This window comes from Streptomyces sp. WAC05374, assembly GCF_004353505.1.
Taxonomy (GTDB): domain Bacteria; phylum Actinomycetota; class Actinomycetes; order Streptomycetales; family Streptomycetaceae; genus Streptomyces.
On sequence record NZ_SMNQ01000021.1, the window covers coordinates 56,937 to 113,614 of the forward strand.

The window sequence follows — 56,678 nt, forward strand, 5'->3', positions numbered from 1 at the left end:
GGCCCGGGAGCTGCGGCCGGACCTGGTGCTGATGGACATTCAGATGCCGAAGCTTGACGGGGTGTCGGCGACCCGGCAGGTGGTGGCGGAGTCCCTGGCCGACGTGCTGGTGCTGACGACGTTCGACCTGGACGAGTACGTCTTCGGGGCGCTGCGTGCCGGGGCGGCCGGGTTCCTGCTGAAGAACACGGACGCGAAGGACCTGATCGAGGCGGTACGGACGGTGGCGCGGGGCGAGGGTCTGATCGCCCCGGCGGTGACGCGCCGGCTGATCGCCGAGTTCGCCGCGCCGTCGAGGCCGGTGCGGGCGGAGAACGCGCCGGACGCCACGGTGCTGGAGGTGCTGACGCGGCGGGAGCGGGAGGTCCTGTCGTGCCTGGGCGAGGGGTTGTCGAACGCGGAGATCGCGGTGCGGCTGGAGATGGCGGAGGCGACGGTGAAGACCCATGTGAGCCGGCTGCTGGGGAAGCTGGAGCTGCGCAGCAGGGTGCAAGCGGCGGTGCTGGCGCAGGAGTTGGGGGTCTGAACAAGCCACACACCTATGGTCTGGACCTATTGACGATTGGTCCAGACCTTCCTACGCTCACGGCGCGCACCTTTCACGGACTCAACCCACCCCCACCTTGTCCGTCCGCAACTTGAGGAGCACCGTTGAGCACTCAAGCACTTCCGCGCAGAACGAGATTCCGGGCGAGAGCCACGGCCGGACTGACCGCCCTGCTGCTTCCGCTGGCAGCCATGGTCGGCCTCGCGTCCCCCGCCCAGGCCGCCGCCTCGGCGACCGCCACGTACACCAAGGTCGCCGACTGGGGCTCCGGCTTCGAGGGCAAGTGGACGGTGAAGAACACCGGCACCACCACCCTCTCCTCCTGGACCGTCGAGTGGGACTTCCCCTCCGGTACGTCGGTGACCTCCGCCTGGGACGCGACCGTCACCAGCAGCGGCACCCACTGGACCGGCAAGAACGTCGGCTGGAACGGCACCCTCGCCCCCGGCGCCTCCGTCTCCTTCGGGTTCAACGGCACCGGCACCGGCTCGCCCTCCAACTGCAAGCTGAACGGCGGCTCGTGCGACGGCGGCAGCGTCCCCGGCGACACCGCGCCCACCGCACCCGGCACCCCGGCCGCCTCCGACATCACCGACACCTCGGTGAAGCTCACCTGGGCCGCCGCCACCGATGACAAAGGCGTCAAGAACTACGACGTGCTCCGCGGCGGCACCAGGGTCGCCACGGTGACCGGCCTGACGTACACGGACACCGGCCTGACCGCCGGCACCGACTACTCCTACACGGTCCAGGCCCGTGACACCGCCGACCAGACCGGCCCGGTCAGCGGCGCCCGCGCCGTCCGCACCACCGGCGGCGGCACCGACCCGGGCCCCGGTCCGGCCCCGGGCTCCAAGGTCAACCTCGGGTACTTCACCAACTGGGGCGTCTACGGCCGCAACTACCACGTCAAGAACCTGGTGACGTCCGGCTCCGCGGCCAAGATCACGCACATCAACTACGCCTTCGGCAACGTCCAGAACGGCAAGTGCACCATCGGTGACGCCTACGCGGACTACGACAAGGCGTACACCGCCGACCAGTCCGTCGACGGCAAGGCCGACACCTGGGACCAGCCGCTGCGCGGCAACTTCAACCAGCTCCGCAAGCTGAAGGCCCAGTACCCGCACATCAAGGTGCTGTGGTCGTTCGGCGGCTGGACCTGGTCCGGCGGCTTCGGCCAGGCCGTGCAGAACCCGGCCGCCTTCGCCCAGTCGTGCTACGACCTGGTCGAGGACCCGCGCTGGGCCGACGTCTTCGACGGCATCGACCTGGACTGGGAGTACCCCAACGCCTGCGGCCTGTCCTGCGACACCAGCGGCCCGGCGGCCTTCAAGAACATGATGCAGGCCATGCGCGCCAAGTTCGGCGCCAAGAACCTGGTCACCGCCGCCGTCACGGCGGACGCCTCCTCCGGCGGCAAGATCGACGCCGCGGACTACGGCGGCGCCGCGCAGTACATCGACTGGTACAACGTGATGACGTACGACTTCTTCGGCGCCTGGGCGGCGAAGGGCCCGACGGCCCCGCACTCCCCGCTCACCTCCTACCCGGGCATCCCGCAGGAGGGCTTCAACTCCGCCGAGGCGATCGCCAAGTTCAAGGCGAAGGGCGTCCCGTCCACCAAGCTGCTCCTGGGCATCGGCTTCTACGGCCGCGGCTGGACCGGCGTCACCCAGAAGGAGCCGGGCGGCACCGCCACGGGCCCGGCCCAGGGCACCTACGAGCAGGGCATCGAGGACTACAAGGTGCTCAAGAACTCCTGCCCCGCCAACGGCACGGTCGCCGGCACCGCGTACGCGCACTGCGGCACCAACTGGTGGAGCTACGACACCCCGGCCACCGTCACGTCCAAGATGGGCTGGGCGAAGAACCAGGGCCTGGGCGGCGCGTTCTTCTGGGAGTTCAGCGGTGACACCGCGAACGGCGAGCTGGTGAGCGCCATCAGCAGCGGCCTGAAGTAGTCACCCGCGGCGGGGGCGGACCAGGGTGCCGTCCCCGTCGTACCCCACCTCGTGCCGCACCACACGGCACGGGGCACCCAGGACGGCGACCGCTGCCCGGTAGCCGTCACCCGCGTCGACGTCATGGAGCCGCACCGGCCGGTGCGGCTCCGCCCGTTCCCGCCACGCCAGCAGCGCGGCCGGAGCCCACGGCGGGCTCACCGTCAGCAGCGCGGGGCTCACTACCAGCCCGTCCCCGGTCGCCTTGAGCACCGCTTCCTTGCGCGCCCAGTAGCGGGTGAACGCCCCCGGCCGGCCGGCCTCCGCGAGCCGCTCCAGCTCCTCGCGCTCCTCGGGCGCCAGCACCACCTCGGTCAGGTCCCGCATGTCCCGCGCCACCTGCTCGATGTCGACGCCCACCGGACCGGCCGGTGACAGCGCGACCGCCACCCGGCCGCCCGAGTGCGACAGCGAGATCTCCAGCGACGACCCCTCGAGCCCGGGCTTCCCGTGCGGCTCGGTCCGCTCGCAGTGCCGGCACACATGGGTGAACCGCACCTCGCGCGGCCCACCGCCGAGCTGCGCGGCCGCCACCTGCCGCAGCAGGGCGTGAGCCGTCAGGTACAGGGCGCGGTCCTGCGCGCGCACGAGCGTGTCATGGCGGGCCCGCTCACGCGCGTCGAGCAGCTCCAGCAGGGCGGGCGACGGCACGCGGACGGCGTCGGCGATCCAGACGTGGCACTCCCCCGCGGGCACCCGTGGTATCACGGGGCTCACGCCACGTTGACCCTCTGCCCGGGGGGCGCCGCCTCCAGCCAGGCCAGGAAGCCGGTGAGCGCGTCCTCGCTCATCGCCAGCTCCACGTGCCGCCCGTGGTGCAGGCAGCCCAGCACCACCGAGTCGGACAGCAGCGCCAGCTCCTCCTCGCCCTCCGGCATCCGGCGCGCCAGCACCTCGATGCCGGAGCGCTCCAGGACACGGCGCGGACGGGGCGCGTACGAGAAGACGCGGAACCAGGCGACCCGGTCGCCGCTGTAGCGCGCGACGCCGTACACCCACCCCTTGCCGGAGGGGGTCCCCCCGCCGGAGCCGGGCGCGGAGTCACCCTCGTCCGGCACGGTCCAGCGCAGGCTGCAGTCGAAGGTGCCGCCGGAGCGCTGGATCAGCCGCCGGCGCAGTCCGAACACGAAGAGACCGATCACCACCAGCGCGACGACCAGGGCGCTCACCAGCAGAGCGAGGAACATCTCCACCGACCTCCTCGCATCGTTCGTTCAAGGAATACAACCTGCACCTGCATCGACCTCAGCCGCGGCACGGTCTGGATGATTCCAGACCGGCCGCGGCTGAGGGCACAACTGTCGGCGCGGTACGTCAGTGCACCGCTACCGCGCGCAGCCGGACCTCGGCGCGCCGCTCGGCGGCGGCGTCCGACTCGGCCTTCGCGCGCTCCAGCGCACGCTCGGCGCGCTGGGGGTCGATCTCGTCCGCAAGCTCGGCGATCTCGGCGAGCAGCGACAGCTTGTTGTCGGCGAACGTGATGAAACCGCCGTGTACGGCGGCGACGACAGTCCCGCCCTCACTCGTACGGATGGTCACCGGGCCCGACTCCAGCACACCGAGCAGCGGCTGGTGGCCGGGCATGACGCCGATGTCGCCGGAGGTGGTGCGCGCGATGACCAGGGTGGCCTCGCCGGACCAGACACTCCGGTCCGCGGCGACCAGCTCGACGTGCAGCTCAGCAGCCAAGGGTGGCTCCTCGGGTCACCACCCGGCGTGTGCCGGGTGTTGGGTCATAAGTCTAGTAGGGCGCCCGGCGCCGAAACGCCGGGGTCCCTCGGTCAAACGTGGGGCGTACGAAAGGGGGCGGGACGACACCCGCCCCCTTCCGCGAGTCACGGGACTCAGGAGACGCCGAGCTCCTTGGCGTTCTTCTTGAGGTCCTCGAGACCACCGCACATGAAGAAGGCCTGCTCGGGGAAGTGGTCGTACTCACCGTCGCAGATCGCGTTGAACGCGGCGATCGACTCGTCGAGCGGCACGTCCGAGCCGTCCACGCCGGTGAACTGCTTGGCGGCGTGGGTGTTCTGGGACAGGAAGCGCTCGACGCGACGGGCACGGTGGACAACGAGCTTGTCCTCCTCGCCCAGCTCGTCGATACCGAGGATCGCGATGATGTCCTGGAGGTCCTTGTACTTCTGGAGGATTCCCTTGACGCGGGTCGCCGCGGCGTAGTGGTCCTCGGAGATGTAACGCGGGTCCAGGATCCGGGACGTGGAGTCCAGCGGGTCCACGGCCGGGTAGATCCCCTTCTCGGAGATCGGACGGGAGAGAACCGTCGTCGCGTCGAGGTGGGCGAAGGTGGTGGCCGGGGCCGGGTCGGTCAGGTCGTCCGCGGGGACGTAGATCGCCTGCATCGAGGTGATCGAGTGACCACGCGTCGAGGTGATGCGCTCCTGGAGCAGACCCATCTCGTCCGCCAGGTTCGGCTGGTAACCCACCGCGGACGGCATACGGCCGAGCAGGGTGGACACCTCGGAGCCGGCCTGGGTGAACCGGAAGATGTTGTCGATGAAGAAGAGCACGTCCTGCTTCTGCACATCGCGGAAGTACTCCGCCATGGTCAGACCGGCCAGGGCGACGCGCAGACGGGTGCCCGGGGGCTCGTCCATCTGGCCGAAGACCAGGGCGGTCTTGTCCAGAACGCCGGACTCCTCCATCTCCGCGATGAGGTCGTTGCCCTCACGGGTGCGCTCGCCGACGCCCGCGAAGACGGAGACGCCCTCGTGGAGGTTGGCGACACGCATGATCATTTCCTGGATCAGCACGGTCTTGCCGACACCGGCACCACCGAACAGACCGATCTTTCCACCCTTGACGTACGGGGTGAGAAGGTCGACGACCTTCAGGCCGGTCTCGAACATCTCGGTCTTGGACTCGAGCTGGTCGAAGTCGGGGGCCTTGCGGTGGATCGGCCAGCGCTCGCCGACGTTGGCGTTCTCCTCGGGAACGTTCAGCACCTCACCGAGGGTGTTGAACACCTTGCCCTTGGTGAAGTCGCCGACCGGGACCGTGATGCCGGTGCCCGAGTCGGTCACCGGGGCCTGGCGGACCAGACCGTCGGTGGGCTGCATCGAGATGGTGCGGACCAGGCCGTCACCCAGGTGCTGGGCGACCTCCAGGGTCAGCGTCTTCTTCTTGCCGTCCTCGGCCGGGTCGGCAACCTCGACGTGCAGCGCGTTGTAGATCTCCGGCATCGCGTCGACGGGGAACTCCACGTCGACGACCGGGCCGATGACCCGCGCGACGCGGCCCGTCGCCGTGGCCGTCTCAACAGTGGTGGTCATTACTTGTCACTCCCCGCGGTCGCGTCGGCGAGGGCGCTCGCGCCACCGACGATCTCGCTGATTTCCTGGGTGATTTCGGCCTGGCGGGCCGCGTTGGCAAGCCGGGAGAGGCTGTTGATCAGGTCTCCGGCGTTGTCGGTCGCCGACTTCATCGCGCGGCGGCGGGCAGCGTGCTCGGAAGCGGCGGCCTGAAGCAGCGCGTTGTAGACACGGCTCTCGACGTACCGCGGCAGCAGGGCGTCGAGGACGTCCTCGGCCGACGGCTCGAAGTCGAACAGCGGAAGGATCTCGCCCTTGGTCCCCGTCTCCTCCGCCGCCTTGTCCAGGCTGAGCGGGAGCATCCGGTTCTGCACGGGCGTCTGCGTCATCATCGACACGAATTCCGTGAAGACGATGTGCAGCTCGTCGACCCCGCCCTCGGCCGTCTCCTTGGTGACGGCCTCGATGAGCGGCGCGGCGACCGCCTTGGCGTCCGCGTAGCTCGGGCTGTCGGTGAAGCCCGTCCACGAGTCCGCGACCTTGCGCTCACGGAACCCGTAGTAGGCGACACCCTTGCGGCCGACGATGTACGTGTCGACCTCCTTGCCCTCGCCGCGCAGCCGCTCGGTGAGCTGGTCCGCGGCCTTGATGGCGTTGGACGAGTAGCCGCCGGCCAGACCGCGGTCGCTCGTGATGAGCAGCACCGCGGCCCGGGCCGGGTTGTCCGTCTCGGTGGTCAGCGGGTGATTGGTGTTCGACCCGGTGGCCACCGCGGTGACCGCGCGGGTCAGCTCGGTCGCGTACGGCGTGGAGGCCGCCACCTTGCGCTGCGCCTTGACGATGCGCGAGGCGGCGATCATCTCCATCGCCTTGGTGATCTTCTTGGTCGCCGTGACGGATTTGATGCGACGCTTGTAGACCCGGAGCTGGGCTCCCATGAGTCAGGTCCCTTCCGTCGTCACTTCGAGACGTTGGCGGCGGCCGGGGCGTCCTCGGCCAGCAGCTTTCCGTCCGAGGTCTCGAACTGCTTCTTGAAGGCGGCGATGCCGTCGGCCACGGCCGAGAGGGTGTCGTCGGACATCTTCCCGCCCTCGCGGATCGAGTCCATGAGCCCCTTGTGGTCGCGGTGCAGGTAGTCCAGCAGCTCGCGCTCGAAGCGGCGGATGTCGGCGACCGGGACGTCGTCCATCTTGCCCGTGGTACCGGCCCAGACGGACACGACCTGGTCGGCCGTCGCCATCGGCTGGTACTGCGGCTGCTTCAGCAGCTCGACCATGCGCTTACCGCGCTCCAGCGAGGACTTCGACGCGGCGTCCAGGTCGGAACCGAAGGCGGCGAACGCCTCCAGCTCGCGGAACTGGGCGAGGTCCACGCGGAGCCGGCCGGAGACCTGCTTCATGGCCTTGTGCTGGGCGGAGCCACCGACACGGGAGACCGAGATACCGACGTTCAGGGCCGGACGCTGGCCGGCGTTGAACAGGTCGGACTCCAGGAAGCACTGGCCGTCGGTGATGGAGATGACGTTGGTCGGGATGAACGCCGAGACGTCGTTGGCCTTGGTCTCGACGATCGGCAGACCGGTCATCGAACCGGCACCCATCTCGTCGGAGAGCTTGGCGCAGCGCTCCAGCAGACGCGAGTGCAGGTAGAAGACGTCACCCGGGTAGGCCTCGCGGCCCGGCGGGCGGCGCAGCAGCAGGGAGACGGCACGGTAGGCGTCGGCCTGCTTCGACAGGTCGTCGAAGACGATCAGGACGTGCTTGCCCTGGTACATCCAGTGCTGACCGATGGCGGAGCCGGTGTAGGGCGCCAGGTACTTGAAGCCGGCCGGGTCGGACGCCGGGGCGGCGACGATGGTCGTGTACTCCAGGGCACCGGCCTCCTCCAGCGCGCCGCGCACGGACGCGATGGTGGAGCCCTTCTGGCCGATGGCGACGTAGATGCAGCGGACCTGCTTCTTCGGGTCGCCCGAGCGCCAGTTGTCGCGCTGGTTGATGATCGTGTCGACGGCCAGGGCGGTCTTGCCGGTCTGACGGTCACCGATGATCAGCTGGCGCTGACCACGGCCGATCGGGGTCATGGCGTCGACGGCCTTGTAGCCGGTCTCCATCGGCTCGTGCACCGACTTGCGCTGCATGACCGTGGGTGCCTGCAGTTCGAGGGCACGGCGGCCCTCGGTCGCGATCTCGCCGAGACCGTCGATCGGGTTGCCGAGCGGGTCGACGACCCGGCCCAGGTAGCCCTCGCCGACAGCGACGGACAGGACCTCGCCGGTACGGGTGACCGGCTGGCCCTCCTCGATGCCGCTGAACTCACCGAGGACAATGGCACCGATCTCGCGCTCCTCGAGGTTGAGGGCGAGGCCGAGGGTGCCGTCCTCGAACTTCAGCAGCTCGTTCGCCATGGTCGAGGGCAGACCCTCGACCTTCGCGATGCCGTCGCCGGCAAGGCTGACCGTACCGACCTCCTCGCGCGAGGCCGCGTCCGGCTTGTACGACTGGACAAAGTTCTCCAGCGCGTCCCGGATCTCCTCCGGCCGGATCGTGAGCTCCGCCATCTGGGTTCCCTGCTCTCCTTGTTGGGCCCGAAGTTTCTTTGGGGGATCTGGGGGCTCCCCCCAGAACTTCTGCATCCTCTGCACGGCCCAACCGGGCCGTAGGTAACGCTTGTTGAGTTGGTGCTGGTCAGCCGGCCAGTCGCCGGGCCGCCTCATCGAGGCGGTTGGCGACGGTGCCGTTGACGACCTCGTCGCCGACCCGCACCGAGATCCCGCCGAGGACCGAGGGGTCCACGTCCAGGTTCAGGTGCATCTGGCGGCCGTACAGCTTGGCCAGCACAGCGCCGAGACGCTGCTTCTGCTGGTCGCTGAGCGGCACCGCCGAGGTGACGACCGCGACCATCCGGTCCCGGCGCGCCGCGGCGAGCTTGGACAGGGACTCGAGTCCCGCTTCCAGGCTACGTCCCCGGGGCTGGGTGACGAGACGGACGATCAGCCGCTCCGTGGCGGGGTTGGCCTTGCCGCCGAGCAGGCTGCGCAGCAGCTCGCCCTTGGCGGACGCGGTGGCCGCCTTGTCGGTCAGCGCGGCCCGCAGCCCGGTGTTCGACGAGACGATCCGGCCGAACCGGAACAGCTCGTCCTCGACGTCGTCGAGCGCGCCGGCCCGCTGCGCCGCGGTGAGGTCCGCGGTGTTCGCCAGCTCCTCGAGGGAGTCGACGAGGTCACGCGAGTACGACCAGCGGGACCGGACCATGCCGGAGACCAGGTCGACGGCTTCCCCGCCCACCTGACCGCTCAGCAGTCGCGCGGCCAGCTCGGCCTTGGCCTCACCGGCCTGCGCCGGGTCGGTCAGGACCCGACGCAGCGACACCTCGCGGTCGAGCAGCGCGGTAACGGCGGCCAGCTCACCGGCGAGCTTCGCCACGTCGACCGACGTGTTGTCGGTCAGCGCGTCGAGACGCTCGCGCGCGGCAGCCAGTGCCTCGCGGCTCGCTCCGTTCATCGGGCGGCCTCGGCCTTCTCCTCGAGCTCGTCGAGGAAGCGGTCGATGGTGCGGCTCTGGCGGGCGACGTCCTCGAGGGACTCGCCGACCAGCTTGCCGGCCAGGTCGGTGGCGAGCTTGCCCACGTCCTGGCGCAGCGCGGTCGCCGCGGCCTTGCGGTCGGCCTCGATCTGGGCGTGGCCGGCCGCGATGATCTCCTCGCGCTGGCGCTGGCCTTCCGCCTTCATCTCCTGGATGATCGCGGTGCCCTGCTCCTGCGCCTCCTGACGCAGCCGCGCGGCCTCGTGGCGGGCCTCGGCGAGCTGAGCCTTGTACTGCTCCAGCACACTCTGGGCTTCGATCTGGGCCGACTCGGCCTTCTCGATGCCACCCTCGATCGCCTCGCGGCGCTGCTCCAGAACCTTGTTGATGTTCGGGAGGAGCTTCTTGGCGAGGAAGCCGAAGACGATGGCGAAGGCGATCAGGCCGATGACCAGCTCGTCGAGATGCGGGACGATAGGAGGCTGAGGCTCCTCCGCCGCCGCAAGGAACAGAGCGTTCACATCAGTGCCTTCCGTGAAAGGGGTTGGGCTGTCGGTCCGGCTTACTGGAAGACGAAGCCCATGACGATGCCGATGAGGGCGAGCGCCTCACAGAAGGCGAAACCCATGATCTGGTTGGTACGGATCAGACCGGCCGCCTCGGGCTGGCGGGCGAGGGCCTGGGTGCCGTTACCGAAGATGATGCCGACGCCGACGCCGGGGCCGATGGCCGCGAGGCCGTAGCCGACAGCGTTCATGTTGCCGGAGATGGTGTTCTCGGCGGCGAGGGTCTGGAGAACGGACATGCCGGATCTTCCTTCTCTTTCAATGACCCGGTGGGGGTTGGCCACCGGATGACTGGGGGTCTTGAGGGGAGGGGCTGGCTCAGTGGTGCTCGGAGAGCGCGCCCTGTACGTAGCTGCAGGCCAGGAGGACGAAGACGTACGCCTGGACGGCCTGGATGAAGAGCTCGAAGGCGGTCATCGTGACGACCATCACGAAGGACGCGCCGGCGTAGACGAAGCCCAGCCCGTTCATCAGGTACCAGGTGGCCAGCGAGAACATCACGATCAGCATGTGGCCGGCGAACATGTTCGCGAAGAGCCGGACCGCGTGCGTGAAGGGGCGGATGATCAGGTTGGAGAGGAACTCCAGGACCATGACCATCGGCAGGATGGGCCCGAGGTTCTTGTCGTAGCCGAGGATGTTCTTCCAGCCGCCGACGAAGCCGTGCTTCTTGAAGGTCAGGCTGACCCACGTCACGTAGACGACCAGGGCGAGACCGGCCGGGAAGGCGATCAGCGAGGTGACCGGGAACTGGGCGAGCGGGATGATCGACCAGAGGTTCAGGATCCAGACGAAGAAGAACAGCGACACCATGAAGGGGACGTACTTCTCGCCGTCCTTCTTGCCGATGATCTCGTAGACGATGCCGCGGCGGACGAAGTCGTACCCGGCCTCACCGATCATCTGCACCTTGCCGGGCACCAGCTTCGGCTTGGCGAAGGCGGCCCAGAAGAAGACGACGATCAGGATCGAGCCCAGGAGGGCCAGCAGCATCGGCTTCGTGAACTCGAAGCCGGCCACGGTGGCGATGGGCTCGTACATGAACGTGTGGAGGCCCGGCGCCGGGAAGCCGCATCCGGAGAAGATGTGACAGCTCGGGTCGAAGGCAAGCGTCTGGTCAGCACTCACCGCGGGCTCCTTCAGCGTGGCGCATAGGTACGGCAACCTCGTTGTGTCGGCGCGGCACGCAGCCGCGGGTCGGCACTGGACTGGTCTTACGGATGGGGGGGCGGCGGTTCGGCGTCGAGCCTCGCGCTGGGACAGGCGTCAGCTCGGATGGCCGCGCCCGCAGTGCCGCAGTTGGCACCGGACGATAGCAGCATCGTGAACGCGCATTTATCCCGGCCCTACTCCTCACGTCGACGGCCCCGTCTTCTCGGGCTTCGAGCCCTTTTCGGAGGCGGGGTCCACGTAGAGGATCTTGGCCTTCATGTAGGCGCGCGCCTGGGCCGCGACCCAGACGATGGTCGCCGCGAGCAGCGTGAAGGCGAAGGCCTTGAAGTTGAACAGCGTGGTGTTCTTCAGCAGGGCCATGAACATGAACAGCAACAGCAACTGGGCCATGTAGAGCATCAGCCCCATGGCCTGGAAGAGCTGCGGCAGAGACTTGGCCGTCCGCTGGAGCACCACCAGCCCGATCCCCATGAAGAGGACGACCACGAGCGTGCCGGCCACGGCGCCGATCGCCCCCTTGCCGCCGGCGACCACACCGCTCACCACGGTGGCGACAGCGCCGGTGGCGAGCGTGGGTACGGCGGCGTACAGCAGGGTGCGTGCGTCGTTGGACGGCATGGCGGCATCTCCGCTTGCTGGTGGGGGCAGTGGTGTCGTCATGGACGAGCGTAATCCCGGTCCGAGGCGTGCTCTCGGGGGCCGATGAACCGTCGCACTACGGTCCTTCGGCGGTGTCGCCGGGTCTCGTGAACCGTATCACAAACTATTTGATGAGGTCTTTACCCTGGGGTGTGCTGACTCTCACACATGAGAGTGACCCTGCGCGTGTGTGCAAGACAAGCGCTCGGTTTGTCTGGTAAAGGGCCCGCCTGGGCGGTTCGTCAACCGGGCGTTCCGGCCTTCCGCCGGTCGTGGAGCTCGGGAAGGGCGCTGAGGGCGGTCGCCCCGTTGACTCCCGCCGGGACGGCGACGCGCTCGTCCTCCTCCTCGTACGCGCCCGGGTCCCTGGGCGCGGTGTCCGCGGCGACCGGTCGCACCGCGCGGCGGCGGTAGCGCGGCGGGACGAACGCCTCCGCCCAGCGCGGGGCCCGCGGCGTGAAGCGCGGCAGCAGCAGGAGCACCAGCCCGATCGCGCTCAGCGCGACGATCACCAGCACGATCCACATCGACGCCGAGTGCACCGAGTAGGCCAGGGTGCCGAAGGCGATCAGCGCCGACCAGAAGTACATGATCAGCACCGCGCGGCTGTGCGAGTGGCCGATCTCCAGCAGCCGGTGGTGCAGGTGCCCCCGGTCGGCCGCGAACGGCGACTGGCCGTTCCAGGTCCGGCGCACGATCGCCAGCACCAGGTCCGCCATGGGGATCGCGATGATCGTCAGCGGCAGCAGCAGCGGGATGAAGACCGGCAGCGCGGCGTGCGTGGCCTCACGGGTCGAGCCCTCGAAGATCTTCAGCGCGTCCGGGTCGACCTGACCGGTGATCGAGATCGCGGAGGCGGCCAGCACCAGGCCGATCAGCATCGAGCCGGAGTCGCCCATGAAGATCCGCGCGGGGTGCATGTTGTGCGGCAGGAAGCCCAGGCACATGCCCATCAGGATCACCGCGAACAGCGTCGCGGGCGCGGCCGCCTCGATGGTGAAGCCGTACCAGATGCGGTACGCGTACAGGAAGAACGCGGCGGCCGCGATGCACACCATGCCGGCGGCCAGGCCGTCGAGACCGTCGACGAAGTTCACCGCGTTGATGGTGATGACGACCAGCGCGACCGTCAGCAGCGTGCCCTGCCACTGGGTGAGCGCCACCGTGCCGATGCCCGGGATGGGCAGCCACAGGATCGTCAGACCCTGCATGACCATCACGCCCGCGGCGATCATCTGGCCGCCGAGCTTGATCAGGGCATCGATCTCGAACTTGTCGTCCAGGACGCCGATCAGCCAGATCAGGGCGGCGCCGGAGAGCAGCGCGCGGGGCTCGTTGGACAGCTCGAAGACGCTGTTGAGGTTGGTCAGGTGGTCCGCGACCAGCAGACCCGCGCACAGCCCGAAGAACATGGCGATGCCGCCGAGCCGGGGTGTCGGTTCTCGGTGCACGTCGCGGGCGCGGATCTCCGGCATCGCTCCGGCCGCGATGGCGAACTTCCGCACCGGACCGGTCAGCAGATAGGTCACCGCGGCCGTGACACAGAGCGTCAGCAGGTAATCACGCACGGGCTGCCCCACAGGAATCGCTGGCCATCTCAGCCCCACACCCTAGCTCTGCCGTCCCCATGGTTGAGGACACACGCCCGCCGCCGACGGTTCCACGGCCGCTCTTCTACCCCCGATACGGGGGAAATCGCCCGGCCAGTTCCCGTACGTCGGCACGGACCTTTCCGGCCGTCTCCTCGTCGCCCCGGAGCGCCGCCGTGAACAGGGCGGCGATGTGCTCCATGTCCGCGGCGCCCATGCCCTGGGTGGTCACGGCGGCCGTACCCAGCCGGATGCCGCGCCCGTCCCCGTACGGCAGGGCGCAGGTGTCCAGCACGATGCCGGCCGCGCCGAGGCGGGCCTTGACGTCGCGTCCGTCGATCCCCAGGGGCGTAGGGTCGGCGGTGATCAGGTGGGTGTCGGTGCCGCCGGTGGTGATGGCGAAGCCCTCCTGGGCGAGCGCGTCGGCGAGCGCCCGCGCGTTGGCCACCACCCGATGGGTGTACGCCGCGAACTCGGGCGTCGCCGCCTCGCCGAACGCCACCGCCTTGGCGGCGATCGTGTGCATCTGGGCGCCGCCCTGGGTGAACGGGAACACCGCCCGGTCGATGCGCTCCGCCAGCTCGCTCCCGCACAGCAGCAGCCCGCCGCGCGGCCCGCGCAGCACCTTGTGCGTGGTCGCGCAGACGACGTCGGCGTACGGGACGGGGCTGGGCGCCGCCCCGCCCGCGACCAGCCCGATGGGGTGGGCCGCGTCCGCGATCAGGCACGCCCCGACCTCGTCGGCGATCTCCCGGAAGGCGGCGTGGTCGATGTGCCGGGGGTACGAGATCGAGCCACTCACGATCGCCTTCGGGCGGTGCTCGTGCGCGAGGACGCGCACCTGCTCGTAGTCGATGAGCCCGGTCTCGGCGTCGACGCCGTAGGGGACGAAGTCGAACCAGCGCCCGGAGAAGTTCGCGGGCGACCCGTGCGTCAGGTGCCCCCCGTACGCCAGGCCCATCGCCAGCACCGTGTCGCCCGGCCGCAGCAGCGCCGCGTACGCCGCGAGGACGGCGGAGGACCCGGAGTGGGCCTGCACGTTCGCGTGGTCGGCCCCGAACAGCGCGGTGGCCCGCTCCACGGCGATCCGCTCGGCGGCGTCCACATAGGCGCACCCGCCGTGGTACCGGGCGCCGGGGTAGCCCTCGGCGTACTTGTTGGCGAGCGGCGACCCGAGGGCGGCGAGCACCGCGGGCGAGGCGAAGTTCTCGGCGGCGACGAGCTGGAGGCTGTCGGCCTGGCGCCGTCCCTCCCCCGCCAGGACGTCGGCGATCTCGGGGTCCTGCCGTCGCAGGGCGTCGGCATCCGCCCGGTACGCGCTCGACTCGCGCACCCCGGCGGCAGCAGCGGTGACCGGCATCAGTGGCTCCAGGCGTGGGCGGGCCCCGTCACACCCCAATGTAGGCCCGCGCCCCGCTCGCCGCCGGTCGGCGCCCGGCCCCTCGCGCGTCAGCGCTTGGCGGCGACCCCGGTCAGGGCGGTGACCACCGGGTCCAGCGCCTGCTGGATCTCGTCGCCGATGGAGCGGAAGAAGGTGATCGGCGCGCCGTAGGGGTCGTTGACCTCGTCCGCCTCCGCGCTGGGCGCGAGCAGCCAGCCGCGCAGGGCGGCGGCGGCGCGGACCAGGGCGCGGGCGCGTTCGACCATGCCGTCGCTGAGGGGGTCCGGCAGGGTGGCCGGATCTATCGCCCGTACGAGGCGGGTGAACTCCTTCAGGGTGAACGTGCGCAGGCCGGCGCTGTGGCCCATCGAGATGACCTGGGCGCGGTGGTCGCGGGTGGCCGTCAGCACCAGGTCGGCGCGGATGACGTGCTCGTCGAGCAGCTCACGGCCCACGAAGCCGGTCGCGTCCGCGCCGAAGTCGGCGAGGACGATCTCGGCGTTGGCCTCCATGGGGGCACCCTCGTGGCCCCAGGTGCCGGCGCTCTCCACGATCAGGCCGCCGCCCATCGGGTCGCCCAGGCGGTCGCTCAGGGCATGGCGGGTCAGCCGCTCGGTGATCGGCGAGCGGCAGACGTTCCCGGTGCTGACGTGGAGGATGCGGAACGAGCTCTCCGTGCCTATGCCACGCCCCTCAGGGGCGGTCAATTGGCCACCTCGAGGTCGGGTACCACCTTGCGCAGCTCCTCCACGGACAGGGCGCCCGCGCGCAGCAGGACCGGGACCTCGCCGGTGACGTCGACGATCGACGACGGGACGATGCCCGGGGTCGGACCGCCGTCCAGGTACACGGAGACGGAGTCGCCGAGCATGCCCTGGGCGGCGTCGCAGTCCTCCGGCGCCGGGTGGCCGGTCAGGTTGGCCGACGAGACGGCCATCGGGCCCACCTCGGTGAGCAGCTCGATGGCGACCGGGTGCAGCGGCATCCGGATCGCCACGGTGCCCCGGGTGTCGCCGAGGTCCCACTGGAGCGACGGCTGGTGGCGGGCGACCAGCGTCAGCGCGCCGGGCCAGAAGGCGTCGACGAGCTCCCACGCCTGCTCGGAGAAGTCCGTGACGAGGCCGTGCAGGGTGTTCGGCGAGCCGATCAGGACAGGGGTGGGCATGTTGCGGCCGCGCCCCTTGGCCTCCAGCAGGTCCGCGACGGCCTCCGGGGTGAAGGCGTCCGCGCCGATCCCGTACACGGTGTCGGTGGGGAGCACGACGAGCTCGCCGCGGCGGACGGCGGACGCGGCCTCACGCAGGCCGGTCGTGCGGTCCGTCGCGTCGTTGCAGTCGTATCGCCGTGCCATCAGCGGGCCCTCCTATGTTCCGTCACTCGGTTCGCCGCCGGGGCGCTGAAGCGTCCGCCGACGGTGGATCGTGCTCGGCCCCTCGTTCCTCGGGACCTCCGCGCGTTCTCCCTTTCGGTGTCCGCGCGCCCCTTCAGCTCACTCGCTCCAGGCGCCCCAAGCACCGCCGCGTACCGTGCCGTCATGGCATCGCCTTGCGCGCGGTCGCGAAGCGCGGGCGGTTGTTCAGATCGGGGTGGTCGGCGGCGTCCGCCCAGCCGGCCTCCTCGTTGAAGATCCACGGCACCTGGCCGCCCTGGGTGTCGGCGTGCTCGACGACGACGAGGCCGCCGGGGCGCAGCAGCCGGTGGGCGGTGCGTTCGATGCCGCGGATGGTGTCGAGGCCGTCCTCGCCGGAGAAGAGCGCCATCTCCGGGTCGTGGTCGCGGGCCTCGGGCGCGACGTACTCCCACTCGGTGAGGGGGATGTACGGGGGGTTGGAGATGACCAGGTCGACCTGGCCGTTCAGCTCGGGCAGGGCCGTCAGGGCGTCCCCCTGGTGGACCGTGACCCTGGACCCCGCCGCGTTCTTGCGGGTCCACACCAGGGCGTCCTCGGACAGCTCCACGGCGTGCACGCGCGAGCGCGGCACCTCCTGGGCCATGGCGAGCGCGATGGCGCCGGAGCCGGAGCACAGGTCCACGATGAGCGGCTCGACGACGTCCATCGCCCGTACGGCGTCTATGGCCCACCCGACGACCGACTCGGTCTCGGGGCGCGGCACGAAGACACCGGGGCCCACCTGGAGCTCCAGGTAGCGGAAGAACGCCCGCCCGGTGATGTGCTGGAGCGGCTCGCGGGCCTCGCGGCGGGCGACGGCCTCCCAGTAGCGGGCGTCGAAGTCCGCGTCCTTGACGTTGTGCAGCTCTCCCCGCTTGACGCCGTGCACGAACGCGGCGAGCTCCTCCGCGTCGAAGCGCGGTGACGGCACGCCGGCGTCGGCCAGCCGCTGGGTGGCCTGGGCCACCTCGGCAAGCAGCAGGTTCACGCTGGTCCTCCGGGCTGGGCGGGTTGCTGGTATTACTGCGCGGCGGCGAGCTTGGCGGCGGAGTCGGCGTCGACACACGCCTGGATCACCGCGTCGAGCTCCCCGTCGAGCACCTGGTCCAAGTTGTACGCCTTGAAGCCGACCCGGTGGTCCGAGATCCGGTTTTCCGGGAAGTTGTACGTCCGGATCTTCTCGGACCGGTCGACGGTGCGCACCTGGCTGCGGCGGGCGTCGGCGGCGTTCTTCTCGGCTTCCTCCTGGGCGGCGGCGAGCAGCCTGGAGCGCAGGATACGCAGGGCCTGCTCCTTGTTCTGGAGCTGGCTCTTCTCGTTCTGGCAGGAGGCGACGATGCCGGTCGGCAGGTGGGTGATGCGGACGGCGGAGTCGGTGGTGTTGACGGACTGGCCGCCGGGGCCGGAGGACCGGTAGACGTCGATGCGCAGGTCGTTGGCGTGGATCTCGACGTCGATCTCCTCGGCCTCGGGCGTCACGAGGACACCGGCGGCGGAGGTGTGGATGCGGCCCTGCGACTCGGTGGCGGGCACGCGCTGGACGCGGTGCACCCCGCCCTCGTACTTCAGCCGGGCCCACACGCCCTGGCCGGGCTCGGTGGCGCCGTTGCCGCCCTTGGTCTTCACGGCGACCTGGACGTCCTTGTAGCCGCCGAGCTCGGACTCGGTGGCGTCGATGATCTCGGTCTTCCAGCCGACGCGCTCGGCGTACCGCAGGTACATGCGCAGCAGGTCGCCGGCGAACAGGGCGGACTCGTCGCCGCCCGCGCCCGCCTTGATCTCCAGGATGACGTCCTTGTCGTCGCTGGGGTCGCGGGGGACGAGCAGCAGCCGCAGCTTGTCGGTCAGCTCCTCGCGCCGCTTCTCCAGCTCCTTGACCTCGGCGGCGAAGTCGGGGTCGTCGGCGGCGAACTCGCGGGCCGTCTCGATGTCCTCGCCGGTCTGCTTCCAGGAGCGGTACGTGGCGACGATCGGGGTCAGCTCGGCGTAGCGCTTGTTGAGCTTGCGCGCGTTGGCCTGATCGGCGTGGACCGAAGGGTCGGCAAGCTTCGTCTCGAGATCGGCGTGCTCGCCGATCAGTTCCTCGACCGCCTCGAACATCGGGGGCTCCTGGTTTCGCGAAAAAAGGGCTGCTGTGGAAGACGGCAAAGCGCCGGTCCCGGCCGCCCCGACACGCGGGGGGCCGGAGACCGGCGCAGTGGCTCGCTACTTGGCGGAGCCGGCAGCCTTCTTGCCGAAGCGGGCCTCGAAGCGGGCCACACGGCCACCGGTGTCGAGGATCTTCTGCTTGCCCGTGTAGAACGGGTGGCACTCGGAGCAGACCTCGGCACGGATGGTGCCGCCCTGGATCGTGCTACGGGTGGTGAACGACGCGCCACAGGTGCAGCTGACCTGCGTCTCGACGTACTCGGGGTGGATGTCGCGCTTCAAGGTGTCTCCTAGTTTCGGGAGGGCGCCGGGTCGCACGGGCGGGATGCGCGTGCGTGAACCGGGGCCGACGTACCAGTCTGCCAGGACCGGCCGTATCTCCCAAAACCGGGGGGTGGCCGGATCTATTCCGGGCCCGCCCGACTCACTTCACGACGCCCCCGGCCGTGCCGGTCGCGGCGTCCTTGGTGGCGGAGGCGGGGATCGGCCGGTCGGCCTTCAGGGCCGCCCACACCTGCTGCGACTGGGCCTTCAGCGGGACGACGCGGTTGAGGTCGGCGGGGTCGTACCGGACCGGCAGGGTGACCATGTGCACGTCGTCGGCGCCGAGCTGCCCCAGTCCGCGGGCGAAGTCGGCGAGCTCCTTGACGGAGTCCAGCTCGGAGTCGGGGCGGATGGCCTTGGTGGCGGTGTCGGCGAGGTTCCACAGCTTCTTGGGGCTGGTGAAGACGCCGACGCTCTTGGCCTGCTCGATGAAGGCCTTCATGAACGCCTGCTGGAGCTGGATGCGGCCGAGGTCGCTGCCGTCGCCGACGCCCTTGCGGGTGCGGACGAGGCCGAGGGCCTGCTCGCCGGTGAGCGTGTGGGGGCCGGCGGCCAGGTCGAGGTGGCTGCTGGTGTCCTTGATCGGCTTGGTGGTGGTGATCTCCACACCGCCGAGCTCGTCGATGAGCTTCTTGAAGCCGGTGAAGTCGACCTCGATGTAGTGGTCCATGCGGATGCCGGACATCGCCTCGACGGTCTTCACCGCGCAGGCCGGGCCGCCGGCCTCGTACGCCGTGTTGAACATCGCCTTGCGCTGTCCGGGGACGGCCGCGCCGGACCTGTCGGTGCAGTCGGGGCGCTCGATGATCGTGTCACGGGGTACGGACACGACGCTCGCCTTCCTGTGGCCCTCGTACAGGTGCACGATCATCGCGGTGTCGGAGCGGGCGGCGCCCTCGTCCCGGCCGTACGCGCCGTTTGCGCCGGCCCGGGTGTCGGAGCCCAGCACCAGGATGTCCATGGAGCCGTTGTCGACGTCCTGCGGGCGGTCGTCGTCGCGGAGCTGCCCGTTGATGTCGACGCTGTCGATGTTGCCGTTGAGCGTGAAGTACGCGTAACCGAGTCCGCACCCGCCGACCAGAACCAGGCCGGCGGCCGACCACGCGGTGACGGTGAGCGCTCTGCGCCCCTTGCCGCCCGGACGGCGGCGCCGTCCGGTGGCACGTATTCGGCTGGTCTTGCTGCCCTGCTCGGCCATGGTCTCCTCAGTCCTCGCTGGTTCCGCTACCCCCGACCGCGACGATCAGGCACTGTCGGCCTGTCAGACGGGGAGGCGGCCCACAGGGTTGCACGGCCGGCCCAGAACCCCCACGGAACGCGCAGTGCCCACCGCGCGGGTACGCGATGGGCACAGGACCGCTCTGACCTGCGGCGTTGCCGCGAAGCCGGCGGGTTCGCGGGGAGCCGCCCGTGGTGGGCGGCGTGGCGAAGGTCGCAGTACGGCGTCACTTCGCCACCTTGATGTCGAAGGCGCAGCCGACGATCTGTTCGTACTTCTCGCCGTCCTGCTCGTACTGGAAGCGGCAGCCCCGCCCCTCTCCACGGACCGGTCCGGTGATCCGCAGGTGCGCCGCGTAGTAGGCGTCGCTGAACGAGCCGGGCTCCACGACCACCCCGGCCGCGGAATGGTCCTCGAGCCGGCTGAACCGCGTCGTGTGCGGGAGGCCCTCCTTGGCGAGGAGCGGCACCCCGTCCGTGTCGTCCAGATCGAACGCGGGATAGTCCACGACCTCCACACCAGTGGGCACGTCGATCATTTCCACCTTGGTGATGCGCAGCGGCCGGCCGCTCTGGTTGTAGGGCAGCGGCAGGGCGAACCACCACTCCTCCCCCACCCGCGCGTGGTCGTACCCGGCCGTTCCCCGCGCCTGCTCCCCGCCGTGGAGCGCCTCCCCGGCCCTCCGGCCGTCGAAAGCGGGAGAGCCCGACCACCCCGCCAGGAGCCCCGTTATGACCACGACGAGGGCGAGCACGGCCTTGGTACGCACGGAGAACGGCCTTCCGGTAGAGGTCTTGGCGCGACTGTGCCCGCCGTGCGGGTGCACGGCGGGCACAGGGCATGTGCGGGGACGGGGCGGCTCAGCCGAGCAGGTTGTACGCCTGCCAGCCGGTGCCGAAGTCCTTGCGGGCGAGGAAGCCGCCGCGGCCGTTGCCCGGGTACAGCCAGAGCTTGCCGGCCGTGTCGCGGGCGAGGACGTCGGCGACGCCGTCGCTGTTGACGTCACCGGTGGTGACCAGGGCGTTCATCGAGCCGAAGGAGGCGACCAGGACGGGCGCGGCCCACGGCTTGGTGGCGACGCCGGTGCCCTTGTAGAGGTAGGTCTTGCCGTCCGTGCCGCGGGCGAAGATGTCGGCCTTGCCGTCGTTGGTGAAGTCACCGTGACCGCGGATCATCGTGAACTTGGACCAGCCGGTGCCGACGCTGATCGGCGTGCCGAAGGCGCCGGTGCCACGGCCCGGGTAGACACGCATGGTGCCGGCCGAGTCGACCGCGACCATGTCGGGCAGCTCGTCACCGGTGACGTCACCGGGGGCGAGGATCGCCTTGTGCTTGCCCCAGCCCTTGGCGACGAGCTTGTGCTGCCACTCCTCGACGGAGGGCACCCAGTGGGACCAGTAGACGTCGCCGTTGTAGCGGTTGAGCACGTCCGCGAAGTCGTCACGGTCGAGGTCGTTCTGGATGGCCAGCGTGTAGCCGCTCCAGTTGCCCATGTTGTACGTGCGGCTCAGCGAGGTGACCTTCGACGTCCACGCGAACATGGTGGAGTCGGAGGCGCGGCGGGCCAGCAGGTCGGCGCTGTGGTCGCTGTTCCAGTTGGCGTCGTCGACCCGGGCCTGGATCGGCGCCGAGTACGTCGAGGCCTTCGCGTACACGCCGTACTTGCCGGCGGCGGAGCAGTTCTCGTCGCCCCACGACACGATGCCGACGAGCTTGCCGCCGACGACCAGCGGGCCGCCGGAGTCACCGTTGCAGGTGGTCTCGCTGGTGGCGTCGCTGCCGGTGGGCGGAGCGCCCGCGCAGAGCATGTGGCCCTTGATGAAGCCGTCCGGGTAGGCGGCGGCGCAGTTGGTGTCCGACACGATGTCCGCGTCGGCGACCTTCAGGGTCTGCGAGGAGCTGTTGGGCTCCGTGGAGCTGGTGCGGCCCCAGCCGTAGACCTTGCCGTCCAGGCCCGCCTGGTACAGCGCGCCGTCCGTCGGCTGCGCGAGCGGCAGGGTCCGGACGGAGACCGGGGAGGTCAGCGTCAGGACGGCCACGTCGGCGTCGAGGGTGTACGGGCTGTACGACGGGTGGTTCCACTGCCGGTACGCGCCGCGGAGCTGGCCGCCGTGGAAGTCCCACGAGCCGTCGGCGTTCTCGGTGGGGAGCTGGTCGGTGCCGACGATGACCGTGCCGGTCTCGTACCACTTGATGCCCTTGACGCAGTGGGCCGCCGTGACGACCTTCGTCGGGGCGATCACGGCGCCGCCGCAGAAGTAGCCGGCGCCGGTGCTGTCCGCGAAGTGGAGCTGCGCCATCCAGGGCGCGGCGGAGATGGTGGTCTCGGAGCCACCGATGATGCGGGCGCTCGGGGCGCTGCCGCTGTCGGATGCGGCGGCGTCCGGCTGCTTGACCAGGGAGCGCTCGCTCGTGGAGTCGGACTCCATCGCCTTGGCGGCGCGCTTGCGCAGCTCCTGCTGCGACGGCTCGGCGAGCTTCTGCGCGTCCATGCCGATCCGCGGGCCCTCACCGGCCTGGGCCGAGTCCGAGCCGGTGACCGCGATGCCGGCCCCCACCAGGGCGACGACTGCGGCCGCGGCCGGCAGCGCCAGTGTCATACGGCGCCGGTGTCGGCCGCCGCGCGTGCGTATCTGCACTGAGTAAACCCCTTGGGTCGACCCGGCGCAGCGCGACCGCCGCGCCGGAAGAATCCATGACGGTGGCGGGGCATCACTGAGGTACGGGCAGCACGCCGGAAAACCCCCCTGGCCTCGGCTGGTGCTGCGCGGCGGAATCCCCCCACGTCGATGGGAGGATGCTACGCCTGTCAAGTACTGGTTGACCAGCGGCCGGTGAGAATCTCGTAAAAAACGGCGACCGCCCCGTCACCGGAGTGACGGGGCGGTCCCTTATGTCCTGATACGACGTCAGTCGTTGCCGTTGGCCGACGGCGTCGTCTTCTGGATCTGGAGCAGGAACTCGGCGTTCGACTTCGTCTGCTTCATCTTGTCGAGCAGCAGCTCGATCGCCTGCTGCTGGTCGAGCGCGTGCAGCACCCGGCGCAGCTTCCAGACGATGGCGAGCTCCTCGCTGCCGAGCAGGATCTCCTCCTTGCGCGTACCGGACGCGTCGACGTCGACGGCCGGGAAGATGCGCTTGTCGGCGAGCTTCCGGTCGAGCTTGAGCTCCATGTTGCCGGTGCCCTTGAACTCCTCGAAGATCACCTCGTCCATGCGCGAGCCGGTGTCGACCAGCGCGGTGGCCAGGATGGTCAGCGAGCCGCCGTCCTCGATGTTGCGCGCGGCACCGAAGAAGCGCTTCGGCGGGTACAGCGCGGTCGAGTCGACACCACCGGACAGGATGCGGCCGGAGGCGGGGGCCGCGAGGTTGTACGCACGGCCCAGACGGGTGATCGAGTCGAGCAGGACGACCACGTCGTGACCCAGCTCCACGAGGCGCTTGGCGCGCTCGATGGCCAGCTCGGCGACGGTGGTGTGGTCCTCGGCGGGGCGGTCGAAGGTCGAGGAGATGACCTCGCCCTTGACCGACCGCTGCATGTCGGTGACCTCTTCCGGACGCTCGTCGACGAGGACGACCATCAGGTGGCACTCGGGGTTGTTCGTGGTGATCGCGTTGGCGATCGCCTGCATGATCATGGTCTTGCCGGTCTTCGGCGGGGCCACGATCAGGCCTCGCTGGCCCTTGCCGATCGGCGACACGAGGTCGATGATCCGCGTGGTCAGCACACCCGGGTCGGTCTCCAGACGGAGGCGGTCCTGCGGGTAGAGCGGGGTCAGCTTGTTGAACTCGGGGCGGCCGCGGCCGGAGTCGGCGGCCATGCCGTTGGCCGAGTCAAGGCGGACCAGCGCGTTGAACTTCTCGCGGCGCTCGCCCTCCTTCGGCTGGCGCACGGCACCGGTGATGTGGTCACCCTTGCGCAGGCCGTTCTTGCGGACCTGGGCGAGCGAGACGTACACGTCGTTCGGGCCGGGCAGGTAGCCGGAGGTCCGGATGAACGCGTAGTTGTCGAGGATGTCCAGGATGCCCGCGACGGGGATCAGGACGTCGTCCTCGGAGACCTGCGGCTCGCCGGCGCCCGCGAATTCGTCGCGGCCACGACGGCCACGGCGGTCGCGGTAACGGCCGCGGCGCCCGCGACGGCCGCCCGCCTCGTCGTCGTACCCGTCGTCCTGGGGACCGGCCTGGCCGCCCTGCTGGCCGCCCTGGCGCTGCTGGCGCTGGCCGCCCTGCTGGTCGTCGCCCTTGCCGCCGCGGTCCCGCTGGCGGTCGCGCTGACGGTCCCGGCGGTCGCCGCGGCCCTCTCCGCGCTCGCCGCGGTCGCGCTGGCGCTCCCGGCGGCCGCCCTCGGCGGTGTCGACGGCCGCGTCGGCCTTGGCCTCGGGCTGCGCGTCGGTCTTCGTCTCGGTCCGGGCCTCGGTGCGGACGTCTCCGCGCACCTCGGTGCGGACGTCGCCCTCGGGGCTGCCGGCGGGCGCGGTGGCACGGCGGCGGCGGCGCTCGCCGGCGGGCTGGTCGTCACCGGCCGCGGCCTGCTCGGCCGGGGCGGACTGCTTGGGCGAGGGCTGACCGGGGATCTCGATCTGCTGCTGCGCGACGACCTTGTCGGCCTTGTCGGTGGCCTTCTCGGCCTTCGCGGCGGACTTGTCGGCGGTCTCCTCGCCCGTGCGGGCCTTGGACGTGGCGCGGCGCTTCGGCTTCGTCTCGGCGGCTCCGGCCGCGTCGGCGGCCTTCGGCGCGGAGGCGCCGCCTCCGGCCTGCGCCTCCTTGATGACCTCGATCAGTTGGCTCTTGCGCATCCGCGCGGTGCCCCTGATGCCGAGGCCTGACGCGACCTGCTGCAGCTCGGCCAGGACCATGCCCTCGAGGCCGGTGCCGGAGCGGCGGCGCCGTGACGTGGTGCCAGTGGCAGCACCTGCGGCGGGCGCGGCGGTGTCGACACTGTTGTCGGCAGTCACGCCCATCAGATCGGTGGTGTCGCTCACGAAGGGTCCTTCCCTGGAGCGGACGTCGGCCTTCTGGCTCGGCGACCGGTTGTGCTGTCCGACAGCGGTCCTTGATCGGTGGACCGAGTCGGGGCGGTGGTCCCGCCGGGTACGGCGGAGAAGAGAAACGTGCTTGGGTCCGGCCCGAGGCCCCCTGCTCGGCCCGCTCCTGGGAAAAGCGAGGGGTGTCGCGCGCCGGTTCCGGAGCGTGCTCGAAACTGCTCAGGCAGGCTGCTCAGGCAGTGGAGGAGGCTCCCGGAAGAATGGTGGTCCCGGATGGGGACACTCAGCACCGCGCCACAAAGACGTCGGGTGCAGACTTGAGGTTAACACTACCGGCTCCAACAAACATTCCCCCTCTCCAACACCGGCAACCGTGTTCCTACGGGGCGAGCGGCAGAACGCTCGCGCCCGAGACGTCGAGGGCCAGCCTGTTGGCCGCCCAGCCCTCGCCCGCCAGCCGTGCGACCTTCTCGGCGGTGCCGTCCTCGACCAGCGCGAGCACCGTGGGGCCGGCGCCGGAGATGACGGCGGGAACGCCGTCCGCGCGGAGCCGGTTCACCAGAGCGACGCTCTCCGGCATCGCGGGGGCCCGGTACTCCTGGTGGAGCCGGTCCTCGGTGGCGGCCAGCAGCAGCTCGGGGCGCCGGGTCAGGGCCTCCACGAGCAGCGCGGCACGGCCCGCGTTGACGGCGGCGTCCACATGGGGGACGGTGCGCGGCAGCAGGCCGCGCGCGGTCTCGGTGAGGACCGGCTTCCCCGGTACGAAAACCACCGGAACGATGGAACCGGCGGGGTCCATCCTGATCGCCCGGGCGGCGCCGCCCTCGGTCCAGGCCAGCGTGAAGCCGCCCAGCAGGCACGCAGCCACGTTGTCGGGGTGGCCCTCGATCTCGGTGGCGAGCTCCAGCAGTGCCGCGTCGTCGAGGCGGGCGTCGCCGCCTATGGTCACCGCCCGGGCGGCGACGATGCCGGCGCAGATGGCGGCCGACGAGGAGCCGAGGCCGCGGCCGTGCGGGATGCGGTTGGCGCAGACGACCTCGAGGCCGCGCGGCTGTCCGCCGAGCAGGTCGAAGGCCGTGCGCAGGGAGCGTACGAGCAGGTGGCTCTCGTCGCGCGGGAGGGTGTCCGCACCCTCTCCGGCGATGTCGATGTGCAGCCCGGAGTCGGCGACCCGGACGACGACGTCGTCGTACAGCCCCAGCGACAGGCCGAGGGCGTCGAAGCCCGGGCCGAGGTTGGCGCTGGTGGCGGGAACGCGCACCCGGACGGCGGCGGCGCGGAACGCGGGACCGGCCATCGCTCGATGACTCTCCTTGAATCTGACGACGTAGGTTGTCGCGGTTTTCGTGAGGTTTCGGGGGTTTTACGAGAAGTACGAAGACCCATGGGCCGCAGCGGCATCAACGGCAACAGCACCGCGGCATATGCGGCGGGGCGGGTTCGGTACAGCCTATCGAAGGAAGGTTCTGTGGCGACATAGGGCGCACAGGAGGCGCACGATGCGTGTCGCGAGCCTGCCCGTGCTCCTGTGTACGGCGCCGTGCGGGTTGCGGTTTTCGGCCAATCTTCGCCCGTACGCGAGGCGCGCCGGCCGCCCGGTGCGGGACCCGGCGGGTGGCCGGGACCCGACGGGCGGGCCGTGCGGTACGGGGCGCGTGGGCCGGCGCCCATCGGGGGCGTCCGGCCGGGGCACGGCCCGGCCGGCGCACCGGCCCGGAACCGGGCCGGCCGACCAGCCGGCCCGCCGACCGGCCGGCCCGCCGTCAGACCAGGCCCAGCCGCTCCGCGGCGGTGGCCGCGTCGACCGGGACCGTGACCGGCTGCGGCGCTCCGGCGACCGCCCAGTCGGGGTCCTTGAGGCCGTTTCCGGTCACGGTGCACACGATCTTCTGCCCCGGGTCGACCTTGCCCTGCTCGGCGGCCTTCAGCAGACCGGCCACGGACGCGGCGGAGGCGGGCTCCACGAAGACGCCCTCCTGGGAGGCCAACAGCCGGTAGGCGCGCAGGATCTCACGGTCCGTCACCTCGTCGATGAAGCCGCCCGACTCGTCCCGCGCGGCCAGCGCGTGGTTCCAGGAGGCCGGGTTGCCGATCCGGATCGCGGTGGCGATGGTCGACGGGTCCTTGACGACCTCGCCGCGCACGATGGGCGCGGAGCCGGAGGCCTGGAAGCCCCACATGCGGGGCGTGCGGGTGGAGACGCCGTCAGCGGCGTACTCCTTGTAGCCCTTCCAGTACGCCGTGATGTTGCCGGCGTTGCCGACGGGCAGGACGTGGATGTCGGGGGCGTCGCCCAGCATGTCCACGATCTCGAACGCCGCGGTCTTCTGGCCCTCGATACGGACCGGGTTGACCGAATTGACCAGCGCCACCGGGTAGTTGTCGGACAGCGCGCGGGCCAGCGTCAGGCAGTCGTCGAAGTTGCCGTCGACCTGGAGGATCTTCGCCCCGTGGACCAGCGCCTGGCCCATCTTGCCGAGCGCGATCTTGCCCTGAGGCACCAGCACGGCGGACACCATCCCGGCCCGGACGGCGTACGCAGCCGCCGAGGCGGACGTGTTGCCGGTGGAGGCGCAGATGACGGCCTGCGCGCCCTCCTCCTTGGCCCGCGTGATGGCCATGGTCATGCCCCGGTCCTTGAAGGAGCCGGTGGGGTTGGCGCCCTCGACCTTCAGGTGGACCTCGCACCCCGTGCGCTCGGAGAGCACCTGCGCGGGCACGAGCGGCGTGCCACCCTCACGGAGCGTGACGACCGGGGTGGTGTCCGTGACCGGCAGCCGGTCGCGGTACTCCTCGATGATTCCGCGCCACTGGTGAGTCATTGCTGGTTACTCTCCTTCGACCCGCATGATGCTGGCGACACCACGCACGGTGTCGAGCTTGCGCAGCGCCTCGACGGTCCCGGAGAGGGCGGCGTCGGGCGCGCGGTGGGTGACGACGACGAGGTCGGCCTCGCCGTCCTTGCCCTGCTGGCGCACCGTATCGATGGATACGCCGTGCTCGGCGAAGACCGTCGCGACCTGGGCGAGGACACCCGGCTTGTCGGCCACGTCGAGGCTGATGTGGTACCGCGTGACGACGTCGCCCATGGGGCTGACGGGAAGCTGCGTGTACGCGGACTCGCCGGGCCCCGTCGCGTCGTTGAGGCGGTTGCGGCAGACGGCGACGAGGTCGCCGAGGACGGCGGACGCGGTCGGCGAACCGCCGGCACCGGGTCCGTAGAACATGAGCTGTCCGGCCGCGTCGGCCTCGACGAACACGGCGTTGTACGCGCCGCGCACCGAAGCGAGCGGGTGGCTCAGCGGGATCATCGCGGGGTGCACGCGCGCGGTGACGGACCCGCCGTCGGCGGCGCGCTCGCAGATGGCGAGCAGCTTGATGGTGCAGCCCATGCGCTTGGCGGAGGCGAAGTCCGCGGCGGTGACCTCGGTCATGCCCTCGCGGTACACGTCGTCGAGGCGTACGCGCGTGTGGAAGGCGATACCGGCGAGGATCGCGGCCTTGGCGGCGGCGTCGAAGCCCTCGACGTCGGCGGTCGGGTCGGCCTCGGCGTACCCGAGCGCGGTGGCCTCGTCGAGCGCCTCGGAGTAGCCGGCGCCGGAGGTGTCCATCTTGTCGAGGATGAAGTTGGTCGTGCCGTTGACGATGCCGAGCACCCGGTTGACCTTGTCGCCGGCGAGGGACTCGCGCAGCGGGCGGATCAGCGGGATGGCACCGGCGACGGCGGCCTCGTAATAGAGGTCCTGACCGTGCTCCTCGGCGGCGGCGTACAGGCTCTGGCCCTCCTGGGCGAGGAGGGCCTTGTTCGCCGAGACGACGGAGGCGCCGCGCTCGAAAGCGGTGGTGATGAGCGTACGGGCGGGCTCGATGCCGCCGATGACCTCGACGACGACGTCGATGTCCCCGCGTTTGACCAGGGCGGTCGCGTCGGTGGTGATGAGCTCGGCGGGGATGCCCTCACGCACCTTGGAGGGCCGGCGGACGGCGACACCGGCGAGCTCGACGGGAGCGCCGATGCGCGCCGCGAGGTCGTCGGCGTGCGTCGTCATGATGCGCGCCACCTCTGAGCCGACCACTCCACAGCCCAGCAGCGCCACCTTCAGCGGACGCGTACGCATCATCCGACCTCACTTCTCATACTTCTACGGTGTGGACCAGTCTCACTCACCGGACGGAAGTTTCTCCCTTCCGTCCGGATTATGAGACATCTATTTCATCAGCCGACATCGAGACGCAGAAGATCTTCCTCTGTCTCGCGCCGGACGATCACCCGCGCCTCACCGTCGCGGACCGCGACGACGGGCGGGCGAAGTGCGTGGTTGTAGTTGCTGGCCATGGAACGGCAGTACGCGCCGGTCGCCGGCACGGCCACCAGGTCCCCCGGCGCGATGTCCGCCGGCAGGAACGCGTCCTTGACCACGATGTCGCCACTCTCACAGTGCTTGCCGACGACGCGGCTGAGCATCGGCGCGGCGTCGCTGGTCCGCGAGACGAGCGCGACGGAGTACTCGGCGTCGTACAGGGCGGTGCGGATGTTGTCCGACATGCCGCCGTCGACGCTCACGTACGTCCGCAGCCCGGCCAGCGGCTTGACGGTGCCGACCTCGTAGAGCGTGAACGCGGTGGGCCCGACGATGGCGCGGCCGGGCTCGACGGAGATGCGCGGCGTCGCCAGGCCCGCCGCCTCGCACTCGCGGGTGACGATGTCGCGCAGCGCCTTGGCGATCTCCTGCGGCTCGCGGGGGTCGTCGTCGGAGGTGTACGCGATGCCGAGGCCGCCGCCCAGGTCGATCTCGGGCAGCTCCACGCCGTGCTCGTCGCGGACCTGCTTGAGCAGCCCGACCACGCGGTGGGCGGCCACCTCGAAGCCGGAGGTGTCGAAGATCTGCGACCCGATGTGGGAGTGGATGCCGATCAGCTCGAGCCCGTCGAGCTTCAGCGCCCGCCGGACGGCCTCCGCCGCCTCGCCGCCCGCCAGTGCGATGCCGAACTTCTGGTCCTCGTGCGCGGTGGCGATGAACTCGTGCGTGTGCGCCTCGACGCCCACGGTCACCCGGATCTGCACCTTCTGCCGCTTGCCCAGGCCCTGCGCGATGTGCGCGACGCGCACGATCTCCTGGAAGGAGTCGAGCACGATCCGGCCGACGCCCACGCGCACGGCCCGCTCGATCTCCTCGGCGGACTTGTTGTTCCCGTGGAAGGCGATCCGCTCGGCCGGCATCCCGGCGTCGAGCGCGGTCGTCAGCTCGCCGCCGGAACAGACGTCGAGGTTGAGCCCCTCCTCCTTCAGCCACCGCACGACGGCGCGGCTGAGGAAGGCCTTCCCGGCGTAGAAGACGTCGGCGTCCTTGCCGAAGGCGTCGGCCCAGGCGCGGCAGCGGGCCCGGAAGTCGGCCTCGTCGAGGAAGTAGGCGGGGGTGCCGAACTCCTCGGCGAGCCGGGTCACGGCGATCCCGCCGACGGTGACGACACCGTCCTGGTCGCGCTGGACGGTACGGGCCCAGACCTTCTCGTCCAGCTTGTTGAGGTCGGCCGGCGGGGCGGAGTAGTGGCCCTCGGGGAGGACATCGGCGTGACGGGGCCCGGCGGGGTGTGCGGAACGGCTCATTTCACTCTCACAAGTAGTCAGGGGCGCTGATGCCGAGCAGGGCCAGGCCGCCGGCCAGCACCGTCCCGGCGGCTTCGGCGAGGGCGAGCCGGGAACGGTGGGCGGCCGAGGGTTTCTCGTCGCCGAAGGGCAGCACGGTGTGCTGGAACGCCAGGAACGCGTCGGCGGTGGCCTCCAGGTGCCGGGCGACCCGGTCGGGGGCGCGGTGGCGGGCGGCGGCTTCGAGAGCGGCGGGGTGATCGCCGAGAGCGGCCAGGAGGCGTGGTGCGTCGACATCCTCTTCGTACGCGGGCGCGATGTCGAACTGGGCGGCGTTGCGGAGCAGGGCGGCGGCCCGCGCGTGGGCGTACCGCACGGTGAACAGCCCGTTGGCCTCGCTCTGGGTGAGCAGCCCCTCGGGCGCGAGGGGCCGGTCGTGGGCGGCGGGCCGCAGCAGCGCCCACTGGGCGGCGTCGGTGCCGAGGGCGTGGACGTCGTAGGTGACGGGGACGGGGCGGAGGGTGAGGGGCTCGCCCTCGTCGTGGACGACCGCCCCCTGCGCGGCCAGCAGCCCGCGCACGGCGGCGGCCATGACGGTGGCGCGTACGTCACCAGGGTGCCGCAGATGGAAGGAGCGCCCTTCCAGGCAGTCGCCGTGCCCGTACCGCTCGCGCCGGTCGAGGACCTCCCGCACCAGGGCGCCGCTGCCGCGGTCGGCGAGCGTGATGTTGAGGAACCCGGGGCCGGTGATCTCGACGTGCTCGATGCCGTCGGCCTCGGCGATCCTGGGGCGCAGCACCCGGGCGACGCCCAGCGGCTCCATCCCGGCCTCGCGGGCGAGCTGGAGCGCGGCGTTGGTCGCCCAGTCCCCGCACCCGCCGGGCCGGGGCCGCTCCACCTTGACCCGCTCGGGCATCCGGGCCGGTGCCCGCAGCGCGCCCTCACCGACCGCACGGCGCACGGCGTGCAGCACGGTGAGCGAGAGATCTGCGGGGGTCACGGGACAAGCGTATGGGAGGAGGCCCTCCCGGGCGGAACCGGTTTCGCCATGCGGGCAGCGGCGAGCCCGGGCCTGTGGCCGTCCTCCGGTGCCCCTCGGCCGGCCCTCGACCGGGTCAGCCCCAGGCACTCCCGGCCCGCCCGGCACCCCGCCGGCCGTCCAGGGGCGGCGGAGGCTCCCGGTGCCGGAGCTGCCGCACGAGCCGCACCAGCTCGGCGGGCTCGAACGGCTTCGCCAGGAACGCGTCCACCCCGGCGGCGAGCCCGCTCTCCACCTCGTACTGCGTGCACGCGCTGATGATCGCCACGGGCAGGTCCCTGGTCCGCGGGTCCTCCCGCAACCGCTCGGCGGTCCGCAGCCCGTCCAGCCGGGGCATCACCACATCCAGGGTCACCACGTCCGGACAGACCTGGTGCACGACGTCCAGACACTCGGCACCGTCGGCCGCGGTCACGACCTCGAAGCCCTCCAGCTCGAGGTTGACCCTGATCAACTGCCGGATGACCCTGTTGTCGTCCACGACGAGCACCCGGCCGGACACGCCTGACACAACTCGAGAGTAGGTCGCCCCGCTGCCCTGCGTCCGGGTTTTCCCCACTTCCGCCCCACACGGGCGACCCCGCCTGCCCCGCCCCGCGGAAATACCTGTTCACAGGCACCGCCCGGGAGCTGGTAGTGTTCTACCCGTCACCGCCCAACAGGGCGGAACGCCCCCGTAGCTCAGGGGATAGAGCAACGGCCTCCGGAGCCGTGTGCGCAGGTTCGAATCCTGCCGGGGGCACTCGCCACACAGCCAGCAAGGATCACGCGCTGAGCTGGGCGGATGCCGACATGAGAGAGCGGGAGTCAGTCTCACTGACTCCCGCTCTTTCTCGTTGTCTCTCAGCGTTCGCGACACACCTCCGACACACCCATCGCGTGGAGTCGGCCGTACACCCGGCACCCTGATGGTCACCGCCGTGATCTACGTTCACGGAGATAGCGGAACGACGACTTAGCACCGTGCATGCACGCGACGGATGGGTAGCCGTCGCAGGCCAGGAGCAGATACAGCCGCTGGCCCACTTCGCAGAGGACTCGTCGGCGCCGATCGCCAAGAGACCAGGCCATCGCCAACCCCTCCCAGGGTGCTGCCTGCCAACAAAGCGTCGCCCGCATGCGAGGTCAAGAGTGGCGTCGCTATCGCCCGCGACGCCTGTCGGTGCTCATATATGCTTCCTCATGGCTTGCCGGATTTTCCGACAAGCACGAGTTCCTAGGGCGTCAGGTCCTAGGAGAGTGGAGAACTGAATGACGATCACTCCCATGCGTACCTCGAATACGGGTCCGCTGATCGAGCGAGTCCATCGGGAGTCACACCCCTTCCAGTGGGCACGCGAAGCGCTTATCAATGCCAGGGAAGCCGGCGCGTCCCAGGTCGAGTTCGGCGTGGAGTGGCACGCCGTCGAACAGCTTGGCGTGTACCGCAGGACCATCGCGGACGACGGCTTGGGAATGGCGTACGACGAGATCGAAAAGTTCCTGAATACCTTCGGCGGCGGCGGGAAGCCCATCGGAGACGTCCATCAGAACTACGGCATCGGTGTCAAGACCTCATTGCTGCCGTGGAACAAGCACGGCTTGGTCGTGATCTCCGTCAAGGACGGCGACGAAAGCCTGGTCTGGTTGCAGCACGACCCGGCCACGGGCGAATACGGCCTGCGACGGATCCCGGCAACAGACGAGACGGGCCGCGACACGATCGAGCATGTTGTTGAGCCGTCTCTGATCGATGACCTGGATTGGTCGGAAGCGATCCCGGACTTCATTCGTAAGGCAGGGCACGGAACGGTCCTCATCCTGCTCGGCAACGAGCCTGACGAGGACACAGTCCTGGGGGACCACGACCGGGAAGAGGGCCGGCCGCATGCCCTCCGGCACTACCTCAACACCCGGGTGTGGGACTTCGTCAAGGACATGGATGTGAAGGTCCTGGAGTTCCGGACTCAGGACCGGGAGCAGTGGCCGCGAGTGCGGGCGGGTGCCTTCTCGGGATCGGGGGCAGCAGCACACCGGCGCACCGTGGTCGGAGCCAAGGCATCTATCGTGCAGCCAGTGCCGGACCGGGACTTCGCGATTTGCACAGGGACCACTCATGTCTCTGCCGGCGCAGCCGGACTCGGCGCGAAAATCCACTGGTGGCTGTGGCAGGAAGACCGCCCCAACCTGTTCAGTGGCCACTTCCCGAAGAACGGCTACGTCGCGGCTCTGTACAACCAGGAGTTGTACGACCGCACCGAACACCATGCCAGCTATCGGTCCTTCGGTATCAGCCACAAGGCTGTGCGCGAGAAGCTTTGGATCATCGTCGAACCCGAGCCCTTCGACTCGGGAATTAAGGCCGGCGTCTACCCCGACTCCTCGCGGTCCAGGCTGCTCGTGGCGGGCAGTGCGCTGGCGGGTGCAAACCTTCCCATGGCCGATTGGGGGGCACAGTTCGCGGACAACCTCCCCAAGGAAATTGCGGATGCCCTGGCGGCAGCGACCGCCGGCGGCACAGGGAGCGTTGATAGCGAATGGCGTGATCGACTCCTCGAACGGTTCGGATCTCGGTGGAGGATCCCCCGGTGGATCGCCTCCCCGAACGGACACCAGGGGATCGAGCTCACCCAGCGCGGCGGAAACCCGGGGGCTCGAGCAGCTGCTAAGGCGAGGAAGAAGCCCAGTTCCGCAGGTGGGGGTACCGGCGGACGAAACGGCGAGCCGGCGGTCGGCAAGCCTGGAGGGACTGTTTCGGGACGCGCGGCGCGTATCGGCGCTGGTATCCCGGAATACACGATCGTCCCCTCGAGCGAAATGGATGAGCCGGAGATGCTGGCCGAGTATCTGGTGGAGTCCAGTGTTCATCCGACCGGCGTGGTCCGGGTAAACGTCCAGCACCCAGCCCTGGCTGAAGTAATCGTGACCTGGCAGAACGCCTATCCGGACCACCTCGCCGAGAGCATCGCGGACGAGATCGGTGACGTGTACGGTCAAGTCGCTGCCGCCAAGGTCGCTCATTCCGAGCACTACCGCGGTAAGTACGATCCGACGACCATCGAAGAGATGCGGTCCTCCAAGGCGCTCACGATGGCCCTGCTCGGCCTCATGGCCGAAGACGCCATGATCGCCACGCGCCTGGGTGGCAAGTACGGACGTCGTAAGGCCGCCTAGCGGCTAGCAGGACGAAACCGGGGAGCGCATACGCGTTCCCCGGTTTCGCGCAATGTGGGTCTTAGCCCATTTCGCCGTCCTCCTCCAGCGCCTTCATGATCTTCGCGTTGGCCGCTTCCTCATGGCCGTCGATGCAGCCGTGATAGCGGCGATGAATCACCTCAGGAGAATTGCCGACCCGTCGTGCTACCTCGGCGATCGGAACTCCGGCGTTCAGCCACCGCGTGATGCAGACGTGCCGCAGGTCGTACGGGCGCCCAGCCAATGGCGAGTCGATGCGCTCCGGGGGGAGCGCGTAGTCGCGCGCTTCCTCCCACACCCGCCAGTAGGTAGATGAGCCGACCACTCCCCCGCGCTCGTTGCCGAACACGCGCCCTTCCTTGGCGGTCCCGAACTCCTTCAGATGGGCCCGGAGAATGGCGACCAGGACCGGCGGGATGGGGACCGGCCGGTCGGTGGACGCCTCGCGCGCCTTCAAGCCGCGGCGGTCGTGGCGCTCGCCGGAGTCGGTCCACTGCTTGCCGGAGACGGGGCGTGTCTCCCGCAGCGTCAGCGTGCCCCAGCCCATCTCTGGCAGGTGGCAGTCCGACAGCCGTAGCCCGACAGCCTCAGCGGGTCGAAGCCCTGCGTAGTACAGAACTGCGTAGAAGGCCACTAGGCGCCGCCCTCGGCAGCGGTCCCACGACCCGACGTAGGAGACAGACGTGAGCAACTGCCGGGCCTGTACAGCGTTGACCAGGACGCGGGGGTCGACCACGTCATTGGAGACGACGCGCTTCCGGCGGGCCCGCTGAAGCGGGTTCTCCGGGAGCTCCCCCGTGGCAACAGCGTGTTCAAGAGCAGCGTTCAGGGCCCGGCGGCGCCGCTTGTACGTATCGCCCGCGGCCGGGGTGCCGTCCAGCTTGTAGCTGACGCGGTACAGCACGTCCTCGAGCACCTCAGTGTCGGTGAGATCACCCAACGGCCGGTCGGCCGTGGTGAGCCAGTCGTACGCGGCCTTGAGTTCGGCCGGCGGGTCCTCCCCCTGGTTCGCGGGCACGATCCCCCACCGGAAAGCCAGTCGAAGGGACTCGTCGGCGGGAACACCGTCCCCACGCTTGACCATGGCGAGAGTCACGGCAGCAAGGCCGTCCGCCATGCCCTCACGGCTCTTGGCCGCGCTCGTGCGCCACCGGCCGGCCACGTACTTCCGGCAGAACGCGAACCACCGCAACGGCGGTTCGGGATCCGCTGCTTGGGCGGCTTCGGCCGCCGCGCGTACCTCGGACTCTGGCAGTCCCGATTCGATCTCGAACGCCTCGCCGCGCCGGTTCATGGCCTGCCACAGCTCGTTACGTCGGCTTTCGGCCAGCGGGTACGTGGCGAACGTGTCGCCGCGCACCCGGCCTGCCACCACCCACCGGAGGCGCCATGGGCGGGACTTTCGGCCGGTCTTGGAGATCTTCCACAGCTTGACGTCGAAGGTGAAGCCCGGCCGGGCGGACCCGCGAGGGCGCCCGGCCGGGGCGTCGTTCTCCGTGCTCACGCAGCGTCCTCCCGCTCCGCAAGCCAACGCTCGTACTCGGACCGCCGGATCCGCACGTCGCCGTTCGGGAGCTTGATCGAGCGGGGCCCCTTCCCGAGTTGGCGCCACCGGTAGAAGGTCGACGGAGCGACCTTCAGATCAGCGATGACCTCCTTGACGGTCATCTTCTCGTCCCGCGTGCGGGCGGTCATTTCGCCATCCCTTCGGATTCGTCAGCACCGGACAGGCCGGACAGTTCCAATTCCGACTGTCCGGGGTGTTCGGGCTGGTCAGATGGGGTGACCGGACAGCCGGACAGTGCGGACACCTCTTGGGGGCCCTGGGTCCGGGTCTCCGTGTCCGGGTAATACCGGCCGCCGGCGTCCTTGGTGAGCTGTCCGGCGTCGGCCATGCGGTTGCAGGTGCGGCGGATCGTGTCGAGGTCGACGTGCGGCAGCTCGCCCGCCATGTCCTTGGGCTTGGCTCCGGGGTGGGCGCGGACGTAGCGCAGGATCGTGGCGCGGGTGTCGCTGACGATGTGGTCGGAGACCGGGCCGTCCAGCAGGTGCCAGGCGCCGGAAGCGGGCTGGAAGCTGAGGGCGTACTCGGCTTCGTCCACGTCGCGGCCGGTGACGTGCAGGATGCCGTCTGCCTGCCCACGGGCCCGCTTCAGTACGAGCGTGGCGTCCGCTGCTCCGGCGATGCCGTTGGTGCCGGAGACCTCGGTCAGGAAGTCGTCGGAGCCTGCCTTGCGGACGTGATGCACAAGGATCACAGCCACGCTGTAGTGGTCGGCGAGCCGCTTGGCGTAGCCGACGGCGACATAGTCCGCGTCGTACGCCGACACCCCTGCCGGGGCCTGGCCACGCATCTTGGCGAACACGTCGATGACGACCATGCGCGCGTCGGGGTTTCGCTCCAGCCACTGGGCAATGGCTTCGGTCCCGCCCTGGGGGAAGGGAGGGCATTCGGTGACCAGGGTCAGCCCGGCGGGCGCTGGCTGGCCCCCGAGCAGCTTGCCCATGCGGGTCTGGAGACGGCGCGGGGTGTCTTCCAGGGCGAGGTAGAGCACCGGTCCGCCCTGGACGGGCACGGAGTCGAAGGCCTTGCCTCCGGCCGCGACCGACAGGCCCAGTCCGAGGGAGAGCCAGGACTTGCCGACCTTGGGCGGTCCGGCGAGCACGCTGACGCCCTCGGCGAGGATGCCGGGCACGGCCCATTTCGGCTCGGGGAAGTGCGCGGCCATGAGCTGATCGGCCGTCCATGCGGTCCGTGGGCGCTCCCGCTTCGGCGGCGCCGCCGGGGCCGTCTGGGGGTCGCTGGGAACGGAGTACAGGTGCAGGGGCGGGATGGGGTTGGTGCTCATGCCGCGACCGTCCGGGGGCGCCGTGCTCCGGCCCGGAGACCGGAGGCGATGGTGCGCCGTGCCTCGCGCTCGCCCTGGCCGACTTGAAGCGCGGCCGTGAGGAGCCAGCCGGTGACGTCGGCTTCGCTCAGCTCGCCTCCGGCAACGAGCTGTCCGAGGGCGACGGAGGCGATGTAGAGGCTGTTGTTGTGCTCGTGCGGGCCGGAGCCGGTGACCCGCTGGACTTCCCCGTTGACGGCGGACCGGAGGAAGGCGGTGCGCCGTCCACGGCCCGTGAGGGCGACCGTGATGGGCGTCTGCGGGGGCAAGGGCGCCGGGCGCAGGAGTTCGGCGAGCCACCCAGGCAGGGGCGCCACGGGGGCATCGTGGGTGACCTCGTACAGGCGTCCGGCGAAGGTGCTGCCCGCACCGACCACGAGTCCGCCCCAGGCGCGGGTGTCGACCTTCCAACCCAGCCCGCGTGCGCTGTCTCCGGCGGTGTTGCGCAGGGGCTCGCCCTCGGGTGTGGCGAAGTACAGGTGGGTGCCGCCGCTCCAGGTGCGCACGGTGTAGGTGTCAGCGGGGAAGGGCTGGCCGTGGCGCTCGCAGAGTGCGGCGAGCACGTCGGCGCCGTCCGTGACGCCGTGCTCGGCCCAAGCGGCCGGCGGGGTGTCGCCGGGGTGCTTGGGCTTGTCCAGGTCGATGACGACCAGGCCGGAGGGGCCAGTGGCGATGCCGACGTTGAAGGCGGCGACGGACCACGCGCGAGTGATGCGGTCCGGGTCGGTGGTGGCGCGGGTCTCCCAGTCGGAGACGGCCGGGCGCTTGTCGCCAGAGATGAGGGGGAAGACGTGCCAGTCACGCGACGCTGCGTCAAGCGCGGCCGTGAGCTGGGCAGAGCTGTCCGGGTACGGCATGCTGGGGGTTCTCCTGTTCTGTCTACGGATGGGCAGGGAGAACCGCGGCGGCGGGCGACCTTGCTGGGGAGTCCCGCCGCCGCGGCGTTGCTACTGGTTCTTGGCCCAGTGGGCGTACTGCTGCCGGACGTAGCGGCGCGGGTCGCAGATGACGGCCGTGCCGTCCAGCTCCATCAGCCGCTGCGCGGCTCGGGTGGACAGGTCGGCGGCGTCGCTGGTGACGCTGTCGGCTTCGTCGCTCAGCGCAATCCGGTCCAACAGCGCGGCCTTGCGGAGCCAGAACTCTCGGTTCAGCCCGTCGTAGAACGGCTTGTCGGCTGCGGTCCGGGCGGTCCATCCGATCTCGCTGATGATGCTCGGGGCGAGCGCGTACGCCTCTTCCGGCGTGGGCCTCTGCTCCGGCTCGGGGCGGTGGTCGGCGGTGATGTACAGGCGGGTGCGCTGGCCGTCGTGGGTGGGGCGCTGGCGCACGGAGCCGGTGGTGAAGGCGGCGGACAGGGCGGCGCTGACGCGGTCGCTGTCGGTCGGGTCGCAGATGACGCGGATCTCGAACATGGGTTTCCTCTCCGGTGCTAGTCGCAGATGCAGTCAGGGCGTTCGCTGCTGCCGTCGGCGCCACAGCCGCAGCAGTGCGGGTAGTCGTACGGCTCGCTGCCGTCGGCGGGGTTGCACAGGTCGCAGTCGTACGGGACGAAGTCGTCCATGGGTCAGTGCTCCTTGCTGGTGTTGATGGAGGGGAGTTCGGGCAGTCCGGCGGCTTCCACGGCCTTGAAGTCGAAGCCGGTCAGGGCGGCGCGGGTGATAAGGGCCTGGGCGAGCTGTTCGGTGTAGGCGGCGCTGGTACGGGCCACCTCGATCTGGGCTCCGGCGCGAAGGGCTTCGACGCGCTCGATGTGGGCGTGTTCCTCGCGGCGCGCGCTGGTCTGCCGGTCGTACGCGACGCGCTCGCGGCGGTCGGTGCGCCAGTACCGCGCGGCGAGCCCGTAGGCGACGGCGGTAGCCAGCACCCACAGCAGCAGCGGCAGGGACAGCCCGTCGGCGTATCCGGCGACTCCGGCGAGGGCGAGTCCTCCGGAGGCGGCGAATGCGGTTCCGGCGATGGCGCTGTCTCCAGCCCTGCCGACGCTCGCGCACACGCCGGCCGCTGCGGCTCCGAGGGACAGCGCGGTCATCAGCACGGCGTTGCCGACGGAGTGTTCGGCGCCGTTGGCGTTCCAGATGCGGGCCAGGATCAGCACGGTGGACGTGGCCAGCGCGGGTGCGGCCTTGGGCGCGATGATGGCGAGCCAGTGCCGGGCAATGATCGGTTCATTCACGGCCGGACTCCTCACAGTTGCTGTATGGCGTCGATGACGGCGGCGGCGAGCTGGTTGATGGGGCCGGCGGCGCCGGTGGAGGCGAGGCAGAAGCCGAACCCGGCGGCGGTGAACGCGGCGCCGTAGCCGAGGGACTTGGAGCGCAGCAGGAAGAACAGGACGAGTCCGAACAGGGCCGCGAGCGAGACGGTGACGGCCACGGGCGGAACCTCCTTCGAGTGGTGTGGGCGGGTGGTCAGTGGGTGCCTTCGCGGTAGATCCGCTGGGCGCGGTTGAAGAGCCAGCGGCCGACGCGTATGCGCTTGCCGGTGGCCTTGCAGCGGCGGCAGCTCTTGCCGCGCTTGGGCCGTCCCTTGCGGTCGGTGTCCAGGGCGAAGCCGAAGCCGTTGCACTTGCGGCAGGTGCCGAACGGGCTGGCCGCGCACATTCCTGCGTAACCAAGCGTGACGATCAACAGGCAGGCGACAGCAGGGGCGAGGAGGGTCATCGGTGGCCCTTTCTCGGGGTCTCCGGGGTTTTCGCTGGTAGAGCGCTATGCGCTAGATCGCAGATCAGGTGTCATGTGGGGTACTAGCGGGGGTGCTACCGGTAGCAGGGCGACGTGCTACCGATAGCACCGTCCGGGGCTAGGCGGCGCCCCGCTTTTGGTCACGCTCCGCAATCGCCTTCGTGAGGTCGGCGCGGGCGATGCCGCGGCGGGTGGTGCGGGTGCCGTCGTCGGTGGTCCCGGCCACGTCGCGGGTCTTGATGCCGTGCGGCTTGAGCGCGGATGTGACGTTCTCGCCCTTCCAGCCGCCGTAGACCTCCGGCCTCAGCTCGGCCAGCCGGGCGGCGATCCGCTCGTTCCACACCCGCTCTTCCGACGGCGGTACGACCGCGGCGACGTCGGCGAGCAGGTCGTAGGACGGCCCGGTCACGGCTTGAGGGTCCTCTCCGAGCGCGTGCCCGGACAGGGTGCCCTCGGCCTTGCGCAGGGCGTAGGCACGCTGGGCGATGGCGTGGGTGGCGTGGTCATCCAGGTAGGCGGTGCGCACCACGACCGGCAGTGCGGTGGCTCCGGCGAGGTAGCCGTTACCTGCGTCGATCTCCGGCCGGAAGGATGTGGCACGCACGCCGTTCTTGTAGGCGGACGTGCCCAGGATCATGTCGTTCTCGACCTGTCCGGCGACCTTGAGGGCGAAGCGGATGGACACGTTGCCGCTAATCCCGGTCGGGAGAGAGTCCTTGTCCGGGCGCTGCGTGGCCAGGACGAGGATCACGCCCAGGGCGCGACCGAGCTTGATGATGAACTCGGCATCGTCACCAGCCTGTTTTCCGTACTTGGGGTGACCGAAGAGGTTCTGGCACTCGTCAAAAACGCCCACGAGCGGCCAGAGCTTGAGCGAGCGCTTGTCGGCGATGGCGCGGGTGATGCGCTTGTCCGGGCACAGGTCCCGCGGCAGCTTCTTGATCGCAGCCGCGCGGCGCATGACCTCCTCGCGCAGCAGCTTCAGGGAGTCGGCGGCGTACTTGATCGAGTCGTCGTCGATGCCGGAGACGAACCGGTGGCTGACGCATTCGAGGGAGTCCAGGTCGCCGGTGCCCTTGTTCTCGTGCAGCCACAGTTCGACGGACGGGTCCATGGCAGCGCCGCAGGCCAGCACGCGCACGGAGGCGGTCTTGCCCTGGCCGGGCAGCGAGCCGATCAGGATGTTGTGCTGGATCACCGGCACCGACTGAGCACGGCCGCGCGGGTCGATGCCGAACGGGATGCGCTTGAAGATGTCGTGCTTGCTGGCGTTGGCGAGCGGCCACTTGACCAGTCCGATCTTGGACAGGTCCCGGTCACCCACCCACAGGATGAGCCGCCCTTCGTGCTCGCTGGGGTCGGCGTCGGGCCACACGCAGCCGAGGGGGCGGCGCAGGCCGGAGGCGAGTCGGGCGCGCCGGTCGGCCACGTCGGCGACCGTCACGCCGAGCGGCAGGTCGATGTCCGCGCGCCAGCCCGGACCCTCGCGGGTGATCGGGGCGACGAACTTGATGCCGTCCTGCCCCTTGGCCACGGCACTGGCGATCTGGCCGATGCCGATGGACGCCATGGCCTTCACCACGATGTCGCTGGTCAGCTTCTGCACCTCGGTCTTGATCACCGCGCGCGTGGCCAGCGGCGCATCCGCCGGCGCGCCCAGCCAGCCGAGGGTCAGCACGGTGAGCGTGGCGGCGATGACCTGTGTGTGCGGCTCGGCTCCGTAGACCAGGAACAGCGCCATGGCCAGGGCGAACAGTGTCCCGAGGATGGTCAGGAGCATCCGCAGCCGTACGCGGCGGTCACGCTGCCGCGAGAGCTTCAGGTAGAGCTCGGAGTTCTCCCGACGCGCCTCCGCCTGCCGCAGCGGCTCGCCCTCCGCGTCGACCGCCCACCGGCTCACGCGGGTCAGGGTGTTAGCAAGGCCCCGCGGCGAGCGCCAGATCAGCTTGGGCACGTACAGGAACGGCAAGCGGACCGCGTGGAAGGCGATGGTGTGCCAGACATGCCCGGCCAGCCATCGCATCGCGTCGGCGAACTCCGGACCCGACTTCACCCAAGCCGGGAGGACATCCAGCCGCTTGGAGTCGCGGATGCGGTCGACCAGACCGGGGCCCGACTGAGTCGGCGCCGGGCGGTCGACCAGGGTCGGGCCGGAGTCGTCCGGCTCCCCCTCGCTCGGGTCGGCCGACTCGGTCGACTTGGGGTAGGCCGACCGGTCGGGGCCGGAGTCGGGCGACGCGTCGGGTGTGCGGTCGGCCGACTCGGTACGGGCCGACCGGGCTTTGCCGAGGTCGACCACGTCGCCCGCCGGGTCGGCGGCCATCTCGGCTTCCAGCCGGTTGAAGAGTTCGTTGTCGTCGTCGGGGTGTTTCACTGAGGGTTCCTTCTCTCTGAGGGATGTGGGGCCCGGCCGCTGCTTTGGTCGGTTTGGGACCGGGCCCCGTACTGAGCGGTCAGGCGGCGCGCTGTTCCTCGGGGTAGGCACAGAGGACGCACACCCCGAGCGAGGTCGGGATGCAGTAGCTGTAGGTGATCCGGCACTGCGGACAGGTGCGGCGGGCGAGCATCGCCAGGGCGAGCGCACCCCACTTGCGGGAGGTCATCGGCCGGACCGGCTTGGCGCGGTCGACGCGGTAGAGGTAGGCGACCTGCACCCCGGCCTTGCGGCCGCGATGGCAGCGCATCACCTGCGCCGCGACCGGCTGTCCGCCCGGCCGAAGCCCGCGAGCACGCAACTGGCGTCGGGTCGCGTAGCCCTCCGGGGCGAACCGCCACGGGTACGTGGGGACGCCGAACCGGGCACCGGACGGGTCGTAGCACTTGCCGTAGGCGGACATCAGGCAGCCACCCCCACCACGGGCACATCGGTCCGGGCGCCGGTACGGCCCGCGCGCCGTCCGGTGACCGTGGCGAACAGCCGCCCCAGCCCCGCCCTACGGGTTCCGGCGCGCGCCTGCTTGGCCGCGTACATCGCCTCATCGGCCCGACGCAGCAGCGCGGACAGGTCATCGCTGGGGAAGTCCGCGGCGCGTACCCAGCCGAGGGAGACCGTCGTATGTACGGCCGGGTCCTGGCCGTCGACCGGGCGGGCGAGCAGACCATGAAGCACGGCGAGCATGTCGGCGGCGGTGCCGTGGTCGTCGATCAAGACGGCGGCGAACTCATCGCCCCCGAGCCGCCCGGCAACCCCGGAGCGGCCGACATGATGGGCGAGCCGGTCAGCGGTCGCCTTCAGCAGCGCGTCTCCGGCCGCGTGGCCGAAGGTGTCGTCGATCTGCTTGAAGCGGTCGACGTCGGCCAGGACCACGACCGCGCGGGGGTCCCGCAGCAACTGGGTGGCGCGGCGGGTGAATGCCTCGCGCGTCCGCAGCCCGGTCAGCGGGTCACGGCGAGCGAAGTTCAGGCGCCGCCGCAGCCACAGCGTGTGGGCCGTCCAGCCGGAGGCGAGGGGAGCCGCCGCGGCCAGCATGGTCAACAGGGTGTTCATGCCGCCGCCCCCTCGGTCCCTTCGTTGTCGTCGACGGAGTGCAAGCGGCGCCCCTCGGCACGCTCGTTCAGCAGCAGGTCACGCAGCACGCGGGAGTTGGCAGCAGAGCAGTGCAGCGTGGTTCGGATGGCCTCCGCGTTGATCGCGTCATCGGACCAGTCGGCCGTGGCCTCGCGTGCCTCGGTCAGCAGTTCCGCCGCGGTCCGGGGCCCCTTGGCGGTCTTGGCCTTGCCCTTGGTGCCGGCCGGGCGCTTGCGCGGCGTCTTGGGCGCCTCCGGCTTCGGCTTCTCCGCCTCCTGCGGCGGCACGGGCGGGACGTCCTCGCTCGCCGGGGCCAGCTCCCCCAACTTGAGCAGCACACGTTCCGGGCGCGGGGTCTTCGTCCGCCACCGCCGGCCGTGCTGTTCCCGCAGGCGGGCGCGGGCCAACTGCCGGTCACGCTCCCGCTTCAGCGCCTCCGAGTACGACGTGATCTCCCACAGCGTCATCCGCCGCCACAGGGCGAACGTCGACAGCGGGGCGAGCATCCAGCGGGAGAACCTCACCTTCTCCATCCGCCGGCCGGTCGCGGCGCCGATCCGCACGGCGTAGACGTGGGCGCCGATCTCGGAGAACACCACCCACAGCAGCGGCATAGTGCCGTGCGCAACCTTCGCCCACAGCGACTCACCCGCGGCTACGTTCAGCCCGCACGTGACCAGCGTCAGCGCCCACGGCACGAACCGCACCCACGCCAACGCCATGTCCATCCGGATCAACAGCAGGTTGGCCACGGTGAACACCGGAATGGCTACGTCAATCCCGACCGGCAGCATCCACGGCTCACCGAAGCCCCACTGCGCGGCAGCAGCGGAAACCGCGTCGAACGAGGCGATCAGCCCCAGTGCGCCGACCCCGGCCGCGGCCAGCGCGCCCAGTCCGGCAGGTCCCATCTCCGGCTTCGTCAGCGGCGGCACCGCCGGTCGGTTGATGACCTCAGTGGTGCTCATGTCGTCTCGCCCTCCTCCGAAGCCCGGAGCTGGGCGTCCATGAGTTCGGCTTCCACGTCGTTGACCTGGCCGTCAAGAATGCGCTGGTAGACGGCCTCGCTCTCCAGGAACACTCGGTCCTGGAAGTTCGGGCTGTCGCTCATGCCGCCGCTCCCTTCCGCGAGGACCGACGACGCCTTGCCGGGCGCGCCAGCGGAACGACGTTGAACAGCTCCGGGGCGTGCGCCTCGATCACCTCGGCGGCGATGCGGGCCACGTCGTCCGGCAGGCTGCGGTAGTCGGGGTCGGCGAGGATGTCGCGCGCCGCGTCCTGGCGGGCCTCGCGTTCCTCATCCGTCTCGCCCTCGGTCCCGAGCCACAGCTCAACCGGGGTGCCAAGGGCGAGTTCCACGAACTCATCAACGGAGACGGCCTGTTGGTGGCCGACGTACGTGCGCATGGTGCTCTCCTGAGTCGAAGGAGCAGGGAGAACCGCGGCGACGGGCGACCTTGCTGGGGAGTCCCGACGCCACGGCAACGCCACACCCGCAAAGCGTGGTATGTATTACCTACCACTCACGTTGGCAGATCGATTCCGGGCCGTCAAGCGCTCTTCTTTGAACCTGGAACCGCTGGCCTGCCTTACGGCGGTGACTCAACCTTCGCCAAGAGGGCGGGACTTCGGGAGCGTGCACTTGGGGGTGCACTCGTGCACTCCGCTGTGCGAACTATCCGCACACGGGCCTGACCTGCGTAGAGTGACGGTGAGTCAAGCTGAGACTTCGGCCGCTCCTGGGGGATCCATGGCAGACCCGAACGCCAGATTGGCTGCTCTCATGGATGAGGGCGGCTTCTCGCACAAGTCGCTCGCCCGCGCGGTGGGCGTCGCCGCGGCCCGCTCCGGTGTGGACATCACCTGTGATCACACATACGTCAGCCGGTGGCTCAAGGGCTCCATACCCCGCGGCGACATGCCCCGCTTCATCGCTGATGCCATCGGCAGCAAACTGGGACGACGACTCACAATCGACGACATCGGGATGGGCGACGCGGCAGTCTCCGCCGTACGGCCTGACCTCGGCCTTGACTTCCCGGACTGTCCCGAGACGGTCACCGCCACCGTGGCCGACCTCTGGCGCGCCGATCTCGCCGAAGCCGAACCGCTGGTTCGAGCGTTGCCAGACTCCGCGGCGTGGAACGAAGCGTCCGTGCGCTGGCTCGTGTCTCCCCCGGATGGCGAACTCACACACTCGGGCAACCGGGCCATCGGAGCGGTAGACATCGACATGGTGCGTTCGACTGCCGACGCATTCAGCATGCTTGACGGCAAATTTGGCGGGGGCCACGCACGACGTGCGCTGATTCAGTACCTGCACACAGACGTGCGCCCCATGCTCGACGGAAAGTACGCCGATGTCGTCGGCAAGCAACTCCATTCAGCAGTGGCCGAAGCTCTGTTGCTCGCCGGATGGATGTCGTACGACAGCGGCCTACACAGCATCGCGCAGCGCTATTTCATCCAAGCTTTGCGCATGGCCCAAGCCGCCGGCGACCGGCTACTGGGCGGGAGCATTCTGTCTGCGATGAGCCATCAGGCCACCTTCGTCGGGCGCTACCGTGACGCCGCAACTCTGGCGCGTGCCGCGCTCACGGGTCCGGCCGGCAGCCTCACCCCGACAATGGCCGCGCAATTCCGCGCGATGGAGGCGCGGGCCCTCGCCCGCCTGGGTGACGCGCGAGGATGCGACCTCGCATTGTCCGATGCGGAACGTCAACTCAGTCTGCGCACCCCGGACAGCGATCCGGCATACATCGCGTACTTCGATGAGGTGGAGTTGGCAGCCGAGTTCGGGCACTGCTTCCGCGACTTGGGGCGCTCGGTGCAGGCCACAGAGAGGGGCGCAGGTTCCATCTTCGGCGACGGCCTGAACAACCGCAGTGATTTCTTCGCGACGATGGTGCAAGCCGAGGCGTACATCAATCAGGGTGAGGCCGCTAAGGGCTTCGAGATCGCGCTGAGCGCGTTGCGCCTAGGCGAGGGACTGAAGTCGGCACGCTGCGTGCAGTACGTGCGGGAGTTCCAGGGGCGCATCACGGACGGGATGAAGCGGGCCGCGGAGTTCCGCGACTTCACGGAACAGGCCCGCGGCTTCCGTCTCTGGCAGCAGGTCGGGCGCTCAGCCCTAGCCAAGCAAGCACCGGCACTCCAACTCGACATGGGCAGGAACCGGGCAGAGACTTGAGTTAGGCGACGTCATTGTCGCTACCCTACTCCCACCCAGAGGACGCATAGAAATGTCTCATCCCGAATGGGGAAATGGCGACTTCATATCCCTAAACCTCATAGTCGATCGGGATAATGAGGCGCGCTGCCCAAATCACCCGAAAATCCCCCTACTTGACTACCAGTCCTTTGACAATGCCATTGAATCAACCTGGGACCAGTATGGCTTGAATGAGTGGAAAGGCATCGACGATCGCACACGCGGCAACGCCTTCAACATTCAGCGGCTTCTTTGCCAGATGCTGCCCTCAGAACGCCTGTGTTCATACCACTTGGGGCGAGGCATGGCGGCAGTAGCTCTTGAAGTAATTGGATTCCCATGTGACCAGTACCGGCCGCTGATAGATCCGATGAGTGACTTGATGGAGAGAGTCACGATCGGGGCACCGCCATCCTATCTATCGGAGGCTCGGAGAGAGTTTAGGGAATTCATGAAGGCGGAAGAAAGCGGTGGCACCCAAGGCTTCGCTGCTCGCTACCGAGCAACTGAACCGGTCGTTAGGAAAAAGGCTCGCTGGTGGCAGAGATAGTTAAGACGAGAACCAGCACCGAAAATATCCGCTCTGATGGGCGCATCGTAGACGAAAGCTTAGCTAGAACGGTGCCCAGTCGCGACGCGAACCGCCTGAGCGCAGGGTTTCTACGCGTTTCTCGACTTCCTCGGCCGCTCGCGAGTCCGTGCCGGCGTTTTGAGAGAGCCACGTGACCATGAGCAGTTCGCGGACGCTGCGGAGCACGGAATATCCGGACCACTGTCGGACGTCGAAGCCATACCCCTCGACGAAGTCAGCGTATTCAGCCGCTGTGTGCCAACCGAAGCTGTCGTAGTACATCGCCGTCTGCATGAGGTCCCACTCCCGCGGGCCCATGACGAAGCCGTCCAGGTCGATGACCCTCGGGCGTCCAGCCGCGTCACGGAGGACGTTGCCGACATTGAAGTCTCCGTGTACGGGTCCCGTCGGGAGGGCGAACTGTAGACGGTCGTACTCAGCCGCCAACTCGTCAGCCCGAGACGCGAGATAGGTCCGGAACTTGGCAGGGATCACGGCGCGCCCCAAGCGATCTCCGACCCTGTCAAAGGGACTTAGGGGCGGCAGAGAAAAGGGCGGCGGTTCCAGTTGATGGAGCCGCCGCAGTAGTTCCCCCATCTCGCGCGTACTGGCGTATGTGTCACCGTCGGCCAGTCCCTCCCAGAACGTCACGGGGTGGCCCTCGACGACGACGGGCTGTTTCGCCTTCGTGACGAGTCGCGCCGCCGGGTATTCCTCGGCAGCGAGCCATCCGGCTACGGCTACCTCCCTACGCACGGAGGGCAACCGGTCGGGACTCCGGCCTACTCGAGAAATGATCCGGCCGCCGTCGATGCGGAAGACTGCGTGGTCCCCGAGCCTCAGCATCTTGATCCCGTCCGGGTCCACATCGGCGAGTGCGCATGCCTTCCGGAGGATGTCCTCGGCCGCGGCCGCATCGAACCCGGTGCGTTCACTGGTCGTCACGCCGGCCGGTCTCCTTGTCCGACGGGCAGGGCACGGACTTCCCGGCCCCGCGTCGCCCCCTTGCCGATGAGCCCTTGACCTGCCATCTGCGCAATGGCGGAGCGGACGGCGGTCCGCGACGCGCCGAACTTCTCGCACAGCTCCTTCTCGGTGGGGAAGGGGTCTCCGACCTTGACCCCCTCGGCCCGCAAGAGGTCGGTCACCTTCTCGACCAGCGGGCGACGGTCCCCGGTCCCCGCCACGTACCAACCGGCCCCCTGCACTGATTCGATCAAGCCCTCACTCTTGAGCACAGCTAGGGCACGCTCGATGGTGCTGCGGCTGACACCGTGGGCGCTCATGAGCTTCGCCTGAGACGGCAGAGCCTCCGTGATCGTGCCCTCCCTGATCTTCTGGCGCAGAGAATCAGAGACCTCCAAGTACGTACCTCGCGGACTGGCCTGCGTCACGTGGCCTTCCTTTCCAGTTACGTGGCGACTTCCCCTACCAGCGTCCCACTACGCGGGAGGCGAACCCACAGTGTCCCACCTGTCCGACTGTCCGGTTGAGGCTCTCACCTGCACAAACACGCCGGACAGCCAGCACAGTGGCTGTCCGGTGTGTCCGGGCGGCAGACGATCTCAGATGTCGCGTACGAGCCGCGGCCTGGGGTACGCCCGGTTCGCGACGTCGATGTGTGCGCACACCTTCCCCCTGTTGGTGAGGGCTGCGCCGGTTTCCCTCGCCAGAGCGGGGAAGAATTGTTGGCCGTCCGGCGACTGGCTCGATGTGACCCACTCGTAGTCAGGGCCGTCACGCAGGGCCCACAACACCAGTCGGCGGCCCAGCCCCTGCCGCTGCCATTCAGGAATCATCGAGATCTTCGCGATCAGGCCACGACGGCATCCATGGCAGATGTTCCAAATCAGGATGGCGTGATCATGTCCGTCTCGATCGCATACCCGCAAGACTCGGGCATCCGCAATACCACTGTTTGGGTAGTACAGGAAGAACTTGCCTTCTGACCGGTTTCTTACCTTGATCCACCACCAACTGAGTTCACTTAAGCCCTCAGGCATTTGACCCCCAAGTGTTCGGCTCAGTCGACCGTACGATGCCGCACTGACAGCGACGTAGGCCCCCAAGCAGCTCTGTTCTGCGACCCGGGTCGGACCTGGAAAGAAGCGGCTGCAACACCCCAGGGTGTTACAGCCCGTCGGCGAAGCCGACCTCTCAACGGACGTAGGAGCCGGAGGCGACTTCCGATCTGCTCTGGCTCACGAGGGGCACACAGCAGGGTTCGGAACTTTCCCTACCTGCTCAAGCACCCGGCTGCGCTCCGCTCCGCCGGGCGGGCTTCCCGGCTCCGCTCCGCGCGACGCGCCTGCCTTCGGCCCGCTCCGCGCGCGCTGCGCCGACGCCCGCCCCAACGGCTGGGATAGGCCCAAGGGCATGAGCCGAGCCCCAACGGCCACCGGTTCCCAAGGCCACCGACATGCCTCCGGCGGGGGCCTCAGGCTCCGGGACGGCGAGGGCTCCCTACGCGGGTGCCGGCCGGTGGGGTGTGGCGGTGGGGAACTCCCATCCCGCCTGCCATCGACCCAGGACAAGCCGAGCAGACACGGCACCGGGCGTCCAGGTCGTTCGTACAGTGGCGCGCTCCACCTGGAACCCGGCACCGCGCCCGCTCCACATACGTGTGGGTCGACGGCGGACGGGATGGGAGTTAGGGGTGGGTGATGGTGCAGGTAGGAACGCCCCTAGGCGAGATCTGGCCAAACTGACGAGTGTCCGATTTCGCACATTCAGCCAAGTCACCCCTTTTACCTGTAAGGCTCCGCAGATAGACCGCTGTCATATGCCGCAGGACAGAGCTATCCCCTGGTTGCTGACGGGATGAAATGAGTATCCACCATCGGCGCCTCTCGGGCAGCCGAAACCGAATCGGTGGACAAACATGCTGGTCAGCAGACTGCTAGGTTCCCTTCGAAATGAAGCCCCGCCCCTGCTATAGCCGGCCAGGACGGGGCTTACCTGACGAGGCCCACGGCAGCAGCAACTGCCGACCGGCCTGCATCAAGTGAAGGACCAGCATGACGTTGCCTGACAGCCCTTCCAACAGGGAGCCTAATGACGACAGCCATCGGAGAGCCAGTCTGTGGCTAGCCAGCGTGACGGCCGTTGCTGGTCTGATCGCGGCTTTAGCGGCATTGATCTCGGCGGTTCGAGCATGAGCGAGGAACAACGGCCTTGAGTTGACGGTGACGAATGTGACTATGCCACGACTCAGGCCGCCCCCAGGGTGAGTGTCTGACTGCGTGACAACGCCGACGAGCAGCGGCGGATGAGCGCGAACGTCTGCGGACCATCAGCGCAGGTGGGAGACCCACCGCCCAAGGGCTGAGCTCCCGCCCGAGTTGCTTCGGGGCAAAGCAGTCCCTGCCACAAGGCGCCCAGCGCATCCAGCCCGCGCAGGAAGGCGGCCGGCGCAGTGCCCGGCCCCGGCCAACTGAGGGCTCCTGCGACACAGCTCCGACACACTGTGTGTCCCCTTACCACAACGGACTGGCTTCCGCGCAGGTCAGAGGGGATGCATGGCTCGATCGGCACAATCACTCCGGAGCCGTGTGCGCAGGTTCGAATCCTGCCGGGGGCACCTTGCATCAGGTGCCTGAAGGACCCCGACACCAGCGGAAACGCTGAGGCCGGGGTCTTCGTATTTGCGCGGGTGTATGTGGGGGTGCGTGGTGTCCCTGGACAAGATCTTGAGGGATCGCCGCTGGTCACCTGCGGGAACAGTGACGGCCCTCGACGGATTCAGGGCACTGCGGGTGCCAGGAGCTGGGCCTCCTGCCACGGGCGGCAGTAGGCCGTAGATGGTGCCACCGAGCCCTTCTCGCTGAAAAACAGGCGCCCGTGGTCCGCCGTGCCAAAGGTGGCCAGGTACTCACAGAGAACGGCCACGAGGTCCGGCGGGACGGGTGGCCGCCGGACGTCCTCCACCTCCTCCTGGCCACTCGAACCGCCTACTTGGGCTCGACCAGAAGGCCCGTCTTCGAGTCGATGCTCCACCCGTCATTCAGCAACGTTGACGTCGCCGTCTGCAGGTCGAGGTCCGCGACACTCCATCCTTCCCGAAGCGCGCGGCGGAGCAGCTCCAAATACAGGTGACTCGGAGAGGCAGGGCCTACGGATCCAACCAGCTCGCGCGTCACCGCAGCAATGTCCTCAGCCATGGGCTGCTTGAACGACGCCTCGGCGTCGTCCTGCGGAACCATCGTCAGGACGAGGTCGAGCGTGGCGACGTGCTCGAAGCCCGAGGCCAGCCCCTTCACGGAGCGCTGCCCCTTGTTCAGAATGGCGATTTTTTCCGGCTCGATACGCAGGCCGGCCCCTGCGACTGCTCGCTGGACCACTGCCCAGATCTTGCCCGAGGAATTGCCGAAGACCATCGAGATGCGCCCACCGGGCTTCAGGATGCGGCGGCACTGCTTGAGCGACTGCGTCAGCAGCGCCTCGTAACGGTCCGCCGTGCGCTTGGTGCCGGTGGAGCGATCGATCACCGCTTCCTTGCTGACGTCCGTGAAGCCATCCAGCCAGCCCTCCTGAAACAGGGCCATGTCCGCGTAGAAGAGGTTCGAACCGAACGGCGGGTCCGTGAACACGTAGTCCGCGCTCGCGTCCGGCAGGGACAGCTCCGCAGCGCTCTCCGTGACGTACTCCGCGGACACCTCGTCCACGTCCACGTTGCGCGTGAACGCCTGCGTCCGGATCCAGTCATCAGCCTTCAGCACAGCGTGCGTCTTGCGTTCGAAGAGCTCGAACACGTTCCATTCATAGAAGACCGGCGCGATGTAATAGTTCTGGTTCGCGGCGTTCAGCGGGCGTTTGTGCGACCACTGGTACCGCTTACTCGCCCGAGTCAACGTCGCCGTGAACGCGAACAACAGCTTCTGACTCAGGGCGCGGTCCTCAATACCGCGGATCTCATCTCGCAGCGCCACGAGAGTGCGTAGGTTGCGCGGTGAATAGAACGAAGCCACGGTCGTATAGCCGCTCTTGCCCAGCGCAGACGCCCGGTACATCTCCCGGTCGGGAGTGATCTCGACGTGAGGAAAGTCCAGGCCGTCGACGTCAACGCTCGGCGCGACGACCGCCGGCTGCTCACGCTGCTTCGGGCAGCAGGCGCAGTTGATGTAGTCGACAACGGGCTGCTCACCCACGCGCTCAAGCTTGCTCGAAATGCGGGCCGGGCAATGCGGACAGACCATCTCTGACTTCGACCACCCCGCAGCCTCGAGTGAGTGGTAGTAGTTCACGGGCTCCTCGCAGCCCGCGCATCTCACCAGAACGCTCCAGACGGTCTTCGCAAGCCGACCGGTTCCGCCGCACCCCGTGCAGGGAACCTCGTAGATCTTGCCGACGGCGTCCTGAGCCCGCTTGATGACGGCCTGCGCGGCCCTGGTGAACTCGTACCCCTCCACCATGTTCAGGTAGTTGGAGCCGATGTGGCGCCCGAGCACCGAGATGTCCGACAGGCGCGCCCGGCGCCCGGTGATCCGCGCCGCGACCCCTGTCATGCCGGACCCGGCGAAAGGGTCGACCACGACGCCGCCGGGCGGACAGTAGGTCGCGATGAACGGCGTGATGGCGGAGACGGGGACCTTCGTCAGGTAGGCATGCGCGAGATAGACAGGGTCACCACGACCCACCACGATCTCCTCGGCCACGCCACCAATGTTACTCATAGTCTGTAGACCCATCGTCTGCACCGTCCTAGCGTCCCTGGACATCATGACCCAAGCCTCCGACAAGCTCCGCATCCAGCGGCAGCGCGAGGCGTTCGGCCACCGTGTGCGGCAGCACCGCCTCGCGGCAGGCCTCTCGCAAGAAGAGCTCGCAGAAGATGCCGGCATCCACCGCACTTACGTCTCTTCGTTGGAACGAGGTCAGCGCAACGTAAGCCTTGACAACATCATTGCCCTCGCGCGTGCGCTCAAGGTAGATGCCGCACAACTACTCGAAGGCATCTGATGGGGTTCAAAGAAGACGCTGATTTCGCTCGTTTCTTGAGCATGGGGGTCCACGCCGCCGACGCGATTACCCGTGACCTCGAAGACAATCACGGGCACAACATTATCGAGCTCGAGCGGTACGCCAAGGCCAACAAGGTGTGGCAGACGAAGGTCAAGCGCATGCGCCTGCCGGACCTCATGTGCGTCACCTGTGGACGCCGCTTCGAGTCCAAGGGCAAGACAAAGCTTGAGATCAAGCTGTCCGACTCCACGCTGCCAGGCAGATCCTGGCGCGACGGAGGTATGCGCCTGGACGACGTCTTCGCCTTCGCGCGTGTCGACATGAAGACGAGCCCTGTGAGCGTCTCCAACCTTGTCTACGTGACCCGACGGAGCCTGGAAAACGCCTTGGAATCCTCCAAGGAGGGCAACCGAAAGTCCGTGTCCGAGGGCTCGGAGATGGACCGTAGGTGGCCGATGTGGGCCCCGGACTATTCCGGCGAGGTTCTCACCGTCGATCACGGCGTGAAAAAAATTCGCGTCACGAAGGGCGCCGGCACGTATCTCTACGGGAGCGGTAGCCGTTGGAGTGCGTTCTACACGTTGGCAGCAGGGACACCATTCGAGACTGGTCAACCGGTCGCGTTCTGCTTCCGCATGGCTGACTCGATCACCTGCGCCGGCGACGGGTCCTGGAGCTGGCAGGAAGACCTCCTGTCGACTGACGACGACATCCGGTTTCCGGCCGTCAAGGCGGCCCGATTCCTTGGCACAGAGCAGGTCGAGGAGATCCTCATCCGCATAGCGAAAGACGAGGCCAATGACTGGCGCATTCGCCTCGAAGCGCACGCCAGCCTTGCCGCCACGCGGCCGGCGTCCGTCGCTGCGCTGCGCACGCTCGCTGAAGGCGCTGACTCGGCCGACGAGGTACGCATGGAGGCCGTGTTCTCCCTGTCGGAGATCGACACCGAGGAAGCCGCGGATGCGCTGTACTCGGTTGCCGGCAAGACCGAGCCATCGATTCCGGAAGAGATCCGTGCAGCTGCCGCCTGGGGGCTCGGGGCTGGGGCTCGCCAGGCACCCTCCAAGCTCATGCGCCTCGTCAACGATCCCAGCGTTCTCGTCGCGACGCACGCAGCGGCGGTCATGCCGACAGAACTGCCCCGGACGTGCCTGGACGAGCTCCTCGACTGGCTTCGCGCTGACGATCTGCGCCAGGCCGCCACGGCTGCGCACCTGCTGGCCGAGCGCAATCTCGTCGCCGAACTCGTAAGCGCCCTTCAGACGGCACCGGAGGGCGTGCGCAAGCTGATCATCCTGGCGCTCGGGGATACTCCGCGCGAGGCCGTTTCTGGCCTGCTGAACGAACTCGACGCTGAGAGCCGCGCCGGCATCGCCACCCTGTGGGCCAAGAACGACGACTGGCTCCGTCAGCCGGATACGGATGGCATTCTGGGCGCCCTGAAGCTACAGAAGCTCCGCCGATAGCAGTGACTCGAGCGCTGCTCTGCGACCGGCCGAACCCAGTTGTCGGTGGTGGCGCTCGTACCGCGCTCGAGTGCCCGGGCCCGACCGTCGTACGGACGCGCGTGCCCGTCCCCGTGGTGGGGGCGGGCACGCGCTGTTCCGGCCGGGGGCTTCGGGGTCAGCCGAGGCGGGTGAGCTTTTCGGGGACGGAGGGCTCGGTGAGCTCGGACTGGAGGGCGACCGGGACGCGGGGGGCGTTGGGGCCGGTGCCGATGGTGAGGTCGCCGATGACGGTGCCGGCTCGTGCCGTGCGGGGCAGGGACGTGCCGGTGCGGTGGAAGGTGAGGGTCAGCTTCTGGCCGGGGACGCCAACGGCCTTCAGGTCCTGGGTGGCGATGACCGGGGTGCGGCCACCGAGGCCGTCGTCGACATGGCCGACGACCTGGCCCTTGGTCACCGCCGGGGCGGAGGTGAGCGCCTCACGCACCGCCTCGATGACCTTCTTGCTGTTGTCCTGCACCAGTAGGAGGCTGTTGGCGCCGTTGGGGTCCGGCGGCGGCGCGTGCTGGTCCATCATCGTGCCGAGGATCAGCCGGTCCTTGCCGTCCACGGTCTTGTAGGCCGCCCAGGACAGCGTGCCGCCGGCCGGGGTGTTGGAGCCCGTCTTGATGCCCCTGACGCTCAACCCGGCGACCAGCAGACGGTCGTTGTTGTTGTTGATGCGCCCGACCCCGGGGATGTCCGCGTTCGGCATGGCGACGATCGCGCGGAAGGCGTCGAACTTCATGACGGCCTCGGCCAGTTTGAGCTGGTCGGCGGCTGTGCTGACGGTCTTGCTGTCGAGGCCGCTGGGGTCGGTGTACGTCGTGTTCCTCATGCCGAGCGCCTTGGCGGCGTCGTTCATCTTCCTGACGAACGCCGCCTCATCCTTGGACCCGGTGTCCCAGCGGGCGAGTAGCCGCCCGATGTTGTTGCCCGACGGGATCATCAGCATCTTGAGCATGTCCTGCTGCGTGAACGTCTGGCCGAGTTCCAGGCCCTCGATGCGCGACTCGTTCTCCGACGAACCCTCACTCACGGCCTGGGCGTCGACCGCGATCCGAGGACCCTTCTCGTCCTTCTTGAGCGGGTGCTCACGGAGGATCACGTACGCGGTCATGATCTTCGCGACGCTCGCCGTCGGGACGGGCTTCTCCGCCCCGAACGTGCCGATACTGCCCGAACCCACGACCGTCACCGCTCCCTGCCCCTTCTCGGGCCACGGGATGGACAGCTTGTCACCCGGGAGGGTGAAGGAGGACGCGTTCTCCGCGAGGGTGAACGTCGGCTCGGGGAGCGGGCGGACGAGCTGCACGGTGAGCAGAACGAGCCCGAGGAGCACGGCGATCGGCGACCAGATCTTCACCTTGCGCGCGACCGTACGTGCCGGGGTGTCGGACGGCGCCGGGGTGTTGGTCAACTGAGCGAGCAGTTCGAGCGGCGGAGGAGGCTCGGCGGACGCCTGCGCGGGGTGGGGCTGGGGGTGGGGGTCGGGCCGGGGGTCGGGCTGAGGCTGGGGCTGGGGGTCGGGCTGAGGCTGGGGCTGGGGCTGCGGGTCTCCGGGGGTGGGCGGGGGGGCGGGCGGGGGGCTGGGGGCAAGCGGGTGGCCGGGGGGGGGGGGGGTGAGGGCGGTGGGGTGGCGGTGGGTGGGTGGGGGGGGGGGGGGGGGGGCGGCGGGGTGGCGGTGGGGGCGGGGGGGGGGTGGGGGGCGGGGTGGGGGTTCGGGGGGGGGGGGCGGGTGGGGGGGGGGCGGGGGCGGTGAGGGTCGCCAGTTGGCGTGTGCCCTCGTTCGCGGAGGGGGGGGGTGCGGGGACGACCTG

55 protein-coding genes and 1 tRNA gene (1 of these 56 only partly in view) are annotated in these 56,678 nt (G+C 69.3%); 8 read left to right on the forward strand and 48 right to left on the reverse strand.

Annotation, left to right across the window (positions count from 1 at the left end; translation table 11 throughout):
* On the forward strand, positions 1-526 hold the 3' portion of the coding sequence (locus E2B92_RS28265; RefSeq protein WP_126883247.1) for a response regulator. It extends 140 nt beyond the left edge of the window; the window shows 526 of its 666 coding nt (coding positions 141-666); its start codon lies beyond the left edge, outside the window; the stop codon is at positions 524-526.
* Between the two features lie 125 nt (positions 527-651).
* A complete protein-coding gene (locus E2B92_RS28270; RefSeq protein ID WP_126883246.1) occupies positions 652-2,511 on the forward strand; it encodes a glycoside hydrolase family 18 chitinase in 1,860 nt (619 codons plus the stop codon).
* On the opposite strand, the gene E2B92_RS28275 is transcribed toward E2B92_RS28270, so the two are convergent.
* The 28 genes from E2B92_RS28275 to E2B92_RS28410 all read right to left on the reverse strand — a co-directional run bounded on the left by E2B92_RS28275 (position 2,512) and on the right by E2B92_RS28410 (position 31,939).
* The gene (locus E2B92_RS28275; protein ID WP_126883245.1) at positions 2,512-3,267 is read right to left on the reverse strand and encodes a 4'-phosphopantetheinyl transferase family protein; all 756 of its coding nucleotides are present in this window, start codon (positions 3,265-3,267) and stop codon (positions 2,512-2,514) included. It lies immediately after the preceding gene.
* Positions 3,264-3,737, reverse strand: coding sequence for a DUF2550 domain-containing protein (locus tag E2B92_RS28280; protein WP_185923483.1), 474 nt, complete (start codon positions 3,735-3,737; stop codon positions 3,264-3,266). The genes E2B92_RS28275 and E2B92_RS28280 overlap by 4 nt, the downstream gene beginning before the upstream one ends.
* A 127-nt stretch (positions 3,738-3,864) precedes the next feature.
* A complete protein-coding gene (locus E2B92_RS28285) occupies positions 3,865-4,239 on the reverse strand; it encodes a F0F1 ATP synthase subunit epsilon (RefSeq protein ID WP_073754366.1) in 375 nt (124 codons plus the stop codon).
* Between the two features lie 155 nt (positions 4,240-4,394).
* On the reverse strand, positions 4,395-5,837 hold the full coding sequence (gene atpD / locus E2B92_RS28290) for a F0F1 ATP synthase subunit beta (protein WP_126883243.1): 1,443 nt from the start codon (positions 5,835-5,837) through the stop codon (positions 4,395-4,397).
* Positions 5,837-6,754, reverse strand: a complete 918-nt coding sequence (locus tag E2B92_RS28295) for a F0F1 ATP synthase subunit gamma (protein ID WP_126883242.1) — start codon at positions 6,752-6,754, stop codon at positions 5,837-5,839. Before E2B92_RS28295 ends, atpD begins: the two co-directional genes overlap by 1 nt.
* A 20-nt stretch (positions 6,755-6,774) precedes the next feature.
* The gene (gene atpA / locus E2B92_RS28300) at positions 6,775-8,373 is read right to left on the reverse strand and encodes a F0F1 ATP synthase subunit alpha (RefSeq protein WP_126883241.1); all 1,599 of its coding nucleotides are present in this window, start codon (positions 8,371-8,373) and stop codon (positions 6,775-6,777) included.
* 127 nt (positions 8,374-8,500) lie between these two features.
* A complete protein-coding gene (locus tag E2B92_RS28305) occupies positions 8,501-9,316 on the reverse strand; it encodes a F0F1 ATP synthase subunit delta (RefSeq protein WP_126883240.1) in 816 nt (271 codons plus the stop codon).
* A complete protein-coding gene (locus E2B92_RS28310; protein ID WP_126883239.1) occupies positions 9,313-9,858 on the reverse strand; it encodes a F0F1 ATP synthase subunit B in 546 nt (181 codons plus the stop codon). The genes E2B92_RS28305 and E2B92_RS28310 overlap by 4 nt, the downstream gene beginning before the upstream one ends.
* A gap of 41 nt (positions 9,859-9,899) precedes the next feature.
* The gene (gene atpE, locus E2B92_RS28315) at positions 9,900-10,142 is read right to left on the reverse strand and encodes an ATP synthase F0 subunit C (RefSeq protein WP_126883238.1); all 243 of its coding nucleotides are present in this window, start codon (positions 10,140-10,142) and stop codon (positions 9,900-9,902) included.
* A 79-nt stretch (positions 10,143-10,221) separates the two neighbouring features.
* Entirely contained in the window at positions 10,222-11,031 is an 810-nt protein-coding gene (gene atpB / locus E2B92_RS28320; protein ID WP_126883237.1) for a F0F1 ATP synthase subunit A, read from the reverse strand.
* Positions 11,032-11,256: 225 nt separating this feature from the next.
* Positions 11,257-11,694 (reverse strand): hypothetical protein, encoded by a 438-nt coding sequence (locus tag E2B92_RS28325; protein WP_126883236.1) that lies wholly within the window; start codon positions 11,692-11,694, stop codon positions 11,257-11,259.
* Positions 11,695-11,957: 263 nt separating this feature from the next.
* Positions 11,958-13,283 carry an MraY family glycosyltransferase gene (locus E2B92_RS28330; protein WP_126883235.1) on the reverse strand — a complete coding sequence of 442 codons (1,326 nt, stop codon included), beginning with the start codon at positions 13,281-13,283 and terminating at the stop codon, positions 11,958-11,960.
* A gap of 106 nt (positions 13,284-13,389) precedes the next feature.
* On the reverse strand, positions 13,390-14,664 hold the full coding sequence (glyA, locus tag E2B92_RS28335; protein WP_126883234.1) for a serine hydroxymethyltransferase: 1,275 nt from the start codon (positions 14,662-14,664) through the stop codon (positions 13,390-13,392).
* Positions 14,665-14,753: 89 nt separating this feature from the next.
* Positions 14,754-15,392: an arsenate reductase/protein-tyrosine-phosphatase family protein gene (locus tag E2B92_RS28340; RefSeq protein ID WP_126883233.1), complete on the reverse strand. Its 639-nt coding sequence runs from the start codon at positions 15,390-15,392 to the stop codon at positions 14,754-14,756.
* Entirely contained in the window at positions 15,389-16,036 is a 648-nt protein-coding gene (locus E2B92_RS28345; protein ID WP_126883232.1) for an L-threonylcarbamoyladenylate synthase, read from the reverse strand. Before E2B92_RS28345 ends, E2B92_RS28340 begins: the two co-directional genes overlap by 4 nt.
* Before the next feature lie 181 nt (positions 16,037-16,217).
* On the reverse strand, positions 16,218-17,063 hold the full coding sequence (gene prmC, locus E2B92_RS28350) for a peptide chain release factor N(5)-glutamine methyltransferase (protein WP_126883231.1): 846 nt from the start codon (positions 17,061-17,063) through the stop codon (positions 16,218-16,220).
* 32 nt (positions 17,064-17,095) lie between these two features.
* Positions 17,096-18,175: a peptide chain release factor 1 gene (gene prfA, locus E2B92_RS28355; protein ID WP_126883230.1), complete on the reverse strand. Its 1,080-nt coding sequence runs from the start codon at positions 18,173-18,175 to the stop codon at positions 17,096-17,098.
* A 105-nt stretch (positions 18,176-18,280) separates the two neighbouring features.
* Positions 18,281-18,505 (reverse strand): 50S ribosomal protein L31, encoded by a 225-nt coding sequence (gene rpmE, locus E2B92_RS28360; RefSeq protein ID WP_126883229.1) that lies wholly within the window; start codon positions 18,503-18,505, stop codon positions 18,281-18,283.
* Positions 18,506-18,647: 142 nt separating this feature from the next.
* Entirely contained in the window at positions 18,648-19,745 is a 1,098-nt protein-coding gene (locus tag E2B92_RS28365) for an LCP family protein (RefSeq protein ID WP_126883228.1), read from the reverse strand.
* Between the two features lie 247 nt (positions 19,746-19,992).
* Positions 19,993-20,535: a hypothetical protein gene (locus E2B92_RS28370; RefSeq protein WP_126883227.1), complete on the reverse strand. Its 543-nt coding sequence runs from the start codon at positions 20,533-20,535 to the stop codon at positions 19,993-19,995.
* Between the two features lie 91 nt (positions 20,536-20,626).
* Positions 20,627-22,366, reverse strand: a complete 1,740-nt coding sequence (locus E2B92_RS28375; protein WP_126883226.1) for a trypsin-like serine protease — start codon at positions 22,364-22,366, stop codon at positions 20,627-20,629.
* Between the two features lie 309 nt (positions 22,367-22,675).
* Positions 22,676-24,751: a transcription termination factor Rho gene (gene rho / locus E2B92_RS28380; protein WP_126883225.1), complete on the reverse strand. Its 2,076-nt coding sequence runs from the start codon at positions 24,749-24,751 to the stop codon at positions 22,676-22,678.
* Positions 24,752-25,133: 382 nt separating this feature from the next.
* A complete protein-coding gene (gene thrB, locus E2B92_RS28385; protein ID WP_126883224.1) occupies positions 25,134-26,051 on the reverse strand; it encodes a homoserine kinase in 918 nt (305 codons plus the stop codon).
* A gap of 466 nt (positions 26,052-26,517) precedes the next feature.
* The gene (gene thrC, locus E2B92_RS28390; RefSeq protein ID WP_126883223.1) at positions 26,518-27,576 is read right to left on the reverse strand and encodes a threonine synthase; all 1,059 of its coding nucleotides are present in this window, start codon (positions 27,574-27,576) and stop codon (positions 26,518-26,520) included.
* Positions 27,577-27,582: 6 nt separating this feature from the next.
* Positions 27,583-28,875 carry a homoserine dehydrogenase gene (locus E2B92_RS28395; RefSeq protein ID WP_185923482.1) on the reverse strand — a complete coding sequence of 431 codons (1,293 nt, stop codon included), beginning with the start codon at positions 28,873-28,875 and terminating at the stop codon, positions 27,583-27,585.
* Positions 28,876-28,970: 95 nt separating this feature from the next.
* Entirely contained in the window at positions 28,971-30,362 is a 1,392-nt protein-coding gene (gene lysA / locus E2B92_RS28400) for a diaminopimelate decarboxylase (RefSeq protein WP_126883222.1), read from the reverse strand.
* A gap of 7 nt (positions 30,363-30,369) precedes the next feature.
* On the reverse strand, positions 30,370-31,341 hold the full coding sequence (gene nrtL, locus E2B92_RS28405; protein WP_126883221.1) for an ArgS-related anticodon-binding protein NrtL: 972 nt from the start codon (positions 31,339-31,341) through the stop codon (positions 30,370-30,372).
* A 115-nt stretch (positions 31,342-31,456) separates the two neighbouring features.
* The gene (locus E2B92_RS28410) at positions 31,457-31,939 is read right to left on the reverse strand and encodes a response regulator (protein ID WP_185923481.1); all 483 of its coding nucleotides are present in this window, start codon (positions 31,937-31,939) and stop codon (positions 31,457-31,459) included.
* A gap of 111 nt (positions 31,940-32,050) precedes the next feature.
* Here E2B92_RS28410 and E2B92_RS28415 point away from each other — a divergent pair.
* Positions 32,051-32,122, forward strand: a tRNA-Arg gene (locus E2B92_RS28415).
* A 509-nt stretch (positions 32,123-32,631) separates the two neighbouring features.
* On the forward strand, positions 32,632-34,533 hold the full coding sequence (locus E2B92_RS28420; RefSeq protein ID WP_126883219.1) for a hypothetical protein: 1,902 nt from the start codon (positions 32,632-32,634) through the stop codon (positions 34,531-34,533).
* Between the two features lie 61 nt (positions 34,534-34,594).
* Here the strand turns inward: E2B92_RS28420 and E2B92_RS28425 are convergent, their stop codons facing one another.
* The 15 genes from E2B92_RS28425 to E2B92_RS28485 all read right to left on the reverse strand — a co-directional run bounded on the left by E2B92_RS28425 (position 34,595) and on the right by E2B92_RS28485 (position 45,038).
* Entirely contained in the window at positions 34,595-36,058 is a 1,464-nt protein-coding gene (locus E2B92_RS28425) for a tyrosine-type recombinase/integrase (RefSeq protein ID WP_185923480.1), read from the reverse strand.
* Positions 36,055-36,249 (reverse strand): helix-turn-helix transcriptional regulator, encoded by a 195-nt coding sequence (locus E2B92_RS28430; RefSeq protein ID WP_126883218.1) that lies wholly within the window; start codon positions 36,247-36,249, stop codon positions 36,055-36,057. Before E2B92_RS28430 ends, E2B92_RS28425 begins: the two co-directional genes overlap by 4 nt.
* Positions 36,246-37,403 (reverse strand): AAA family ATPase, encoded by a 1,158-nt coding sequence (locus E2B92_RS28435; protein ID WP_126883217.1) that lies wholly within the window; start codon positions 37,401-37,403, stop codon positions 36,246-36,248. Before E2B92_RS28435 ends, E2B92_RS28430 begins: the two co-directional genes overlap by 4 nt.
* Positions 37,400-38,299 carry a bifunctional DNA primase/polymerase gene (locus E2B92_RS28440; protein ID WP_126883216.1) on the reverse strand — a complete coding sequence of 300 codons (900 nt, stop codon included), beginning with the start codon at positions 38,297-38,299 and terminating at the stop codon, positions 37,400-37,402. The genes E2B92_RS28435 and E2B92_RS28440 overlap by 4 nt, the downstream gene beginning before the upstream one ends.
* A gap of 90 nt (positions 38,300-38,389) precedes the next feature.
* Positions 38,390-38,854 (reverse strand): hypothetical protein, encoded by a 465-nt coding sequence (locus tag E2B92_RS28445; RefSeq protein WP_126883215.1) that lies wholly within the window; start codon positions 38,852-38,854, stop codon positions 38,390-38,392.
* Positions 38,855-38,871: 17 nt separating this feature from the next.
* Complete coding sequence (locus tag E2B92_RS33880) at positions 38,872-39,003, reverse strand: hypothetical protein (RefSeq protein WP_260604294.1); 132 nt, start codon at positions 39,001-39,003, stop codon at positions 38,872-38,874.
* A gap of 3 nt (positions 39,004-39,006) precedes the next feature.
* Positions 39,007-39,615 (reverse strand): hypothetical protein, encoded by a 609-nt coding sequence (locus E2B92_RS28450; protein WP_126883214.1) that lies wholly within the window; start codon positions 39,613-39,615, stop codon positions 39,007-39,009.
* A gap of 11 nt (positions 39,616-39,626) precedes the next feature.
* A complete protein-coding gene (locus E2B92_RS28455) occupies positions 39,627-39,815 on the reverse strand; it encodes a hypothetical protein (RefSeq protein WP_126883213.1) in 189 nt (62 codons plus the stop codon).
* 35 nt (positions 39,816-39,850) lie between these two features.
* Complete coding sequence (locus E2B92_RS28460) at positions 39,851-40,102, reverse strand: hypothetical protein (RefSeq protein ID WP_126883212.1); 252 nt, start codon at positions 40,100-40,102, stop codon at positions 39,851-39,853.
* A gap of 139 nt (positions 40,103-40,241) precedes the next feature.
* Complete coding sequence (locus E2B92_RS28465) at positions 40,242-42,497, reverse strand: cell division protein FtsK (protein ID WP_185923479.1); 2,256 nt, start codon at positions 42,495-42,497, stop codon at positions 40,242-40,244.
* A 79-nt stretch (positions 42,498-42,576) separates the two neighbouring features.
* Complete coding sequence (locus E2B92_RS28470) at positions 42,577-42,960, reverse strand: RRQRL motif-containing zinc-binding protein (protein WP_126883211.1); 384 nt, start codon at positions 42,958-42,960, stop codon at positions 42,577-42,579.
* The gene (locus E2B92_RS28475; RefSeq protein ID WP_126883210.1) at positions 42,960-43,610 is read right to left on the reverse strand and encodes a GGDEF domain-containing protein; all 651 of its coding nucleotides are present in this window, start codon (positions 43,608-43,610) and stop codon (positions 42,960-42,962) included. Before E2B92_RS28475 ends, E2B92_RS28470 begins: the two co-directional genes overlap by 1 nt.
* Positions 43,607-44,599, reverse strand: a complete 993-nt coding sequence (locus tag E2B92_RS28480; protein ID WP_126883209.1) for a DUF2637 domain-containing protein — start codon at positions 44,597-44,599, stop codon at positions 43,607-43,609. The genes E2B92_RS28475 and E2B92_RS28480 overlap by 4 nt, the downstream gene beginning before the upstream one ends.
* Positions 44,596-44,742 (reverse strand): hypothetical protein, encoded by a 147-nt coding sequence (locus E2B92_RS32760; protein WP_160159796.1) that lies wholly within the window; start codon positions 44,740-44,742, stop codon positions 44,596-44,598. The genes E2B92_RS28480 and E2B92_RS32760 overlap by 4 nt, the downstream gene beginning before the upstream one ends.
* Positions 44,739-45,038 carry a hypothetical protein gene (locus E2B92_RS28485; protein WP_126883208.1) on the reverse strand — a complete coding sequence of 100 codons (300 nt, stop codon included), beginning with the start codon at positions 45,036-45,038 and terminating at the stop codon, positions 44,739-44,741. The genes E2B92_RS32760 and E2B92_RS28485 overlap by 4 nt, the downstream gene beginning before the upstream one ends.
* 343 nt (positions 45,039-45,381) lie before the next feature.
* Here E2B92_RS28485 and E2B92_RS28490 point away from each other — a divergent pair, with 343 nt between their 5' ends.
* Together E2B92_RS28490 and E2B92_RS28495 are read left to right on the forward strand one after the other, a co-directional pair.
* The gene (locus E2B92_RS28490; RefSeq protein WP_126883207.1) at positions 45,382-46,821 is read left to right on the forward strand and encodes a hypothetical protein; all 1,440 of its coding nucleotides are present in this window, start codon (positions 45,382-45,384) and stop codon (positions 46,819-46,821) included.
* A gap of 52 nt (positions 46,822-46,873) precedes the next feature.
* Positions 46,874-47,392 carry a hypothetical protein gene (locus tag E2B92_RS28495; RefSeq protein ID WP_126883206.1) on the forward strand — a complete coding sequence of 173 codons (519 nt, stop codon included), beginning with the start codon at positions 46,874-46,876 and terminating at the stop codon, positions 47,390-47,392.
* Positions 47,393-47,455: 63 nt separating this feature from the next.
* Here the strand turns inward: E2B92_RS28495 and E2B92_RS28500 are convergent, their stop codons facing one another.
* The 4 genes from E2B92_RS28500 to E2B92_RS28520 all read right to left on the reverse strand — a co-directional run bounded on the left by E2B92_RS28500 (position 47,456) and on the right by E2B92_RS28520 (position 53,067).
* Positions 47,456-48,358 (reverse strand): phosphotransferase enzyme family protein, encoded by a 903-nt coding sequence (locus E2B92_RS28500; protein ID WP_126883205.1) that lies wholly within the window; start codon positions 48,356-48,358, stop codon positions 47,456-47,458.
* Positions 48,355-48,807 (reverse strand): GntR family transcriptional regulator, encoded by a 453-nt coding sequence (locus tag E2B92_RS28505; protein ID WP_126883204.1) that lies wholly within the window; start codon positions 48,805-48,807, stop codon positions 48,355-48,357. The genes E2B92_RS28500 and E2B92_RS28505 overlap by 4 nt, the downstream gene beginning before the upstream one ends.
* Positions 48,808-48,978: 171 nt before the next feature.
* Positions 48,979-49,416, reverse strand: coding sequence for a hypothetical protein (locus tag E2B92_RS28510; RefSeq protein ID WP_126883203.1), 438 nt, complete (start codon positions 49,414-49,416; stop codon positions 48,979-48,981).
* Positions 49,417-51,363: 1,947 nt separating this feature from the next.
* Entirely contained in the window at positions 51,364-53,067 is a 1,704-nt protein-coding gene (locus tag E2B92_RS28520) for a DNA methyltransferase (RefSeq protein ID WP_235024021.1), read from the reverse strand.
* A 64-nt stretch (positions 53,068-53,131) separates the two neighbouring features.
* Here E2B92_RS28520 and E2B92_RS28525 point away from each other — a divergent pair, with 64 nt between their 5' ends.
* Together E2B92_RS28525 and E2B92_RS28530 are read left to right on the forward strand one after the other, a co-directional pair.
* Entirely contained in the window at positions 53,132-53,371 is a 240-nt protein-coding gene (locus E2B92_RS28525; protein ID WP_126883201.1) for a helix-turn-helix domain-containing protein, read from the forward strand.
* Positions 53,371-54,840, forward strand: coding sequence for a HEAT repeat domain-containing protein (locus E2B92_RS28530; protein ID WP_126883200.1), 1,470 nt, complete (start codon positions 53,371-53,373; stop codon positions 54,838-54,840). Before E2B92_RS28525 ends, E2B92_RS28530 begins: the two co-directional genes overlap by 1 nt.
* A gap of 157 nt (positions 54,841-54,997) precedes the next feature.
* Here E2B92_RS28530 and E2B92_RS28535 read toward each other — a convergent pair whose 3' ends face one another.
* On the reverse strand, positions 54,998-56,278 hold the full coding sequence (locus E2B92_RS28535) for a D-alanyl-D-alanine carboxypeptidase family protein (protein WP_235024022.1): 1,281 nt from the start codon (positions 56,276-56,278) through the stop codon (positions 54,998-55,000).
* Between the last annotated feature and the right edge of the window lie 400 nt (positions 56,279-56,678).

Coding starts and splice junctions, on each gene's coding strand:
- atpA (WP_126883241.1), bottom strand. CDS start 8,373: ATGGCGGAGCTCACGATCCGGCCGGAGGAGATCCGGGACGCGCTGGAG.
- E2B92_RS32760 (WP_160159796.1), bottom strand. CDS start 44,742: ATGAGCGACAGCCCGAACTTCCAGGACCGAGTGTTCCTGGAGAGCGAG.
- E2B92_RS28305 (WP_126883240.1), bottom strand. CDS start 9,316: ATGAACGGAGCGAGCCGCGAGGCACTGGCTGCCGCGCGCGAGCGTCTC.
- E2B92_RS28510 (WP_126883203.1), bottom strand. CDS start 49,416: ATGCCTGAGGGCTTAAGTGAACTCAGTTGGTGGTGGATCAAGGTAAGA.
- E2B92_RS28365 (WP_126883228.1), bottom strand. CDS start 19,745: ATGGCCGAGCAGGGCAGCAAGACCAGCCGAATACGTGCCACCGGACGG.
- atpE (WP_126883238.1), bottom strand. CDS start 10,142: ATGTCCGTTCTCCAGACCCTCGCCGCCGAGAACACCATCTCCGGCAAC.
- E2B92_RS28295 (WP_126883242.1), bottom strand. CDS start 6,754: ATGGGAGCCCAGCTCCGGGTCTACAAGCGTCGCATCAAATCCGTCACG.
- E2B92_RS28420 (WP_126883219.1), top strand. CDS start 32,632: ATGACGATCACTCCCATGCGTACCTCGAATACGGGTCCGCTGATCGAG.
- E2B92_RS28525 (WP_126883201.1), top strand. CDS start 53,132: ATGACCCAAGCCTCCGACAAGCTCCGCATCCAGCGGCAGCGCGAGGCG.
- E2B92_RS28530 (WP_126883200.1), top strand. CDS start 53,371: ATGGGGTTCAAAGAAGACGCTGATTTCGCTCGTTTCTTGAGCATGGGG.
- thrC (WP_126883223.1), bottom strand. CDS start 27,576: ATGACTCACCAGTGGCGCGGAATCATCGAGGAGTACCGCGACCGGCTG.
- glyA (WP_126883234.1), bottom strand. CDS start 14,664: ATGCCGGTCACCGCTGCTGCCGCCGGGGTGCGCGAGTCGAGCGCGTAC.
- prfA (WP_126883230.1), bottom strand. CDS start 18,175: ATGTTCGAGGCGGTCGAGGAACTGATCGGCGAGCACGCCGATCTCGAG.
- E2B92_RS28445 (WP_126883215.1), bottom strand. CDS start 38,854: ATGTTCGAGATCCGCGTCATCTGCGACCCGACCGACAGCGACCGCGTC.
- E2B92_RS28430 (WP_126883218.1), bottom strand. CDS start 36,249: ATGACCGCCCGCACGCGGGACGAGAAGATGACCGTCAAGGAGGTCATC.
- E2B92_RS28325 (WP_126883236.1), bottom strand. CDS start 11,694: ATGCCGTCCAACGACGCACGCACCCTGCTGTACGCCGCCGTACCCACG.
- E2B92_RS28470 (WP_126883211.1), bottom strand. CDS start 42,960: ATGTCCGCCTACGGCAAGTGCTACGACCCGTCCGGTGCCCGGTTCGGC.
- atpD (WP_126883243.1), bottom strand. CDS start 5,837: ATGACCACCACTGTTGAGACGGCCACGGCGACGGGCCGCGTCGCGCGG.
- thrB (WP_126883224.1), bottom strand. CDS start 26,051: ATGGCCGGTCCCGCGTTCCGCGCCGCCGCCGTCCGGGTGCGCGTTCCC.
- E2B92_RS28495 (WP_126883206.1), top strand. CDS start 46,874: ATGTCTCATCCCGAATGGGGAAATGGCGACTTCATATCCCTAAACCTC.
- E2B92_RS28490 (WP_126883207.1), top strand. CDS start 45,382: ATGGCAGACCCGAACGCCAGATTGGCTGCTCTCATGGATGAGGGCGGC.
- E2B92_RS28345 (WP_126883232.1), bottom strand. CDS start 16,036: ATGGCACGGCGATACGACTGCAACGACGCGACGGACCGCACGACCGGC.
- lysA (WP_126883222.1), bottom strand. CDS start 30,362: ATGAGCCGTTCCGCACACCCCGCCGGGCCCCGTCACGCCGATGTCCTC.
- E2B92_RS33880 (WP_260604294.1), bottom strand. CDS start 39,003: ATGGACGACTTCGTCCCGTACGACTGCGACCTGTGCAACCCCGCCGAC.
- E2B92_RS28475 (WP_126883210.1), bottom strand. CDS start 43,610: ATGAACACCCTGTTGACCATGCTGGCCGCGGCGGCTCCCCTCGCCTCC.
- E2B92_RS28480 (WP_126883209.1), bottom strand. CDS start 44,599: ATGAGCACCACTGAGGTCATCAACCGACCGGCGGTGCCGCCGCTGACG.
- E2B92_RS28460 (WP_126883212.1), bottom strand. CDS start 40,102: ATGACCCTCCTCGCCCCTGCTGTCGCCTGCCTGTTGATCGTCACGCTT.
- E2B92_RS28375 (WP_126883226.1), bottom strand. CDS start 22,366: ATGACACTGGCGCTGCCGGCCGCGGCCGCAGTCGTCGCCCTGGTGGGG.
- E2B92_RS28280 (WP_185923483.1), bottom strand. CDS start 3,737: ATGTTCCTCGCTCTGCTGGTGAGCGCCCTGGTCGTCGCGCTGGTGGTG.
- E2B92_RS28435 (WP_126883217.1), bottom strand. CDS start 37,403: ATGAGCACCAACCCCATCCCGCCCCTGCACCTGTACTCCGTTCCCAGC.
- E2B92_RS28440 (WP_126883216.1), bottom strand. CDS start 38,299: ATGCCGTACCCGGACAGCTCTGCCCAGCTCACGGCCGCGCTTGACGCA.
- E2B92_RS28395 (WP_185923482.1), bottom strand. CDS start 28,875: ATGATGCGTACGCGTCCGCTGAAGGTGGCGCTGCTGGGCTGTGGAGTG.
- E2B92_RS28485 (WP_126883208.1), bottom strand. CDS start 45,038: ATGCGCACGTACGTCGGCCACCAACAGGCCGTCTCCGTTGATGAGTTC.